Consider the following 54842-nt stretch of genomic DNA (forward strand, 5'->3'; position numbering starts at 1 on the left):
CTTCAACAGCTGGGACGCGCGCCGCCACCCGATGCGCCTGCGCCACCAGGCCGGCGTGTGGGAGCTGTTCATGCCCGGCGTCGGCCCCGGCGAACACTACAAATACGCCCTGCGCGGCCCGCGCGGCGAAGACCTGCCGGCCAAGGCCGACCCGGTCGCGCGGCAGGCGGAACTGGCGCCGGGTACCGCGTCCATCGTCCCCGATCCCGCGCCGTTCCAGTGGCGCGACGACGCCTGGATGGCGACGCGCGCGCGCCGCCATGGCCCACAGGCGCCGATCAGCGTGTACGAAGTGCACGCCGGCTCGTGGATGCACGGCGACGACGGCAGCATGCTCGACTGGGACGGCCTGGCCGAGCGCCTGATTCCCTACGTCGCCGACATGGGCTTCACCCATATCGAACTGATGCCGGTCACCGAACACCCGTTCGGCGGCTCCTGGGGCTACCAGCCGCTGGGCCTGTTCGCGCCCACCGCGCGCTTCGGCACGCCCGAGGGCTTCGCCCGCTTCGTCGACCGCTGCCACCGCGAGGACATCGGCGTCATCGTCGACTGGGTACCCGCGCATTTCCCCACCGACGCCCACGGCCTGGCCCATTTCGACGGCACCTCGCTGTACGAACACGCCGACCCGCGCGAAGGTTTCCACCGCGACTGGAACACCCTCATCTACAACCACGGCCGACGCGAAGTCTCCGGCTTCCTGATCGCCAGCGCCCTGGAATTCCTGCAGCGCTACCACGTCGACGGCCTGCGCGTGGACGCCGTCGCCTCCATGCTCTACCGCGACTACAGCCGCAACGCCGGCGAGTGGGTGCCCAACATCCACGGCGGCCGCGAGAACTACGAGACCATCGCCTTCCTGCGCCGTCTCAACCAGGTCGTCGCCGAACACGCCCCGGGCGCCATCACCATCGCCGAGGAATCCACCGCCTGGCCCGGCGTCACGGCGGATCTGGCGCATGGCGGCCTGGGCTTCAACTACAAGTGGAACATGGGCTGGATGCACGACAGCCTGCACTACATCCAGCTCGACCCGATCTACCGCCGCTACCACCACGGCGAGATGACCTTCAGCATGGTCTACGCGTATTCCGAGCGTTTCATGCTGCCCATCTCCCACGACGAAGTGGTGCATGGCAAGCGCTCCCTGCTCGGGCGCATGCCCGGCGACGACTGGCAGCGCTTCGCCAACCTGCGCGCCTACCTCGGCTTCATGTACACCCACCCGGGGCGCAAGCTGCTGTTCATGGGCTGCGAAATCGCCCAGCCCACCGAGTGGAACCACGACGCCGCGCTGCCCTGGCACCTGCTCGACCAGCCCAACCACCGCGGCATCCAGCGCCTGGTGCGCGACCTCAACCGCCTCTACGCCGACCACCCCGCACTGCACGCCCTCGACGACGACCCCGACGGCTTCGCCTGGGTCATCGGCGACGACGCCGGCAACAGCCTGTTCGCCTACTTGCGCAAAGCCCAGGGCAGCGACACTCCATTGTTGGTGGTGGCCAACCTCACCCCGCAGGTGCACCACGGCTACCGCATCGGTGTTCCCCGCGGCGGCCGCTGGCGCGAACTGCTGAACTCCGACGCGGAGATCTACGGTGGTAGCAACACCGGCAATGGCGGCAGCGTGCGCAGCGAGAACGTCGGGGCGCATGGGCATCCGGCGTCGCTGGCGTTGACCGTGCCGCCGCTGGCGGTGTTGGTGCTGGGGTTGGAGGATTAGAGGCGCAGTTGATCGGTTGCACTAAGGCCGAGAGCCGACGCGTGCGCGGCCATGGTGGCGCACGCGCTATCCTCGTGCGCGTCTCGCACCACTCGGCCGGGCAGGGGATGCAAGGGAAAGGCGCATGGATGACATCCTGAAGTCGCTGCGGGCGGACGTCGATAACCAGCAAAGCGACGACGGCTACTTTTCGCTGGGCTTCCTGATCGAACAAGAACGTCCCGGGCTGCCGTACAACATCGGGCTCTGCCGGGACGAGATCGAGGATCCCGGGTGCCTCTACATCGAGGCCGACGACCAGATCCATGGGTTCACGACCAGGCGGGCGAGATTCGCGTTCAACGGAAACGTACTCGCCATCGAACTGCTGGATGACCATGTGTTCCACTGGAGCGGAAGCAAGGTCGTGAGGATCATTGTGCCGGAGGGGCAGGCGCAGGAAGTCGCTGCTTGCGTCGCGAGCATGTTCTCTGGCATTGGGGGCCAGTAGCGGCGTTCGCTGTTTGTGGCTGGCGGAAGGTTGTGGCCCCTGCTGATGGGTGTCAGCACGGCCCGCTGCCGTTTTCACGCGTGGGGGTACGCTGCGTGGAGCCCCGACGCTCCCGTCCCGGGAAGACAGCGCGCCACGTCGAACTGTAAACTCCACGTTGCTTCGGCGCCTCTACCGGCGAGTACGCCAGAGGCGCCAAGCCGGCGGCCGACGCATCGCCCGCCCGCTCCGGACGCATCCGGGCCTATAGCTCAACGGTTAGAGCAGAGGACTCATAATCCGGTTCGGCTGAGTTTCCGCCAGCTGTCGATTCGCTCAAAATGCCTTGAAAAGCGTCTGTTTTCGCGGATATGGGTGCGCGTTCGCTTTCCAGTTTCCGCGGTGAAACTCCGGGAATTTCCGGCATCTCTACACCGGAACTACACGCTGCTTTCTCGCTCTGCGATGCGTGCTGCCATCCAGTCCTCGACCTCCGATTCAACCCAGGCCGACAGTGTTCCGCCCAGCGGCACCGGCTTGGGGAAGCTGCCGACTCGGATTCGATCGTACAGGGTCGACTTCGGCAGGCCTGTGCGCGCCAGCACCTCACGAATGCGCAGGAAGCGCAGCGGGTGCCGTCCGGATGCAAGGCCAGAGTTGGGTTCGCTGTTCATTGGATGAGGCGTCGATCTGCTGAGCCGCTGACAGCATAATGCTGTCCGATCTTGTCACCCTCGCTACGTACGATCGGTCACCGCCAATTCGAGGTGCTCGAGATGCTGCTGATGACGGTGATCGCGTGGAGATTTAAGTACTTCGCCGAGGGATCGGCGCCAACTGAACTGACCGTTCGTCGCTGGCTGCAATCCGGCTCTCTCCCCGGCATGAAGATCGGCGGCACCTGGTAAGTGGACGAGCATGCCTGGCTTGCCGGAGGCAACGAATTGGTGCTGCGTGTTCTGAGGAATTGCTGAGCGTTTGCGCGCCAGCGTAGCTAGGCAAGCTGCGGCCCGCGTTGAAGCAGTCCAACGAGCAGCAGGCAAAGAAAACCCCGCCGAAGCGGGGTATCGGTATCAGAACCGGTGGCTGATGCCAGCCTCTTTCATGATGCTGTTGGCGGTGTGCCTCGACTTGCAGACGTGGTTCACGCTGACGCAGTGCTTGCCATTGGTCCAGATGTCGTGAGAGCCCTTGCCATGCCGCAGAAACTGCCAACCGTTCTTGCGCAGGATTTCCTTAACCTGCTTCTCGTACCCATTCATGCATGGGCGATCCGATCCCGATATCGGATTGAAGCCACGGCGCGCGGGCCGATGTCAGAAGGCTTGCAGACCAGTTCGGGTATCAGATCGCGCGCTTCTGCCATCACGCCATCGAGCGTCTCAGCTTCGACTACCAGGCCGCGCACGTCCGGACTCGTGCCGATGAAAACGCCGGCTTCTTCATCGCGAACGACTTCAACGAGGATCGTGGTTGTGATGCCGAGCTTGGCAATTATGTGGCCCAACGGCCAACCGTAGCGATAGTACATGCTCACTCCGACTCTCCTTGCCATGGTGGTGAAAAGAAAGCCGCCCTTCCAAGGGCGGCCGCTGGACGTACTTGCAGCGGCGCCGCTTTCGATCACTTCGACAAAAAGTGTAACCCCCTTTCGATGAAACAAACAGCATTTAGCGTTGACAATCATGATGAATGGTGCGTTGCGTAGACGGACGGTTCATCCGGCCCGGTTACCTGTGCTTTGACATCTACATAGCGGCCGAGTTCCATGTTTCTTGAAACATCAAGGGGTTGCGACCCGGGCTAAGGCTTGGAGGTTTGGCGGGGGATCGGCTAGCTGAACGGAATTCCTGAACCACTTACATCGGGGTTGGGGAAGCCGTTACAGCCTCCAGAGTGCGTTGACCTGACTTTCCGCCAGGTTCAGCCCTACGCCTGATCCTCTGCGAAGATGCCGGCGCTGATGACGGCCGAGCCGGCCCACGTATCGCCGTAGGCGACCGGCACGGGGTTGCCCTGGGCCTGCATGTTCACCGGGCCATTGAACGCGTAGCTGGGCTTGTTGGCCGGGCTGTCCTGCGCGCCCAAGCCCTTCTGCGTAGGCGACAGCATCTGCACCACACCGCCGATCACCATGGCGACACCGGCGTTGATCAGCGGCGTACCGATCCACGCGAGGGAACCGCTGGAAAGGATGTTGATCGCCGCACCTGCAATGATCAGCACCGCGCCGACGATCGTCTGCAATGTGCCGCCGCGCTTCGATCCCTGCAGCACCGGCGCGATGCGGATCATCTCGTCGCCCGGCGGATCGTGTAGCTGGTCCTCGCTGAGGTTGCGCCGGCCGTTGAAGACCGAGAACACCATGCCCCGATCCTTGGCGCCCATGAGGAACGCCTGGAAGCCGGGGAGCTGTACCGAGAGCGCTCGGATCGCCTCGGCCGGCGACGCCACCGCCAGACGGAATTCCTTGCCGAAGCGGGCACGCAGGGCGCCGTAGAGGCGGACGATGCGCACCTTGGGTTGCTGGATCATCAGTTCCTCCTTTCGCTGGGAGAGATTGCGCCGAAAGCTACGTGCTGGGTGGCGACTTGGTCGGCGCCGATGGTCAAGACGCGGAGCATCGGGTCTGGCCCGTCGACGTCGAAGGCGACCATGAGCCGTTCGCCGCGGCCGAGAGCATTGCCGATCGAATGGGCCGCGTCCGGGGTCCTGGATGCTGCCTGTGCCACCAACCGCGGGCACAGCTCCCTGCAGGCCGCCATCACCGCGCTGATCTCGGCGCGCAGGTCGGGCGCCACCTCAAATCTCTGCTGATCCGTAGCGTTCATGTGATCCGCTGCCATTGCATCGCCTCCGGCTTCTGGTGTTTGAAAAGGGACCTGTGAAACAAGATCCCGCCGGAGCGGGATCCGACCGCCTCACACTCAACCCAAGTGCAGCGGCTGCCGGGCGTTGTTGCGGACACCTCCCGGCTGGTCCGGCGCAAAGGAGCAACTCTCCGCGCGGTTGCTCAGTGCAGTCTCGACCTGAGGCGCGGCACGAGCGGAGTGGGGAGCGCGACCTGGCCGGTTTCCACGAGGTCATCGAACTGGCCCTCGACGTAGTCGTCGCAGCGTCCAGCGACGGCGTCGCTACCCAGCACCGCTTTGACTACGCGGCGCCGGACGTCTGCGTCGCTGTCGTGGTCGGTCACATCTACGGCGGGCGCCAGGCGCGCAGCATTCGATACCAGCGCGGCGCGGCTCATGCGTGCCACTCCGCATTGCGCGGATTGCCTGCAGCAGCATCCTTCTCGCCGCCGCCGCGCACTATCCCAATGTTGCCGCTGTGCGAGCCGGCATCGCGGTGCATGGACGTGCGCTGGCCGCGCGACAGCGGGCTCAGCACCGCCAGCCTGTCGATCGTGGCAGCTGCTGCCGATTGCTCCGGCCTGGGCGTGATGCCGGCGGCGTTCAACCGGCCGCGCGCCTGAGCGATTCCCAGATACAGCTGTTCCACCGCATCGAACGAAGTCTCCAGCTCCCGCTGCTTCGCCTCCGCGCCTTCGATGGCGGCCACCAGGCGCTGCTGCAGATCGGGCAGGCCTTCATCGGCTTCCCTGAGCAGCGCGAGGTTGCGGAGCTGGCAGAGACTGTCATGCATGGCCCGCATACGGTCCCGCTCGATCGACAGCTGATCGAACTCCTTTTGCATCTTCGCGATCTCTTCCACGCTGCCGCTGATCAGCAGCTTCCGGTAGAGCGGGCCGTTGTTCGCAGAACGCGGGCCGGCGATTGCGATCTCTTCCCAGCGGGCATTGTAGCGGCCAAGCTCGGGCTGCAGCTGGGCCAGCATGCTGCTGACCTCCTGCGAGCTCAACGGATTGTCGCGGCTGATTGCTCTGCGGATATCTTCGACGATGGACATGAAATCTCCGGTATGTGGTTGCTGGATCTGGGCGCAGGTCGTTGGCGATGGGGCGGCTATTGGGTCGCCTACGACTATCAGCGGCTAAGGCGCCCCGGCGACGTGATCACTTGCGCCTTCGGCTTCATCTTGTTCTGGACGATGGAGTCGAAGACACCGTGGATGTAGTCATCGCATCGGTCTTTAATTTTCGCTTCGCCGACCACGCTCACGACCACGCGCCGGCGGATCTCTGCGCTTGTATCTGCGTCTTGAATTTGCATGTCGGGGGCCACCGTTTGGACGTCGAAGAGCAGCTTTGCACGGGCGTTTACTTGGTCAGTAAAAGTGCTCACGGGATATCCTTCCTGGCCTGCTTGGCCTCTGCAGCGGCAACCAAGCCGCTGCTGTCGACAGAAGAGCCAAGCTCTGCTAGATCCATGGTTCGGCCTCCTTCAGTTGGAAAAGTTCGACAGTGCAGACTCAAGCATCGGGCTGGCGCGGGGCTTCCAATCACCGACTTTGACGCCAAGCTCGGCTTCCAGCATGTCGCGCCAGTCAGGCCGGATGAAGTTCGCGCCTTGAATTGGTGACGCCAGGCCGATCAAGCGGTCGACGGTTTCGAATGAAGCCGCAGCGCCGATAAATGTGGTCCCTACGAGAGAGTGGCGGGCGAGCTTGACTGCCTGCAGCGCTTCGTTGACGTCGTTCAGAGAGGACAGCCATGCAGCCCGTGCGGCGGCGGCCGACGCCAGCGACTGCTCCAGCTTGCCCTGCAGGTCGGGAAGCGCTGCCTGCGCTTCCCTGGCTGCCTGCGCGCGCCGTAGGTTGCCCAGAGAGCTGCACTGCGCCAGCACTCGCTCCTGTTGCTCCTGCAGCTGCTGGAACTCCTGCCGGATAGATGCCAGTTCTTCCGTGGCCCCGAAGCTGAGGACGCGGGAGTATTCCGTGCCACGGTTGTGCTGGTGGTCTCCTGGATGGATCGCCTTCAGCCGAGCGGCGTTCTTGTCTCGCAGCGGACGCAGCTCAGTCAGCAGATCATCCAATTGGCTGGTGCTGGTTTCATCGGAGGCTGCCGCAGCCGCAGCGCGATCGAGGATATCGGTCATGTTCGTCTCCGGCTATCGCTGGAAGTACTGGCGGCCGGCCTGCAGCGCTTCGACGGAGTCGAGGTAAGCAGCCATGGCAGGATTGGATCGCTCGATCGATTCACGGGCAGCGGCTTCGGCTTGGTGGCGGTCGGCGATCGCCTGTACCTGCCGTGCGCTCGAGATTGAGGCGTCCAGGGTTCGTTGGTTGGCCGCTGCGTTGGATCCGCAGACCCGCCCGCCTTGGCGCAGCCACTCCTGGTGATCGGCCATTGCCTGGGCGCGAGCTGCCGCAACATCGTCGTGTGCCGCTATCGCTTGTTGTGTGGAGTCCATGAGTGTCATTCGGATGGAGATGCGCTCGCCGTCCTTCAGCACGCGACTCTTTCGCTTGCCGAACTCGTCAAACTCGTCGGGAACCACGTTCCCGTACCGGTCGTAGATCACGCTGTGTGCGGTCATGCTCTATCTCCTGGGGTGCCGCTAGGCGGCGGTGGGAATGGGCAGGGCAGCCCAGCGGTGCCGTGAATCTCAGCCAGCGTGCGTGCGTCGCTCGATCCCATCTTGTCCCAGAGGTCGGTCTGTCGCCAAAACTGCTTCTCGGCCTCTGGGTCGATGCGCCCTACCGCCTCGATGAAGTCGACCATCACGCCCACGCTGACGCTTTTGGGCTCGGGTACGGGACCGATTTCGAGACCTCTCAGCGTGGCTGCATACGCCTCCGCTGCCTGATTGGGCGTCATGTCTGGGGTGATGGTCTGGATACCGAGCATCCAATGATCAGAGGGACCACGGATTGCGTCTTGCACCTGACTCGCCTGCTCAACCAGATGGCCGTAGTCGACAGTGAGATTGTAGACGGCGGCCCACATCGCCAGGTCGGCCGCTGATATCGGCGGACGTGCTGCAGACCGCATTGCGGTGGCCTCTACGGCGCGAATACGACGCTTCAGTTCATTTCGCACGGTCACCCTCCAGCGCCCTGAGGCGCGCGTCGAAGTCAGCCGCCTCGAAGGCCATGGAAAACGTCTGTACACAGCGCGATAGGCGCTCGGCCTCGCCGGAGGTGAGGGTTCCATCAGCTGCGCCCTGCAGGATCGCCTGGAGGGTCTTGGGGACGTCCGCCGGCGAGGTGGGGACGGGCAGGTCGATCGCAAGCACGCGCTCGCGTGAGGGAGGAGAGACTCGTTCGAGGCAGAGCCTGAGCGCAGTGCTGTCGCCGGCCAACGCTAGGTCGATGGCCTTGCGCATTAGCTGCTTGGATTCCCCTTCCAGCAGCTTCAGAGCTGCGATGGTGGCTTTGTTGCGTGCACCGCGGCGTTTGCCTGGGTTCCCCGGTCCGAAGCGTCCACGGCTGTCACGTGGCGCCGTATCCGTTCCGCTAATTCGGTCGTTGCTCTTCGTCATGGGTGCCATTGCACCCGCTACGCAAACGGTCTTGTAGCTTGACCCGCTTTTTTCTCGGGCTGATCAGTCCCTTTTTCCGCAGGGCCTGGCGGATGGCGTCCCTCCTGTGCTCAGGAAACCTTCTGGCACAGATGCTGACCAGTTCGTGCTCGCTGTAGCGCACGCCGTTTCCTGTGCCATCAATGCGGCCGGTGGCATAAGCAAACAAGCGCGCGTGCCATTCCGGCTCTCGCTTGTTCTTGCCACCGGCCGCTCCGCCCTTGATGACCGCCACTCCCCTGCTGAGGGGATATGCCTTCTCGGCATCGTCCAACGTCCAGAAGGCGCCATGCAGGTGCTGCCGGATCTCTGGATCATGCAAGGCTGCTGGTCGGTCTCCCAGGGCGCGCTCTCGAGCATCCAGGCGGTCTACGCGAAACTGGAGAGCTACCCGGCGCCGCTCAAGGTCGGCAAGGTTCCCGCGCCAGTCCTGTTCGATCGCAGCGAATCGGCGAAGCAGATGGGCTGACAGCGGATCATCAGGCGCGATGCTGTTGATCAGCTCCCAGAGCGCCAGTTCCGCGGGGTCGTTGCTGTAGCTATGGATTAGCAGCGGCATGTCTTCGTCATTCATGCGGTAGTTCCTCGCGTGCGCAATGCCTGCGGAAAGGTCAGCATTCGTCAACAGGGGCCGGGTGCCCAGGGCGATGCTACCTGCATGCCGTGGCCTTTCATGCACCCCGGCACGCCAGCACCGTGGCGGCCTGGCTGAAGGGCGGTGCGGTCACTGCGGCTGCGCCGAAACCGTTCGGCATACGGTTTGGGGAACGGTTTCGCAAAATCCAATTTTGGGCTTTGCTTGGAAATCAACCATCTGCAGAGCCGGAAGCCTTCCCGGAAGCCTTCGGGGAAGCCTTCCGCTGCCGCTGCGGCCGAATCGCCCGGGCGGTGAGCGCTCATGGAGTGCTCGATGAGCCGCGCGCCTGCTAGTAGCAGCCGATTTCGTGCTAGTAGCATGCGAACGCATCGATTTAGCATGCGTTCGCAGTGCGACCGCATCACCGTTCGCCGAACGCTCGTCGATCGCTCGCCGATTTGGCCGCCGTGGTGCTGGAGCGGTAATCCAGAGCCTGGATCAGCAGCAGAAACGCGCACATGCCCTGGTAATACTTTTAAGGTGTTCACGGGGCGAACAACGTTGGGGGCGAAAACAGCCGTTACTAGTTCACGGGGCGAACAAGTCAGCGATTTCTTGTTCACGGGGCGAACAAGGCGAGCTGCGACTAGTTCACGGGGCGAACAAGCGTTGTTCACGGGGCGAACAACTCTTTGCGTTTTCACGCAGCGCTCCTGAGCTTCGTTTCAGGGATCGATTTGCGCGCCCCGGTGGTTCTGCTGAAGTCCGGCCTCTTCTCTTTCCAGGCATTGGTCGGCTTGGGCGAAAGACCCCAGCCAGCGTCCAGCGGCTTCTCCTTTTTGTGGTCGACTCGACGCCAGCTGAAGGCGTGCAGGTTCTCTTTGTTCCTGCCGCCCTGCTGGGTGCGCTCGATGATTCCATAGTGCTCAAGCTCGCGCACCGCGAGGTACAGGGTCGCTGACGAGTTCCACCCCACGTGCTGCATCAGGGACCAGGACGCGCACAAGTAGCCGTTGTTGAACCCGGTGTACTGCGCGCCGAGGTCATGGAGCAGCTTGTGCGCCCAAGCGCTAAGGCGGATGAAGTTCGGATGGCGCAGGAGCGTGTATGGCACCACGAAGGCTGAGCCTCCGTCGATGTCGTCCCACCGGTTGTCTTGCTTCTTCCTGCCCATGTGCGCTCGCTCAGGCAGCCACGCGCGACAGCTGCTTGGTCAGCAGTCGCCGGTTGTGCTCGCACACGGCGCGATCGTTGGCGTACTGGGGTGCGGTGCACCCCATGCCGATGAGCGTGTCCAGAGCGCTCTCCGCGGCCTTCGTGCTGGCCAGCCAGCGCTCGACCTGCGCACGCGGCACGTCGCGTAGTTGGCGCGCCGTGAGGCAACGCATGGGGCGGTAGTTCATGGGGCCTCCTCAGTGTGATGCGGGCGGCAGAAGCCGGTCGATGCCGGTGAGCACCTGCGCCATGCCCCAGGCGGTGTTGATCGGAGTGGCGGGATTGCTCGACCACATCTCGACGAAAGTCGACGACACGGCGTCGGGCGTGAAGTCGTCATCGTCGATTTCAGGAAGGGACGACGCGCGGAGCATCTCGGTCAGCTCTTTCAGCAGCTTTTTCCTGTTCATTCGCGCTCTCCGATCTGCTGCTCAGCGACACGTGCGCCGCGTGGGAGCGGGAGGTCCGTTTGCTTCAATGGACCGCGCTTCTTTTTCAGCCGGCGCACGATCTTGTCCGACGGGAATCGCAGCATCTGGCACGTGTCCAGCTTGTCCGCACCCCTCCAGGCATCCACCCTGGCCAAGTACTTCAGCCTTTCAATCTGGGCTTCCGTATCGTTGCCCTCGTAGAGTTCCCGGTCTCTCCGGACGCTTTCTCTCATGGCTTTGCTGACTGTCTCGAAAGCGATAGCGACACCATCGTGCCCGAAGCAATCCAGGTGTTCGAAACGCAGTCGAAGGATGAACAAGCAAGCGGCGTTGGTGTCGAGCGCGTTCTGCAGCAGACGGGCACGCTGCACGTTTCCCGAGAGTTGGTGTATCGTTGCGGACATGGTCGTTCCTCGTGAGGGTTCGGTCTGAAATTCGACGGCTCGGGCGCTGGCACGCTCGGGCCGTTTCTATTTGCTGGTGCTGATCGGGTTGCTGGTCAACTTGGCCGCCAGCGCACGCGCGCTCTGCATTGCCAGCAGCGGTTCGGCGTACTTGGCGGCTAGGGCGGCTCGGTGGGCATCGAATCGAGCAGAGATCGCCGCGGCGAGTTGCTCCCGCGACTGGGTGTTCGAACGCGGGCGAGGCGCACGTATCGTGGCCGGCTGGGCGAGCTCTATGCTTTGCATGGTCAGTTCGTTCCTTGTCAGGGTTCGGGGTGGCTTCAGCGGCTCGTTCCGGAGGGAGCCGGGCGGGCCGCCTCTCTTCAGCCGGCGAGAGCACGGCTGTTGGTCGTCTCGACGACGGATCCCTCGATGTAGGCGTCAAGGTCGGCGCGGCGGTAGAAAACCCGGCCGCCCAACCGGACGTAGCGCGGGCCGCGGCCTTCGTGGCGCATTTTTTCCAGAGTCGAGTTGCTCAGGCCGAGATATGAGGCGGCCTCGGGTCCTTTGAGGCGATTTGCAGCAAGTTCGGAGGGCTTGGTGGTCATGAGTGTGGGCTCTTGTTTGTGCGTTACAATGCGAACGCAGATAAAGCCTACTACTGGTTTTTGTGGATGGCAATGGTTTTTTGCGTTATCTTTGCGTTCGCGCCCAACTCTGCAGAAATCGCATGTCTCAAACCCCCAAGAAGAAGCCGGGAAGGCCGCCCAAGCCCGAGAAGGAGAGGGCAGGAAACTTCAGTGTCCGGCTACCCCCGGAGTTGCGCGGCAGGATTGAGGCGGCAGCGGAAACGGCCGCGCGATCCGTCAACGCGGACATCGTGGCGCGCCTTGAAGAGTCCTTTGACTGGCGTGTTGCGCTTCCTGCTGAGTTGAAGGATCGCCTTACTCAGGCGGCGTTCCATGCCAACAGGACCCTCGAAGCTGAGGTTGCGAGGCGCTTGGCGACGAGCTTCGACTCGTTGGAGACCGTCACTTTCGCGAACCGAACGGAAGAGCTCCGCTTGGTTCAGCAGGAGATCCAGTCTCACGAGAAAACGTTGGCGGAGGTACGGGAACCGGGCGTCGCACCCGAGGGCTACGTCAGCCAAGTCGAGCGCGCTCTGGCCAGACTCATCGCTCATCGCGATCGTCTCAATGAAGATATCCAGGAAGTGATCGAGCGCTGGGATCAGCCCCTCTCGGTGCTCGGGAGCCTTGAACTGGACATCGAGGAGTACGAAAGGATTGGGCAGAAGAAATGACCGCCTTCGCCAAGCTCACTCGCGCCGGCATGCGCGGCCTGCAGCCTGGCCAGTCGCTGAGCGAGCACGGCATCACCTACACGCGCACCAGCGCCGGCGATGGCCGGTGGTCGGTCAACGTGATGGTCAACCGCCGGCGGCATCACCAGGTGGTCGGCCTGGAATCGGAGGGCTACACCCGCACGCAGGCTGAGGACGTTGTGAGCGCGCTGAAGGCCGCCAAGCGTTCCGCCGCACATGGGGTAGCTGGAAGCCGTCAGGCGCGCGTTCTGAGCATTTCCCAGGCTGCGGACGACTACCTGGCGTATCTGGCCAAGCATGATGGCCGCGACCTGGTGGCGAAGATGATGCGATTCCAGCAGCACCTTGTTCCGCACCTCGGGCAGCAGCAGGTCGCGCGCCTGACCGATGACGACTGGATGGCCTACGTCTCCAAGCGCAAGGCCGAAGGCGCGAGCCCGGCGACGATCAACCGGGAGCGGTCGGCGCTGCTGCACATGCTCAACACGATGCGTCGGCGCAAGCTGCTGGCCGCGGTGCCGCTGCTGGCGCGCCAGGCCGAGCCGGAGGGCAAGTTGGTCTACCTCACGCCGGCGGAGTCGCAGCGGCTGCTGAAGGCTGCAGCGAACGATCAATCGGACCTGGCGCACCGCTTCGTCATGGTGACGCTCTACACCGGCCTGCGGCACAGCGCGGCGCTGAACCTGCGCGCCGCCGACGTCGACGTGGAGCGGCGCATCCTCTGGATCCGGCGCGACAAGGCCGGTCGGCGCGAGCAGGCAATGCCGCAGGTGCTGGCCGACTACCTGGGCGAGGTGATCGCCGACATGGAGCAGGAGGCGTTCCTGTTCGCGTCGCCGCGCGCGAAGTCGGGCAGGGTCTACCAGATGAACGCTATCTTCGCTCGGTGCGTCGAGCGCGCCGGCATCAGCAAGCACGTGACGCCGCACACGATGCGCCACACCGCGGCGACGAACGCGGCGCACGCCGGCCTCGATGCCGCGACGATCCAGATGATGGGCGGATGGAAGACACGCGCCATGGCGGAACGGTACACTCACGCCGCTTCGATGCGGGACGCGATGGATGCCCTCCAGAGTCGGCTGACAAGCCGCAGGGTTACACCGAAATTGCAACGGCGATCGCGCAAATCCGCTTGAAACCCTTTCAGGGCCTATAGCTCAACGGTTAGAGCAGAGGACTCATAATCCTTTGGTTCCAGGTTCGAATCCTGGTGGGCCCACCATCCAGACCGATGGCGATACTGTGGCGAAGTGGGCAATTCCGCTACGATTAGCGGGATGAATCGCGAACAACTCAAAAAGCTCGAAAACGACCTGTGGTCCGCAGCCGATAAGCTGCGAGCCAACTCCGATCTCAAGGCCAGCGAGTACAGCACTCCAGTGCTGGGCTTGATCTTCCTAAAGTTCGCCGACAACAAATACCGCCAGCACCAAGCGGCCATCGAGCAGGAGTTCAAGAAGCTCCAGGGGACGCGTCGGGAGCGGAGCGAAGAAGAAATCGCCATCGAAAAGTGCGGCTTTTACCTCAAGCCGATTGCTCGTTATGACTACCTGCTCAACCTTCCGGAGCGGATGGACATCGCCCAGGCGATCCGCCTCGCGATGGCCAGCATCGAAAAGACCAAGCCGGAACTGCAGGGCGTGCTGCCGCAGCAGGAGTACGACCGCTTCACCCGTAGCCCCAAGAACCAGCACATCCCCAAGGATCTGCTCAAACTCTTCTCCGACATCCCGGTGGATGCCACGGGCGACGTGTTCGGCCAGATCTACGAATACTTCCTGGCCAACTTCGCCCTCAGCGAGGGCCAAGGCGGCGGCGAGTTCTTTACGCCCCGCTCCGTCGTCAAGCTGATGACCGAGATCATCGAGCCTCATGGCGGCAAAGTGTTCGACCCCGCCTGTGGTTCCGGCGGCATGTTCGTGCAGTCGGCCGAGTTCATCCACCAGCACCAGGCGGACAAGGCCGCCGACTTGGACGTGTTCGTCTGCGGCACCGAAAAGACCCTGGAAACCGTCAAGCTCGCCAAGATGAACCTCGCCGTGAACAACCTGCGCGGCGATATCAAGCAGGCCAACACCTACTACGAAGACCCCTTCAACGCCTTCGGCTCCTTCGACTACGTGATGGCCAACCCGCCGTTCAACGTGGACGACGTTACGCTGGACGCCGTGGAAAAGGACCGCCGCTTCAACGCCTACGGCGTGCCGCGCAACAAGACCAAGACCAAGGCCGCGGCGGGCAAGAACGGCAAGGAAAAAGCCGTCGATACCGTCCCGAACGCCAACTATCTGTGGATCAACCTCTTCGCCACGTCGCTGAAGCCCGGCGGCCGCGCCGCGCTGGTGATGGCCAACTCGGCCAGCGATGCCCGCCACTCCGAGGCCGAGATCCGCCGCACGCTGATCGAGCAAAACCTCATCTATGGCATGCTCACGCTGCCGTCCAACTTGTTCTACACTGTCACCCTGCCGGCCACGCTGTGGTTCTTCGACAAGGGCAAGACCGATGACAAGGTGTTGTTCATCGACGCCCGCAACATCTTCACCCAGGTGGACCGCGCCCATCGCGAGCTGAGCGACGAGCAGATCCAGAACATCGCCCTGATCCCCCGCCTACACAAGGGCCGGAGGCAGGAATTCGTGGACCAGGTGGACCGCTATCTGCACCAGGGCATGGCGCAACTCAAGGACGCAGCCGAGCACATGCCGACGCTGAGCGAACGCCTGCTGGCCTCGCTGGCCGAAGAAGCGGCCGATGCCGAGACTAGTCAGGCTGCCAAGGGCGCCATTGCGACGCTTCAGACGCAATGGGACCAACTCGCTGCGCTGGAACAGGCGCAAGCCAAGCACGAACGTACCCGCGGTCAGAAGCACAGCGTGGACCAGCGCAATGATGCCCAGCACCTGCTGCGTGCCCAGTTCACGCCCTTCTTTAATGGCCTGCACGCAGCGGTGAAGGCGCTGGACAAGTCCATCCGCGAGATGGACAAGCGCAAGGCCGAGGCAGCCAAGGCAGATGGCAAGCGCGCCACCGCCAACCGCCAGACCAAGGGCGTGAAGGCGGCCGTGCAAGCCCTGCATGACGAACTGAAGGCCGCAGAGCTGTACTACCAGCATGTGACCTGGCTGCAGGAGCGATTCCCCAAGGCCGCCTACGAGGACGTCACCGGCCTGTGCAAGCTGGCCAGCCGTGAGGAGATTGCCGAGCAGGATTGGTCGCTCAACCCAGGGCGGTATGTGGGTGTGGTGATTGAGGAGGATGGGAAAACTGAGGAAGAGTTCCTCGCGGACTTGGCGGTTGCACGCGATCAGCTTCAAGAACTGAGCGATGCAGCGGGCTCGCTTCAGCGCACCATTGCTGCCAATGTATCGGCCGTATTGGGTGAGGAGCCGACCACGTGATGCAAGAGCCCATCCTTTTTTCTGATCTCATCGCCGAAACTAAAGATGGCGAGTGGGGTGAAGGGCAAGAAGCGCCGGGTCACGTGCTGTGTGATGTGATCCGAGGAACAGATTTCGCTGGCCTGAATGCTCCAGGAATTGAGCTGCCGCAGCGCTGGATTCCCGAGCATCTAGTTGCTCGCAAGGCGCTGGCGGCTGATGACATCCTAATCGAAACAGCAGGTGGCACTGCCAAGCAACCGACAGGCAGAACCGCCCTCATCACAAAAAAATTCTTGGCTTCCCGAAAAGGCCGGCCGGTCTTGTGTTCAAGCTTCGCCCGACATCTGCGAGTTGACCAAGCCAAAGCTCACCCGATCTACCTGTATTACGTGCTCCAGGCGCTCTATACATCGGGGTACATGGCGGTCTTCAATCTGCAGCACACAGGCGTTGCCCGGTTCCAGTTCACAGCCTTCAGGACAAAGACGCGGCTCACGCTACACGAGAGCACTGCTCAGCCCAAGATTGCGGCGACGCTCAGGAGCTACGACGACCTGATCGCCAACAACCAGGGCCGCATCGCCTTGCTGGAGTCCATGGCCGAAGAGATCTACCGCGAGTGGTTTGTGCGGATGCGGTTTCCTGGCGCGAAGTCAGCGACATTCGAGAAAGGAGTGCCGACCGACTGGACACATAAGCCTATCCTCGCCGCTTTCAATTTCTACGGCGGCGCTACGCCATCCAAGGACAATCCGCGCTTCTGGGTGGATGGGGATGTGAATTGGTACACGCCAACTGACATCACTGGTACTTCTAGCCCGTATCTTGAAGAATCGGCAGATAAGTGCACTGATGAGGGTCTGCAGAGTTGTTCAGCCAATCTCTTCCCTGCCTATTCGATCATGATGACAAGCCGCGCAACGATTGGCGCCATCGGCATCAATTGCGTGCCGGCCTGCACGAACCAAGGTTTCATCACCTGTATTCCGAACCAGCGATACCCACTGACCTATCTCTATCACTGGCTAAAGCTCGCCAAGCCGCACTTTGAGATGCTGTCTGGTGGCGCGACCTTCGCTGAGTTGACCAAGGGGACTTTCAAGCGGATTTGCATCCTTACACCACCCGAGAAGCTGGTCGCCGCCTACGAGGAGCAGGTTAGGCCAATGTTTGATCAAGTGGAATCACTAACCAAGATCAATCGCAGGTTGCGCGCTACCCGCGATGCTCTGCTCCCCCGACTGATCTCGGGAAAACTCCGCGTCGATGCGTTAGACATCCAGTTCCCGCCCAGCATGCAGCAGCCGCCTGCAGAGTTCGCGCATCCTGCGGCAATCTCCAGTTAGCAACTCTTCTTCCCCACAACCAGCAACACCAGGAAGGTGCCGTGGTCGCCGCGAAGAACTTCATCAGCGAAGACGATATCGAGCAGGCTTTGCTGCAGCGGTTGCAGCACCAATGCGGCTTCGATGTACTGAACTGCTTCACGGCCCGGTCCGATGATCTGAACGACGGCTCCGGCCGCGCCGACAAGCGCGAGGTGATCCTGGCCGGCCGCTTGCGTGCCGCACTGGAGCGGCTGAACCCACAGGCCCCGGCCAGCGCGGTCGACGAGGCCCTGGCCCAATTGGTGCAGCCACGCAATGCAATGAGCCTGGTGGCAGCCAACCGGGAAATGGACGGGCTGATCCGCGACGGTGTACCAGTGACTTACAAGCCGGAGACCGGGCCGCAGGCCGGGCAGACAGTAACCGAGCGGCTGAAGGTGATCGATTTCGATGCGCCCGACCCACGCATCGGCCGCAACCACTATCTGGCGGTGAGCCAGCTATGGGTTCGCGGCGAACATGGCTACCGTCGGCCCGACCTGTTGCTGTACGTGAACGGCCTGCCGCTGGTGTTTGTGGAGTTGAAGAACAGCAACGTCAAACTGCGCGCGGCGTTCGACGACAACCTCACGAACTACAAGGCCGAGCTTCCACAGCTGTTCACCGCCAATGTGCTGTGCGTGCTGAGCAATGGCATCGAGACCCGGCTGGGCAGCATCACCGCGCAGTGGGAGCACTTCTTCGCCTGGCTGCGGGTGAACGACGAGAAGGATACGCTGGACCGCAAGGCGATTGCCGCCCAGGGCCTGAGTGTGGAGTTGGCCGTCTCCGGCCTGCTGACGCCGGAGCGGTTGCTGGACTATGTGGAAAACTTCTGCGTGTTCTACCGCGAGACGCAGAAGATCATCGCGCAGAACCACCAGTTTCTGGGTGTGAACAAGGCCTTCGAGCAATTCAAGCGCCGGCGCGAGTTGGGCGGCAGGCTTGGTGTGTTTTGGCACACGCAGGGCTCGGGAAAAAGTTTCTCGATGGTGTTCTACACGCGCAAGATCTTCCGCAAGCTCACCGGCAACTTCACCTTCGTGGTGGTGACCGACCGGGACGATCTGGATGGGCAGATCTACCGCAACTTCCTGCACACCGGCGTGGTGGCGCCCAAGGACGATGTGCGCCCGAAGGGGAGCGCTCAGCTGCGTGAGATGCTGGGCAAGAATAAGCGCGTGGTGTTCACGCTGATCCAGAAGTTCCGCTACGACAAGGGCAAGGATTACCCGGTGTTGTCCGGCCGCGACGACATTGTCGTCATCGTCGATGAGGCGCATCGCACGCAATACGCCGGCTTGGCCGGGAACATGCGCGCCGGCCTGCCCAAGGCCAACTTCCTCGCCTTTACCGGTACGCCGCTGCTGGGCCAGGAGCGCAAGACCAACGCCTGGTTCGGCGACTACGTGTCCGAGTACAACTTCCAGCAGAGTGTGGAAGACGGCGCCACGGTGCCGCTGTTTTACGAAAAGCGCGTGCCGGAGGTGCTGATCCAGAACGACGATCTGAGCGAAGAGTTCGCCGAGATCCTGGAAGACGAGAACCTCGACAGCGAGGCGCAGGAGAAGCTGGAGAGGCGCTTCGCGCAAGAGATGGAGGTGGTCAAGCGCGAGGACCGGCTAGACACGATCGCACGCGATATCGTCTACCACTTTCCTCGCCGCGGCTACCTGGGCAAGGGCATCGTCATCTCGGTGGACAAGTTCACCGCCGTGACGATGTTCGACAAAGTGCAGGCGCTGTGGAAAGCCGAGATCAAGGCGCTGAACGGCCGCATCGCCGCCACGCAGAACGATGTGGAGCGGCAGCGTTTGAAGCAGTTGAAGGCCTGGATGGGTACGGTGCGAATGGCGGTGATCGTCAGCGAGGAGGCCGGCGAAGAGGACAAGTTTGCCAAGAAGAAGCTCGACATCAAGCCGCACCGCCAACGCATGAATGCGCTGGACGAGCATGGCCACGACATCGAGTTCAACTTCAAAGATTCGGACCACCCGCTGCAGCTGGTGTTCGTCTGCGCCATGTGGTTGACGGGATTCGACGCGCCGACGGTGAGTACGCTCTACCTCGACAAGCCCATGCAGGGCCATACGCTGATGCAGACCATCGCACGGGCCAACCGGGTGAGTGGACACGAAATCCTGGGCGTGGCGAAGCGGCACGGCGAGATCGTGGACTACTACAACGTCTTCCGCCGCATGAAGAAGGCGCTGCGCGACTACGCTGCCGGTCCCGAGGACGACGAACTCCCGGTGCGGGACAAGAGCCACTTGTTCGCACTGCTGGACGACGCCATCGAGCAGGGCCTAGCTTACTGCCAGAGCCAGGACGTGCCGCTGCACGAGGCGCTGGACCGCGGCGACGTGTTCACGAAACTCGGCCAGTTCAATGGTTTTGCCAACACGCTGCTGGCCAGCAATGAACAGCGCAAGTCCTTTAATGTTTACGAAAACGCGATCTCCTCGCTCTATGAAGCCTGCAAGCCCGAGGTGTTGGGCCGCAAGCTGAGCCGCGTGGTGTCGGCCTTTCAATACTTGCGCGGCGTGATGGACAGCATCGTCGAGCAAGCCGACATCGACAGCGCGGTGCAGCGCATCGAGGCGCTGCTGGACGCCAGTGTGGTCGTCGACAATGCCGAGAAGTTTTCCATCAAGGAGTTCGCAGCGCAGTACGAGATCGTGCAGCGTGGTAAGGCCTGGGATCTCAGTAAGGTGAGCGTCGAGAAGCTGCGGGAGGAGTTCAAGCAGGCGCCGTTCAAGAATATCGAGATTGCCGATTTGCAGGCCTTCCTGCAACGCAAACTGACCGAGATGCTGGCTCAGAACAGCACTCGGTTGGATTTCCTTCAGCGGCTGCAGAACGTGATCGATGCCTACAACTCGGGCGCCACTTCTACCGAGAACTATTACGACGAGTTGACCGCGTATGCAGAAGAGCTCAAGGAGGAGGCCGAGCGGCATATTCGTGAAGGGCTAACCGAGGACGAACTGGAGCTGTTCGATCTGCTGAGGAAGGATTCCCTCACCCAGGAGGAAACACAGCGCGTGAAGCTTGCGGCCAAGCATCTTTTGCGGCGTTTGGTGGAAGAGCAGCCTAAGGTGCTAGTGCAGAACTGGCATCAGAGCGCGCAGACGCAGAAGCAGGTACGTGCCGAAATCGAGCGTGTGCTCGATGCCGACCTGCCGGAAAGTTACGACCGCACCACGTTCAAGCAGAAGTGCGACAACGTTTACGACCTTGCCGTTGAGTACGCACTGCGTGGTAGGAAGTGGGCGGCCTAATGGCAGCAACAAAGCCACTGCGCGCTCAGTCGCGCTCGAAGCGCTGCAATTCGTCCAGTTGCGCCAGCGCCTTGCGCAGGCTGCCGCCGCTCAAGGAATCGTCCATCTTCCGGCCGAACTCGGCGCGTTGCGGGCGGCGCGCCCAGCGATGGAACCACCAGGTCGCCAGCAGGCCGGCGACGCCGATGCCGTAGCCGCTCCACACCAGTGCAGGCGCCTTGGCCAGTAGATCGACATCGCTCAGGCCAGCCAAGGTCTGAAGGACAGCGATCCACAGGAACCACCACGGCAGACCGGCGACCATGCCGCTGCGGATGTACAGCGTGCGTGCGCGCAGCATCTGCTTCTGGATGCCGAGCACCGGCTGCGAATAGTCGATGTTGCCGATCTGCCCCAGCACCACGCCCGCGGCGACGATCGTCAGCACGCCATACGCCTGCACCAGCACGCCGGCGACGATGGACGAGGCGTGCGCAGGCTGGCTCATCCACAGCAGCGAAGCGAGCAGGAGGAAGGCGATGCCGAACAGGATCTGCACGATCTGGCCCCGGAACAGCGGGCGCAGGCTACCGCGCGTCTTGTCCAGTTTGCGCTCGCGCAGTTCGTGCAGCTTCAGCGTGTTGTCCAGTTGCAGCCGGCGGTCCAGCGATTGCCAGGCCGATTTGAAGTCGTCGAGTTCCATCGTGGTCTCCATGTCGGGTCTTATCGGAATTCGTCGCGGATGCGCTGTTTCAGGCGTCCGATCTTGGTGGAGACATTGCTTTCGGTGATGCCGAGGATCTGGGCGATCTCGCGTTGCGGGCGGTCTTCGAGATAGAGCAGCAACAGCGCGCGGTCCAGCGGCGGCTGGCGGGCGATGACGTCCTGCAGCAGGCGAAGCCGCTGTTCGTTCTCCGGGTCCGCGGCGTTGCCGTCGGCCATGTCGTGCAGGGTTTCGTCCAGGGGCATCGCGTCGTGCCGCTGCCGCAGTTCGCGGTTGCGCAGGTGGCTGATCGCCACGTTCAGCGCGATCCGGTACATCCAGGTGCTGACGCTGCGCGCCGGGTCGTACTTCGGCCAGGCGTGCCAGAGCTGCGCCGCGATTTCCTGGGCCAGGTCGGCGCGGTCCTCGGCGCCGCGCGCATAGCTGCCGGCGACCTTGAACACGATGCCGGAATGGCGCTGCAGCAGCGCACTGAAGGCATCTCGGGCGTGGTTCGCGGTCATGGCGGTTGCGATGGTATCCATTGGTTCACCGGCGCGGGCTTCGCGCCTCTCGAAACCATGATTCGCGCCAGCGCGCGGAATCTCACACCCCCCAGCAAGAACTTTCAAGGAGATGCCGGCCCCGAGTCCCGCGGTGATGACTTGCAGTACGTCGGCGATACCACTGGGGGGCCTCCAGTGGCAAAACCGCCAGGCTCACCATGCGAACACACCTGAGGCGGCCGCCGGCTCAGCCCGCCTCCGCCGCCCACTGCACTGCATCCGCCCCGGCCGGCAGATACAGCGGCGTCGACGCATCGGTTGCCGCGCGCCAGACGGCTTCGGCAACGTCCTGCATGCGTGTCCCGGGGCCGGTGGATTCGGCCATCCGCGCGATGGTGTGGCGCATGAACTCGCCATAGACCGCGTCGTCCATGCCGCGCAGGCGGGTGCGCGCGGTGTCGCGAAAACGCGTCTCGCCAGAAGACCCGGGCAGCACGAGGCGCACGCGCACGCCGAACGGCTCGACTTCGCTCGCCAGCGATTCGGTGAAGGCATTCACCGCCGCCTTGGCCGCGCGGTAGACGCCGACCAGTGGCAACGGCTTGTAGGTGACGCTGGAGGTGACGTTCACCACGATGCCTTCGCCGCGCGCGCGCATCTGCGGCAGCACGGCCTGGGTGAGCGCCATCGTGCCGAAGGTGTTGGTGTCGAACAGGGCGCGCACGGTGTCCATGTCCATCAGCTCGAACGGGGCGGGCGCGCCGAAGCCGGCGTTGTTGACCAGCACGTCGATGGGGCCGGCCGCTTCGACGGCCGCGCGGATGCTCTGCGCGTCGGTGACGTCCAGCGGCAGCACGCGCAGCTGTGGCGACGGCGGCAGCAGGTCCTCGCGCGGGGTGCGCATGGTGGCGAGCACCCGCCAGTCGCGGGCGAGGAAGTAGCGCGCGGTTTCCAGGCCGAAGCCGGAGGAGCAGCCGGTGATCAGGACGGTCTTCAAGGGAATGCCTTTGCTCGTGGACGAGCCACCACGATAGATAGCGGCCGCCGTACTCGCTACGATCCAGCGTCCTTGATTCGTTTGCGAGCGTCCAGCGATGGTGGATCCCCTGGCCGAGGTGGTCACGCTGCTGCAGCCGGCTGCCCGGTTCTCCAAGCAGGTGGTCGGTGCCGGTGCCTGGCGCATCCGGCGTTCCGACGCCGGGCAGCCTTTCTACTGCGCGGTGCTGGAAGGCGGCTGCCACATGGCGCTGGACGGTGGCGCGCCGATCCTGTTGCAGGCGGGCGATTTCGTGCTCGTGCCCGCGGCTTACCGCATCGCGATGTCCAGCCTTGCGCCGCACGCGGACGTGGCCGAGACCCTGCCGACCGCACTGGGCAACGGCGTGTTCCGGATCGGCACGCAGGAAGGCCCGACCGACCTGCGCATCCTGGCCGGCCATTGCAGTTTCGGCTCGCCGGACGCGGCGCTGCTGGTCTCGCTGCTGCCGCAGATGGTCTATGTGCACGGCGAGCAACGGCTCGCCACGCTGGTGCAGTTGGTGAGCGAGGAATCGCGCGAGGCGCGGCCCGCACGCGAGGTGGTGCTTGCGCACTTGCTGGAAGTGCTGCTCATCGAAGCACTGCGTTCGGCCGCGGGCACGGCGGCGTCGCCTGGCCTGGCGCGCGGGCTGGCCGATGCGCGCCTGGCCGCGGCGATCCGCGCGATGCACGCGCAGCCCACGCGCGCATGGACGGTGGTGGCGTTGGCGAAGGAAGCGGCCTTGTCGCGCTCGGCGTTCTTCGAGCGCTTCGGCCGCACGGTGGGCATGGCGCCGATGGAATACCTGCTGGCCTGGCGCATGGCCTTGGCCAAGGACCTGCTGCGCCGCACCGAGCTCGGCATCGCCGAGATCGCCGAGCGCGTCGGCTACAGTTCCGCGAGCACCTTCAGCGTCGCGTTCGCCCGCCACGTCGGACAGCCGCCGACGCGGTACGCGCGCGCAAGTGGCCGTGATGCTGGGCGCGGCAAGCCGTCGATCTCCGAAGCAGTCGAGGGCGTGGGGTAGGCACCCGGCGCGGTGTACCGCTTCCGCCCTGACGTCCCCGTCGGAGGCGGTACCGGCTGCGCAAGGACCGCTCCGGTCGCCGCCTGCGTCGCCGGCCTTCACTCCGCCAAGCGGCGCGCGCACTGGTCGGAATGGTCAGGGGATGGGACGCGGCGGCGACCGTCTGCATGCGCGATATCGGCCTGCAGCACCAATTGCGCCTTCATGGAGTGGCCCGGTGGCGCCTTCACGCAGGCGGGATCTTCCTTCGCTTCGACAAGGCCGCTCATCTACACGAGAAAGCGATCACGCCAGCACCAAGTCTCCGTTGATCAACGCGACCGTGATCAGGTCCTGCAGCCGGCTCACGGCATCGACGACGCGTGGAATGGCCGCCTGGTCACCCTGCATCAGCAATTGCCCATCCGGCGAAAGCTCGATCTTCAGAAGCTCCTGCAGCATTCCTTCTCTGTAGGCCGGAACAGGATCGCTGCTGTATCGCGAGCATCCCAGCTTTGCGGCGAGCTCTTGATCGACAGGCAGGTAGAGCCCGTTGTTGGAAGCGTTCATATCGAACAGTCCCATCCCCTCGAGATGACGGAGCAGTGCACTGTGATCCAGGATTGCGGGATCGATGATGAGCTGAAGATCAAATAGGGGGTCGTCTTTCATCGTGGTCACGACGTGCTCCTGTGGTGTGCGAGTGGCCAGCAATTCGATTTCGGAATCTTGTCTTGACGCAGTCGAAGTCTCGAACGCCCCGCTGGATGCCTATCGGCAGGTGGTGTTGCCAAAGCTGTCCTTGCTGCAGCGCACGGTGTTGCCGCAGTCGTCGCGATACGTCGTGTTGCCGAAGGAGTCGGTCGAACCGCGCACGGTGTTGCCCCGGTCGTCGCGGGTCGTGGTGTTGCCGAACGAATCGGTCGAGGTGTGGCTGACGTTTCCGTCGCTGCCGCGGCAGGTCTTGTTGCCCAAGGAGTCGGTAGAGCAGCGCACGGTGTTGCCCCGGTCGTCGCGGGTCGTGGTATTGCCGAACGAGTCGGTCGAGGTGCGGCTGACGTTTCCGTCGCTGTCGCGGCAGGTGGTGTTGCCAAAGGCGTCCGTGGAGCACCGCGTCTGGGCAAATGCGCCCGACGTCACCAGGAGTCCTGCAGAAAGCACGAGCGCCACTATTTTCACTTCAATTCCCTCTGTGAATCCTGTGTCAGCAGGACGCATGCCGCCGCCGGACGGCGATTGTTCGTGTCATCCGGCAAACCGTGGCATAGGGAAATTCTACCTTCAACACGCTGACGCCAGTGCAGCTGCCTTGTGGGCTGCCGGTCGATGCTGCCGTGGCGCAGTGCGTGCGCGGCTCCACGTTGCCGACAGGCACGGCGAGCGCGACGCGCTCGCTGCCGCAACGGCGCCGGTGGCTGGCAGGCGGTGATGAAGCCGGTTGCCAGCCGGCACGTGTGATCCTGATCAATCCATGGGGCCGATACCGCATTACTGATCGGCAATCAGGTGGCCAACGGCCTCCGTCGTCGCGTGCAGCGTGAGAGCCGAGCGTCATGGCGCTTGCGCACTCGACGTGGAGGCAGTGACGTCGGGTTCCGGCGTCGATACGCGCGCGGACTGTTGCGTAGCAGCATGCCACTGCACGACGGACGTGTTACATCTACCTCCAGTTGGATCGATCCAAAGCCGTCGATGCAGTGCATCCGGGGGGAAGACGGCCGGTGGGGATCGCGTGCTACGAGTCTGCTGATGCTTTTCATGTGAGGCGCATCCCCATGCGGTCGCGGCACTGCGTCGATGCGGACTTGAGAGGCGATCCATCGGGTCGATCCGGTCCACGTCGCGCGTTTTCACCACGCGCCGTTACCAACGGAGTTCCGTGACGCCGTGCGCGCCGCGGAAACGACCGATCAACGCAGTTTGGGAGCCTCGCCATGCCGTTTCGCTCGCGCTTCGCACGTCTGCATCCGTCTCCGGGTTGCCGGCTGGCGTCTTTTGCCGCGTCGGTCTTCCTGTCTGCGGGTGCCGGTGGAGCATGCGCGGAAGGCGTCGGCTTCGCGTCTTCGTTCGAGCGCGGCGAACCTGCGCCGGTATCGGCCGCGCAGTCCGACGAGGCCGCGGTCCAGGTCGCCGTCGGCAATGGTCCCGAGAAGCCCTATGCGGCGAAGTCCGGCATGGGCTACACCGGGCTGCATGCGCTGCACTATCGCGCCAGTGCGGCCGGGCGTGCGCAGCTGTTCGCTGTCGATCTTCCGGTGGAGCCGGACACGGTGCTGTCGTGGATGGTGCTGCCGGAGATCGTCGGCGGGGATACGGTGGCGTCGACCGGCGTGGCGGTGGATCTGCTGTTCGATGATGGAAGTCGCTTGTCCGAGTTGGGCACGGAGGATCAGCACGGCGCGCTGGTCAGTGCGGCAGGACAGGCGGCGTCGAAGACGCTATATCCGCAGCAGTGGGCGCTCAAGCAGGTGCGGCTAGGTGAGGTTGCGGCCCTGCGCAGCAAGCGCATCCGCGCGATCGAGCTGCAGGTGCAGCCCGGCGCCGGCAAGATGGCGGCGGGCTGGATCGACGATGTCGCGGTGCGCGGTGAACCTGCACAGCAGGCGGCGAGGCGGCCCAGCGACGAGGTGGTGACCACGCGCGGCACGCAGTCCAATGGCGCGTTCTCGCGCGGCAACAACATCCCCGCCACGGCGATGCCGCATGGCTTCAATTTCTGGGTGCCGGCAACCGATGCGGGGACGCTGAGCTGGCTGTACCGCTGGAACGAGCAGAACGGCGCCGACAACCGGCCGCGGCTGCAGGCGCTGTCGATCAGCCACGAGCCCAGTCCATGGATGGGCGACCGCCAGACCTTCCAGGTGATGCCCTCGTCCACGCGCGGGGTGCCGGAAGCCGACCGCGCGAAGCGCGCGTTGTCGTTCGGTCACGACAAGGAAGAGGCGCGTCCGCATCTGTACCGCGTGGACTTCGACAACGGCATCCGTGCCGAGCTGGCGCCGAGCGAGCGGGCGGCGATCTTCCGCTTTCGTTTTCCCGAGGGAGGCGATGCCAATCTGCTGTTCGACAACGTCGATGCGCGCGGCGGGCTGACCCTGGACGTGGCGACGCAGACGTTGCGTGGTTACTCGGATACGCGCAGCGGGCTGTCCAACGGCGCCACGCGCCTGTTCGTGTATGCGCGCTTCGACAGGCCATGGACCGCCAGCGGCAAGATCGATACCGGCCGCCCGACCGGCTACGTGAAGTTCGCGCCGGGTGCGGACCGCACGGTGGTGATGCGCATCGCCACCTCGCTGATCTCGGTGGAGCAGGCACGTCGCAATCTGCAGCAGGAGATCGGCGACGCCGGGTTCGAGGTGGTGCAGTCGCGTGCGCAGGACGCGTGGGACGCGGTGCTGGGGCGGGTGCAGGTACAAGGCGCCAGCCGCGATCAGCGGGTCACGGTGTACTCCAATCTGTACCGGCTGTTCCTGTATCCCAACATCGCCCACGAGAACGTCGGCGACGCGGCGCATCCCGATTGGCGGCATGCCGACCAGAACAGTTGGTCCAAGGACAACAGCGGCGGCGATGCGGAGCACACTTCGGCGCCGATCGTGCCCGGCAAGGTCTACGTCAACAATGGCTTCTGGGACACCTTCCGCACCAGTTGGCCAGCGTATGCGCTGTTCGCGCCGGAGCAGGCCGGGGCGATGATCGATGGCTTCCTGCAGCAGTACCGCGACGGCGGCTGGGTGGCGCGCTGGTCCTCGCCGGGCTATGCGGACCTGATGGTCGGCACCAGTTCCGACGTGGCCTTCGCCGATGCCTGGCTGAAGGGCGTGCGCGGGTTCGACGCGCACGAGGCCTATGCGGCGGCGTTGCGCAACGCAACGGTGGTGCCGCCGGTGTCGAACGTCGGCCGCAAGGGCCTGGCCCGCTCGATGTACCGCGGCTACGCCGCCAACGACGTGCACGAAGGGCTGTCGTGGACGCTGGAAGGCGCACTCAACGATTTCGGCCTTGCGCAGATGGCGCAGGCGCTGGCGGCCGAGGAACAGGATCCGCAGCAGGCGCAGCGCTACCGCGAGGAAGCCGAATACTTCCAGGCGCGTGCCACCGACTACGTCCACCTGTTCGATCCGGCCACGCGCTTCTTCCGCGGGCGCACGCCGGCAGGTCAATGGAATGTGCCAGCCTCGCGCTTCGATCCGCGCGTGTGGGGCGGCGACTACACCGAGGCCAATGCCTGGACCTTCGCCTTCACCACGCCGCACGACGCCGCCGGCCTGGCCGGGCTGTTGGGCGGCGAGGACGCCATGGCGGCGCGGCTGGACGAACTCTTCGCCACGCCGGAGACCGCGGACAAGCGTTTCGCCGGCAGCTATCGCGGCGTCATCCACGAGATGACCGAGGCGCGCGACGTGCGCATGGGCATGTACGCGCACAGCAACCAGCCCTCGCACCATCTTCCGTGGATGTACGTCGCAGCGGGGCAACCGTGGAAGACCCAGCGCATCACCCGCGAGGTGCTGCGCCGGCTCTACCTGGGCAGCGAGATCGGCCAGGGCTATCCGGGCGACGAGGACAACGGCGAGATGTCGGCGTGGTACCTGTTCGCGATGCTGGGGATGTATCCGTTGCGCATCGGCGCGCCGGAGTACGTGATCGGTTCGCCGGCGTTCCCGCACGCCGAGGTCGATCTCGGCAATGGCCGCAAACTGGTGGTGATCGCGCGCAACAACAGTGCACGCAACGTGTACGTGCAGTCGCTCACCCTCAATGGCAAGCCGTGGAACACCGCCTGGCTGCGCCACCAGGACATCGCCGATGGCGCCACGCTGGAATTCGTGATGGGCGCGACGCCGTCGCGCTGGGGCAGCGGCGCGGACGCGTTGCCGCCGTCGCTGACCCCGCCGGGCAGCGCGCCGCGTGGCCTGGAGGACGTGGCGTCGCAGGCCGCTGCGGTGTCGCTGGACGGACAGCCCAAGGCCGCGGCCTTGATCGACGACGATGCGACGACGGCGCTGCCGCTGCCGGCCGGTGCCAGCATCGACCTGCGCCTCGCGACGCCGCAGCGCGCCACGCACTACACGCTGACCAGTGCCGATGCCGCCTTGTCCGGCGTTGCGTGGACGCTGGAAGGGCGCAACGGCGACGGCGCATGGACCACGCTGGACCAGCGGCGCGCGCAGCGCTTTGCCTGGGCGCGGCAACTGCGTCCGTTCCGCATCGCCAAGCCCGGCGCCTACAGCGCGTACCGCCTGCGCCTGGATGCAGGCGAGAACGTGGCGTTGGCCGAGATCGAACTGCTGCAGCCGGTGGCGCGGCAGGCCGTGCCGTGAGCGGGTGCAAACGCGGCGAGCGTCTCGTGCCCGTCGCTCGTCCGACGCCGCACAACCCAGTAGGCCCGCTGCGCGGCGGCATGCGCTGCGATGCCTGGTTGGCAGTGCATTAGCCCCCCCAATCGCATCAGCGCAGAGAGAGGGGAAAGTAGGAAGGCCGGATCGCCGCAATGGATCCGGATGTTTTCGTGTCACACCGCGTGGAGTTCTTGCCCGGTCTTTGGATCGATAGAAATCCGCCGCAGCCGATCAATCTTTGGGAGAGGATGATTGAAATGAACCGCATGCCACCCGCACGCAACCGCAGCACGCTGTCCGCCGGCATCGCCATCGCCTTGTTCGCGAGCGCCGCCTCCACCACCGCGTTCGCCCAGCAGGCCGACAGCACCCCGGCGCCCTCGGGCCAGGCCGAATTGCAGGCCAAGGACCTGGACGCGGTGATGGTGACCGGCTACCGCTACGCGATCGAGAAGAGCCTGGAGCAGAAGCGCAACGCCAACGCCGTGGTCGATGTGATCACCGCCGAGGACGTCGGCAAGTTCCCCGACAAGAACGTGGCCGATGCGCTGCAGCGTGTGCCCGGCGTGGTCATCAGCCGCGACGGCGGCGAGGGCAAGAACGTCAGCGTGCGCGGCCTGTCCTCGGAGCTGGTGCTGACCGAATTGAACGGCAACTACATCGCTACCGCCGAATCCAATGGCGACCCCACGCGCTCGTTCAACTACACGCTGCTGCCGTCCAACCTGCTCGGCAGCGCGGAGCTGTACAAGACGCCGGAGGCGCGCATCGACGAAGGCGGCATCGGCGGCACGGTGATCCTGCAGACGCGGCGCCCGCTGGAGCTGGAGCCCAATTCCGGCTTCCTCTCCGCCGAGGGCGTGTGGTCGGATACCAGCAAGAAGACCGACGGCCAGTTCTCCGGCTCGTACTCGTGGCACGACCAGGACAACCGCTTCGGCGTGTTCGTCGGCTACACGCAGCAGAAGCGCACCGCACGCACGCTGGACGCCAGCACCGAGAGCTGGCAGTGGTATGGCCGCGACGAGGGCGGCCCGGCGGTCGACGTGAACGGCAATCCGTCGGACTTCAACGCCAACTGGTGGGGCGGCACCGGCTTCTGGGACCAGAACGGCAGGTACTACACCCGCTTCATGATGCCGACGGCGGTCAGCTTCGACGTCAAGCAAGAGGAGCGCGAGCGCAAGGGTGGCCAGCTGACCTTCCAGTTCAAGCCCACCGACGACCTGACCCTGACCGCGAACTACTTCCGCTTCGATCTGTCGCAGGACTCGCAGACCAACACCGTCAAGATCCCCGAGTGGAACATCGCGCGCTATTACGGCGACGGCAACTGGCGCGGCGGCCGCCTGCTCGACGGGCTGCAGCTCGACCCCAGCGGCACCATCGTCACCGGCGCCGCCTACAGCCTGCATCCGGGCAAGGCCTACTACTGCAGCGAGGCCGAGGCCGCCGCGGCCGGCCTGCCGCCGGGTGGCTGGGGCTCGGACGACTGCACGGTGCCGACGCCGCAGATCACCGGCAGCTACAACATCGAGAAGTCGCTGTCGCAGACGGTGGACCTGGGCGGCGAATGGCGCGGCGAGAAGGTGGACGTGTCGTTCAAGGCCGGCCGGACCTGGGCCAAGGGCGGGCCGGAACTGCAGTTCTCGCTGCCGATCAAGCCGCGCCGGCAGAACGCCGACGGCAGCTGGAGCAACGGCAACTTCGCCAGCGCCTGGGACCTGACCGGCACGCCGTCGATGACCTTCTCGCCGGAGCTGATGCAGAACCTGCGCGACGGCATCCTGCAGGTGGATCTGGGCTCGACCGGCTCGTCCTGGACCCGCAACACCAACCAGCAGAAGTACGCGCAGATCGATACCACCTGGCACATCGACGGCAACTTCTTCGACTCGCTGCAGTTCGGCCTCAAGCGCCGCGACGGCGGCATCCACCGCAATACCGGCAACAACTACTGGGTGTGTCCGGGCACCGATCCGGGCGATTACAACAACCGCTACTGGAACGGGCGCTGCAATGCCCTGGCCACGCAGTTCTCGCCGGATCTGCTGTCCCCGCTGGACAACCTGGCCGGCGGGGTCAGGTCCAACGCGTTCCCGGCGATCAACTTCCCGGGTTACATCGGCTACTTGAAAAACACCTACGGCGCGATGCAGACCCGCAACGAAGACAACTTCGTCTACAACGTCGACGAGAAGATCTACTCGACCTACCTGCAGCTCAACTTCCACACCGAGCGCCTGCGCGGCAATGTCGGCGTGCGCGTGGCGCGTACCGGCCAGCATGCCGATTCCACCGACAAGGTGACCGCCTACAACGACTACTTCTTCGACGGCGCCGACGGCAATCCGCTGGCCTGCCAGCAGGGCGCCGCCATGCCCGTCGGCGCCCCGGCCGACACCTACTGCGGCACCGAAGGCTACTGGCGCCTGTCGGACACCGAGCAGCGCAACGAATCCTTCGTGGTCAGTGGCCTGGACCGCAACTACACCGACGTGCTGCCTAGCTTCAATGTGGCCTATGACCTGAGCGAGAACCTGCTGCTGCGCGCGGCGGCCTCGAAGGTGATCGCGCGGCCCAGCTACAACGACATCGCCGCGCCCGGCAGCCTGGAGTACTACAGCCCCGAGTACGTGGCCGACAGGCGCCTGACCGGCGGTGCCAGCGAGCAGGGCTGGTACGGCTCGGGCAGCAACAAGAACCTGGAGCCGTACAAGGCCACCCAGTTCGACCTGGGGCTGGAGTGGTATTTCCAGCCGGGTTCGGTGGCGGGAGTGGGACTGTTCCGCAAGAACGTGCAGAACTTCGCGGTCGATGTGATCAGCGACGTGAACATGATGATCGATGGGCAGACGGTCACCGTGCAGAACTACAGCACCCAGGCCGGCGGCCAGGATGCGGTGTCGCAGGGCGTGGAGTTGTACGCGCAGCACACGCTGCCGTTCGGCCTGGGTGTGCAGTTCAACTACACCTACAACGACGCCAGCAAGGCGGCGGTGCGGCTGGAAGACGGCACCGAGGTCGGCAAGACCTCGATGCCCGGCAGCGCCAGGAACCAGACCAACCTCACCGTGTTCTACGAGACCGACCGCCTGCTGTTGCGCGCCTCGTACAACCGCCGCGGCGAACTGGTGCAGGGCCTGGTCAACGGGCTGAACATCTACGAGGAGCCGTACTACCAGATCGATCTGAACGCGGCGTACAACATCACCCCGGCGCTCAGCCTCACCGCGTCGGTGCTGAACCTGACCAGGCAGGAGTCGCGGCAGCACCTGGGCAACGACACCCGGGCGCGCTTCTACACCGGCGGCTACGCCGGGCGGCTGGCGTACCTGGGGCTGACCTACAAGTTCTAGGCTCCACTGTGTCGCGCCCATGCCTGCCGTGCGGCGGACGGCATGGGCGCGACGGTCCGGCGACGGCCGGACCGCTGTTTCTGCCGTCCACGACCGCTCCGTCGCGCCTGCCGCGGTCGTTCACCACAGGATCCCATTGCATGACGTCTTCCCCACTGCCTTCCCTGCTGCGCACGCTCGCCCTGTCCCTGTTGCTGACCGCGCCTGCGCTGGCCGCCGCGCCGCGGCCCAGCGCCGAGGTCAACACCTTCATCGGCAGCAAGGACGACGGCAACACTTTCCCCGGCGCGTCGGCGCCGTTCGGCATGATCCAGGTCAGCCCGATCGGCGCGCACTACGCGGGCTGGCGCTACGACGATCCGCAGATCCGCGGCTTCGGCCATTCCTTCCTGTCCGGCGCCGGTTGCTGGGAGCAGGGCGGGCAGGTTTCGGTGTTGCCGGTCACCGGCCGCATCGGCCCCGGCGGCGATTTCGATACGCGCGACCCGAAGGCGTTCGACCATACCCGCTACGGCGCGCGCTACCAGCACGAGGGCGAACGCGGCCAGGCCGGCTACTACAAGGTGCGGTTGACCGATTACGGCGGCATCGACGCCGAAGCCACCGCGCTGACCCGCGCGGCGGCCGAGCGCTACACGTTTTCCGCCCCGGGCGACGGCCATGTGCTGGTCAATATCGGCCAGGCCAACGCTCGCCACGTGGTCACCGGCAGCACGCTGAGCGTGGTCGGCGACCGCGTGGTGGAAGGCAAACTGGTGACCCAGAGCTTCTGCGGCGGCCACCAGTACACCACCTGGTTCCGCCTGGAGTTCGACCGCCCGTTCAAGGCCTTCGGCACCTGGGGCGAGGCCGGCGGCGTGCCGGGATCGCGCCATGGCATGGAGGGCGAGGGCAAGCCCAGCGGCGCGTGGCTGACCTTCGACTTGAGCAAGGGCCGTGCGGTCACCGCCATCTCGGCGATCTCGCATGTGGACGCCGAGGGCGCGCGCAACAACCTGCGCAGCGAGGGCATGGCCAACGGCCGCCTGCTCGGCTTCGACGCCATGCGCGCCCGCGCGCAGCAGGCCTGGGACAGGGAACTGGCCAGCGTGCGCGTGCACGGCGGCAACGGCGACGAGCGCACGGTGTTCTACACCGCGCTGTACCACGCGCTGCTGCAGCCGCTGACCGGCAGCGACGCCGATGGCCGCTACCGTGGCTACGACGACCTGATCCACCGTGCCGACGGCTGGACGTACCACGAGTATTTCTCGCTGTGGGACACCTATCGCTCGCAGAACCAGTTGCTGGCGCTGTTGCGGCCGCAGCGCGCCGCCGACATCGGCCGTTCGATCCTGGCGATCAACGCGCAGGGCGGCTGGCTGCCGCGCTGGGGCTATGCCAACTTCGAGAGCAACGTGATGACCGGCGATCCGGTCACGCCGTTCCTGGTCGACCTGTGGCGCTTCGGCGCGCTGCAGGGGCGCGAGGCCGAGGCCTATGCCGCGCTGCGCCGCAATGCGTTCGAGATGCCACCGTTGAACTCGCGGCTCGCCGGCCGTTCCGGCAACGCCAACTACCTGGCGCAGGGCTTCGTGCAATACGACCGTGCGTTCCCGTCCAAGGGCATGGATGTCGACCCGCACCACGGCGGCTCGGCGACGCTGGAGTACGCGCTGGCCGACTGCGCGCTGTCGACCATGGCCGGCGCGCTGGGCCATGCCGAGGACGCGGCGGTACTGAACCGTCGCGGGCGCAACTGGCGGACGGTGTGGGATCCGTCGGTGCGCGATACGCAAACCGGCTTCACCGGTTTCCCGCGGCCGCGCACCGAGGACGGTGCGTGGTACACGCCGTCCGATGGCCATTACGACCCGCGCTCGCAGCATGGCTTCCACGAAGGCACGGCCTGGCAGTACCAGTGGCTGGCGCAGCAGGACGTGCCGGGCCTGGTGGAGGCGATGCACGGGCCCGAGCAGACCGCGCGGCGCCTGGACGCCTTCTTCGCCTACGACGCGCTGCTGGCCGACCCGGCCGGCGCCGCGCGCAAGGAGTGGGTGGTGGGGCCATACAGCTACTACAGCCAGTTCCGCTACAACCCCAACAACGAGCCCGACCTGCATGCGCCGTGGATGTACACGCTGATCGGCCAGCCGTGGAAGACCAGCACCGTGCTGCATGCGGCGCAGACGCTGTTCACCAACGCGCCCAACGGCGTCACCGGCAACGACGACCTGGGCACCATGTCGGCGTGGTATCTGTTCAGCGTCATGGGCCTGTATCCGGCGGTGCCCGGCACCGGACAGTTCCTGCTGCACGCGCCGCGCTTCTCGCGCATCGAACTGGACGTGGGACCCGGCCGCACGCTGCGCATCGATGCGCCGCAGGCCGGCGACGGCAAGCTGCGCTACGTCGCTGGCGTGTCGCTGGATGGCCGCGCGCACGCGCCGGTGTGGCTGGACTGGGCGCAACTGCGTCAGGGCGGCCGCCTGCGTTTCGACCTGCGCGATGCGCCGCAGCCGCAGGGCTGGGGCACGCAGACGCAGGACCTGCCGGTGTCGCCGTGCGCGGCCCCGTCCACCGCTGCCAGCCTGCGCTGAGCCCGCGCCGTATCGCCGCAGGGCCGCGCAGCCGATGGTTTAGGCTGGGCGCCTAGCTCGAAAGGAATCCACCCGATGCGCCAGAAGCGTCCACCCCGTGCCGGATCCGCGGGCGGCTCCAAGGCCGCCAAGGCCGCCTCACGCAAGGCGGTACCGGCTGCGGCGGAGCAGGCCGACAAGGCCAGGAAGACCGCGCCGGCCGCCGCCGCGCGCGACCGGCAGCGCGTGGTGACCGTCACCGACATCGCCGATGCGGTCGGCGTCTCGCGCGCGACGGTCTCGCTGGTGCTGCGCGGCAGCCCGCTGGTGCACGCCGACACGCGCGCGCGGGTGGAGGCGGAGCTGAAGCGGCAGCGCTACGTCTACAACCGCGGCGCGGCCAACCTGCGCCGGCGAACTTCGACAAGCGTGGCTCTGGTGATCAACGACCTGGCCAATCCGTTCTTCGCCGAATTCGCCGCCGGCGTGGACGAGGCGCTGGGCGAGCAGGGCTATGTGACCTTGCTCGGCAGCACCGGCGAATCGCCGGCGCGGCAGCAGGCGGTGCTGGGTTCGCTGATGGAACACACGCCGGCCGGCGTGATCCTGTCGCCGGCCGAGGGCAGCGACGCCGCCGAACTGCACACGGTGCTGGACGCGCGCGCGAACGTGCTGTTGTTCAACCGCGAACTCGCCGGCGCCGACGACTGGGGCTTCCTCGGCCTGGACAACCAGCGCGGCGCGCAACTGGCCACCGAGCACCTGATCGCGCTCGGCCACCGCCGCATCGCCTTCTACGGCGGCCATGCCGATTCCAGTTCCTGCCGGCAGCGTCGCGCCGGCCACGCGCAGGCGATGCGGCAGGCCAGGCTGCCGGTCGACCCGGCCTGGCTGATCGAATCGGCACCCAATCGTCTGGAAGCGGCGGCGCGCCACGGCGAGTTGTTCGCCCACGCCGCGCCGCCCACCGCGGCTGTCTGCTACAACGACACGGTCGCGCTAGGCCTGATGCTGGGCCTGCTCGCGCGCGGCATCCGTCCCGGCCAGGACTTCGCGGTCACCGGTTTCGACGACATTCCCGAGGCCGCGGTGAGCACGCCCGCGCTGACCACGCTCGCCGCGCAGCCGCGCGCCCGCGGCCGCCAGGCGGCGCAACTGGTGCTCGCGCAACTGGACGCCGGCGCCGCGCCGCGCAGCACCATCGCGCCGGTGACGCTGTGCGTGCGGGAGAGCAGTGGCAGGGCGATCGGTTCCGCCAAGCCGTAGCGTTGCCGATACGATCAAGCGTGGGAGGCGGTGTTCGCCACCACCGCTCATTAGTTACCAGTGCGAGCGTGTCCGCGACATGGCGTGTGGGCGGTGCTTTACACCGGGCATGCGATTGCGCGTTCTGCGGCGCCACGCTCAGCGCAAGCGCATCCAATCCAGCGCCAGCAGCGTGTCGATCGCCGCTGCCGCCGCCCGCTGCGCTTCTTCCGAGTCCCCGATCGTGTGTGCGTCGTGCAGATCGGCAAGGAGCTGCCGGGCGTCCCGTCGCTGCCCGGGCTGCGTGGTCTGCAGCCGGCGCGCGGCCTGGAACACCGTCATGATGTCTTCGGCCTGGCCGGTGTTCCTGATCCGCGCGAACAGGTCTACGGCCTTGGCGATCTCGGCTTCGTAGGGCGCGTACGCCGCCGCGAACCGCGCATGTTCCTTGTCGTACTGGGGCGATGCGCGCAGCGCCATCGTCCGACCCTGCTGCTGTTCGTGCAGCCAGTTGCGATTGGCCAGATCGGTCAGGATGGGCTGGACGTCGCTCTGGCGCGGCTTGCGCCCGGCATCGCCGAGCGCCAGACCTGTCGGCACGCCCAGTTCGGTCATGGCCCGGCAGAGCATCTGGAACAGCGTGCGCCCGACCGGCCGCGCCTCCGGTCGGGCCTGCAGCCGCCGCAGCACTTCCATGAGCGCGATCCAGCCCGGCTGGGTCGCCGCCCGTTTGCCGGCGCCCTCGGCCGGCACGTGCGCGGGCCGCGACAGAAATGCGGTCTCGAGCTGCGCCAGCGGCGTGCCGTAAGGTGCATAGACCTCGATGTCGACTGGCAGGTGCGCCAGCGTTCGGTAGATCAGTGGGCCGACCGCGTCCCAGGCCAGTCCGCCGTTGCCGCAGCCCAGCGGCGGCAGGGCAAGACTGCGCACGTCCCATTCGCTCAGATGCGTGGCCAGGTGGTCCAGCCCTGCCGCGATGTCCTCGAGCCGCGATGGCGAGCGCCAATGGCGCTTGGTCGGGAAGTTGAGAATGCCGATGCCGCTGGCATCCGCATAGAGATAGGGTTCGCCGATGCGCACGCGGCCCTCCCGGCAGCGCGCGGCATAGTCCTCGAACATGGTCGGATAGCGCCGCTTGAACGCCTGCGCGATGCCCTTGCCCATGATGCCGGCGCAATTGACCGCATTCGCGTGGACGTGGGCGTGGCTGGCGAACAGGTCGCCGATACGTGCCTTGAACATGGGGCGATCCCTCGATGGAGAAATCCCCGGGCAGCGCCAATCGCGCGTCCGTACCAAGCACGGCGCGCGCCGCGTGTGCGGATGCATCGCCGATGACCTGGCCCGGGAGTCGGGCCAGGCTGCGGTTGACGACACATCAGCGCAATCTTGCAACCGGCTGGCCTGCGGCGAAGACGCGGCCGGAGCTGCAGCGGGGAACGCGCAAGCATGCGGTAGCGGCGTCTCACTTTCTGAGATCGACGGCGCGAGGCGGTGCGTGGCGAAGCAGGTCGCACGCGAGTACGGACACGCCTGTCTTCGCCGATCAAAGGCCGTGATGCCGTGGAGGTGGCTCCAGCCGCGATGGGCGCCATCGGTGATGTGATGACGCCGCTCCTACACCACCTGCACCTCCTAGCGTGATGGGAGGCTTCCTGACGCCTGGCCGGCGGGGGACGTGGCGGCCGATGCTGGCCTGGTCGTGGTGGGCGGGAGAGCGCCCAATAGCGCAGCGGCTGGCTTGTTGGGCATATATGTTTCATATACGATACATATATCCATCGCGTCGTAGCCACCATGGGCATCGTCAACATCGACGACGAATTGCATGACCAACTGCGTCGCGCCTGTACGGTGACCAGCCGTTCGATCAATGCGCAGGCCAACTTCTGGATCCGGATCGGCATGCTGTGCGAGATGCATCCGGACCTGTCCTTCCAGGATCTGGTGGCGCGCGAGTTGCGCGCGGCCGGGGTGCGGCCCCGGGCGTTGAAATCGGGACGGGCGTGATCAAGCGGCCGGACGAACTTGCGCTGATGGCCGCGTCCGGCCGGCTGCTGGCGCAGGTTTTCCATGCGCTGGACCAGGTGCCGCTGCTAGGCCGCAGCACGCTGGAACTCAACGACTTCGTCGAGCGGACGATCGTCGACGAACTGGGCGCGCGGCCGGCCAGCAAGGGCCAATACGGGTTTCCGTTCGTGCTCAATGCGTCGATCGACGACGTGGTCTGTCACGGCGTGCCGTCGGCCAAGGACGTGTTGCGCAGCGGGCAGATCGTCAACCTGGATATCACGCTGGAAAAGAACGGCTATATCGCCGATTCCAGCACGACCTATCTGGTCGGCGAGGTCGCGTATCCGGCGCGGCGGTTGGTGCGCGCGACCTACGAGGCGATGTGGAAGGGCATCGCGGCGGTGCGCCCGGGCGCGCGGCTGGGCGACATCGGCCACGCCATCGCCCGCCATGCGCGCGAGCATGGCTACAGCGTGGTGAAGGAGTACTGCGGGCACGGCATCGGTCGCGAGATGCACGAGGATCCGCAGATCCTGCACTACGGCCACGCCGGCACCGGGTTGGAACTGCAGGAAGGCATGGTGTTCACCATCGAACCCATGCTCAATCAGGGTCGCGCGGCGATCCGCGCGCTGCCGGATCAATGGCCGGTGCACACGCGCGACGGCAAGCTGTCGGCACAGTTCGAACACACGGTGGCGGTGACGCGCACGGGGGCGCAGGTGCTGACCCTGCGGCCCGGGGAGACGCCGCTGTGTCGGGTCGGGTGAGCCGACCCGCGCCGCCTCGCTACACCGCGTCGGCAAAGTCGAACGCCTGCCCGGGCTCGGCGGCGACGAATCCGGCCGCTGCGATGCCCGCCAGGCGCAGCGCGGCGGACAGCGCCTCGCGCGGCTCTTCGCGGCCTTCGTCGGTGAGCTGGAAGGTGCCCCAGTGGATGCCCAGCGCGTGCCGCGCGCCGGTGTCCTGGAAGATCCGCACCGCTTCGGTGGGATCGATGTGTTGCGGCGCCATGAACCAGCGCGGCGCGTAGGCGCCGATCGGGATCAAGGCCACGTCGGGCGCGCCGTGGCGCTCGCGGATCTCGCGGAAGATGGCGCCATCGCCGTAGCCGGTGTCCCCGGCGAACCACACCGACCCCCGCGGCGTCTCGATGAAGAAGCCGGACCACAACGCCATCCTGCGGTCGGCGATGCCGCGGCTGGACCAATGGTTGGCGCGGGTCAGCGTCGCCGTCGCGGTCTCGCCGATCGGCAGCCGTTCGTGCCAGTCGCCGATCGCGATGCGCGCCTCGGGAACGCGCTTGCGCAGCAGGATGTCGTTGCCCAGCGGCATCACGAACAGGGGGCGGTGCGCGTCGTGCAGCTGGCGCAGGGTCGCCAGGTCGAAGTGGTCGTAGTGGTTGTGGCTCAGCAGGACCGCATCGATCCTGGGCAGGTCGGCGAAGCGGATGCCCGGCGCGGTCACCCGTTTCGGGCCGGCGATGCGCGAGGGACTCGCGCGCTGCGACCAGACCGGGTCGGTGAGCAGGTTGAGGCCGGCGGCCTGGATCAGCAGCGTGGCGTGGCCGACCATGGTGATGCGCAGGCCCTCGTGCCGCGGTGCGGGCACGGCGGGCGTCACCGGCACCTGCGTTGGCCAGCGCACGGCACCCCTGGCGGCTTTCCAGCGCAGGACCTTGCTCAGCGCGTTGTCGATGGTGGGCTGGCCGGGGTTGAAGAAGCGCACGCCATCGAAATGGTCGCTGACGGGGCCGCGGTAGTAGGGGTTGGCCATTGAGGCACGATCCAGGCGATGCAGGGTGAGGGGAGGGAAAGCGTACGCGTCGACGCCGTAGGCGCGCGTTCGCGCCTGCCTCAGTTGCCGCCTCCGCCGGCGTCCAGGCCGTGCAGTAGCAGGCGCCCATGTTGCTGGGCGAGCGCGTGGAGGTCCGGTGCGTGCGTGCTGTCGCTACCGAACACCTCATGGAACAGCATCGCCATCAGCATCGGGCCCATGATCGAGAGGACGTAGAGCTTGGGGTCGCCGGGCGGGGCCATGCCGCGTGCCTGGGCGCGCGCGACGATGCCGGCGACGCTGGACATCACCCGGTCGATCGCTTCGGCATGCCAGATGCGCGCCAGTTCCGGAAAGGCGCGGCTCTCGCCGATCACCATGCGCAGGATCGCCGGCAGGCGGCGGTCGCCCATGCCGTCGGCGGCGCGCGTCAGCAGCAGGGGGGCGAGGTCGGCCAGGCCGCCGTCGAAGCCGGCCGCGGCCTGTTCGATCGGTGCCAGGCTGGTCAGCAGGCCGTGGCGCACGACCGCGGCGAACAGATCCTGTTTGTTGTCGAAGTACAGGTACAGCGTGCCCTTGGCGATGCCGGCGCGCTTGGCGACGTCGGCTAGCTTGGTCTCGGCGAATCCCTTCTCGGCGAATGCGTCCAGTGCGGCGCTCAGGATCTCCGCGGGGCGGTCGTCCTTGCGCCGTTTCCAGCGGGGTTCGGCTTGGGTCATGCAATCAGGCTCGGTGCGCGGCGTATCCGTGGTCGACACGATACGCATCCAGCGCGGCCGGCGATGCGTCGGGCGTGGCGAAGGCGACGTAGCCGTCGGGACGGACCAGGTAGGCCGCGTCCTGCGCGAAGCCGGCGCGACGGTGTTCCGGCCGCCAGGCGAACACCCGCAAGGCGATGGCGCGCGCCTCGCACCAGGCCCGCAGCGCGGGCGGCGCGGCGCCGTAGACGTGCAGTTGCCAGCCGATTTGCGGCAACGGTGCGTAGTTGTCGGCGTCGCCGGCCTGCACCCACGGCAGGCGATCGCCGCCTGCCACGTCGCCGGCCTGGCCGGCGCTCAGCGGGCCGTCGCGGTAGTGCAGCATCGTCTGCGAGACGGTGCGGAACATCAGCTCGCTGACGTTGCGGCTGCGGTAGGCGAGACCGGCCAGGGCGGGGGCGACGTAGGTGCGCAGGAAGCTGGCGATGCCGCCTTCGGCGGTGACCAGGGTGAAGGCGCGGTCGGTGGTGTTGACCAGGGTGCGGGCGAAGGCCTGGCGTTCGGCGGCGTAGCTGTCCAGCACGACGTCGTGCGCGCGGCCCTGCAGCACGTCGGCGAGCTTCCACGACAGGTTGATGGCGTCGAGGATGCCGGTGTTCATGCCCTGGCCGCCGACCGGGCTGTGCACGTGCGCGGCATCGCCGAGCAGGAAGCTGCGGCCATGGCGGAACGTCGCGGCGACGCGATGATGCACGCGATAGGTGGAGAACCAGTGGATCTGCTCGACGTGCACGCCGAGGTTGGCGATCGCTTCTGCGCTGACGTCGGCGAAGGTCAGCTGTTCGGCGCGGTCGGCGCGCGCGTCGCGCGCGTCGCGCACGGTGCCGATGAGCCGGTAGTTGCCGGCGGCGCTGTAGGCCAGCACCAGGATGAAGTCGCCGTCCTCGCCCAGCGCGACATGCGCTTCGTCGGTCGACGGCAGGCCGCCGAGCACGACGTCGGCGACGTAGAACACCTGCCGGTAGGTGCCGCCTTCGAAGTCGATGCCGAGCCGATGGCGGACCGGCGAGCGCGCGCCGTCGCAGGCGGCCAGATAGCCGGCGTCGGCGTCCTGCTCGCGGCCGTCGGGCAGGCGCAGGCGCGCGCGGACGCGATCGCCGTGGTCCTCGGAGGCGAGCAGTTCCGTCTCGCGCTCGACCGCCACGCCCAGCGCGGCCAGCTCTTCGATCAGCAGGCGCTCGTGCCGGTCCTGCGGATACACCAGCACGAACGGGTAGGGCGACAGGCCCGTGGCCGAGTCCTGCAGCGCGATGCGCGCGCGGCGCTTGCCGCGCGCCCACAGGTTCATCGCCGGGGTGCGATGACCGGCGGCGACGACCGCCTCGGCGATGCCCACCTGCCGGTACAACTCCAGGGTGCGCGCCTGCACTGCCATGGCGCGCGAGGTCTCGCCCGGGCCGGCGCTCTTGTCGATCAGGCGCACGCGCACGCCCTGCCGGACCAGCCACAACGCCAGGGTGAGCCCGGTGGGACCCGCGCCTGCGATCAGAACGTCGGTCATGTCGCACCCCGATTAAATGACTTATGGGTCATTTAATCGGGGTGGCGCCTTGCCGTCAAGCGATGCTCCCTGGCGGACGGGTCGCCAACTGTGGCGTTGCCATGGCCGAAGGCGAGCCGTCGCGGGAGGTGTGCGCGCCTAGCGCCGCGACAGAAACGGCAGCAGCTCCGCCAGCACCTCCTGCGCCGATTGCTCCGGCTGCAGGTGCCCGCCGGGGATCGCCCTGCCGCTGACGTCGCTGGCCCAGCGGCGCCACAGCGCGAGCGGGGAGGGCACCGCAGCCTGCGCTTGCGGCCACAGCACCAGCACCGGGCAGTGCAGGGCGATGCCCGCGGCCCGGTCCGCGGCGTCGTGTTCCAGGTCGTCGCATGATCGCGACCGGGTTCAGCCTGGCCGAGATCCGTGCCTTTCCCGATTGCATGCGCATGATCGAGGGCGCCAGCGCGTGTCCGCAGACCAGCCCGACGCAGCGCAAGCGCCTGGCCTCCATCGAGCGCCAGATCGCCGACCTGGAGCGGCGCCGCGCGCGTCTGCTCAAGACGCTGGCCGAAGGCGTCGTCCCGCCGCTGGACTAGGTCTGCCGGCGCGGCCGGGATGCGTGACTGCGTCCAGCGTGGGCCCGGTGCGGCGCGACCGTGTCGGCACGGTCGCGCCGCAGTTGCGCGTGCGCGCCGCGCCGAGGTGGCCCCTCGCGACGGATGCAGGCGTCAGCCGCGCCGCGCGGCCTCGATCGCGGCGATGTCGATCCTGGTCATCTCCATCATCGCCGCGAACGCGCGCTTGGCCGCGACCGGATCCGGATCCGCGATCGCCTCGGTCAACGCGCGCGGCGTGATCTGCCAGGACACGCCCCACTTGTCCTTGCACCAGCCGCAGGCGCTTTCCTGGCCGCCGTTGCCGACGATCGCGTTCCACAGGCGGTCGGTCTCGGCCTGATCCTCGGTGGCCACCTGGAACGAGAACGCCTCGCTGTGGCGGAACGCCGGGCCGCCGTTGAGGCCGAGGCAGGGGAGGCCGAGGACGTTGAATTCGACCGTCAGCACGTCGCCCTGCTTGCCGGCCGGATAGTCGCCGGGTGCATGGTGCACGGCGGTCACCGCGCTGTCGGAAAAGGTCGCGGCGTAGAAGGTGGCGGCCTCCAGCGCAGTGCCGTCGAACCAGAGGCAAACGGTGTTCTTGCTGATCATCTCGACACTCCTGCGTGGACGCGGATTGGACGCGGATGGCGCAGTGGACGGCATCGCCGCTGCGTGGTCTGGGAACCGTGGAGACGCGTGCGATGCGCCGCGCGGAATGCTGCCGGCGCCGACCTGTCGCCCATGGATTCTAAGCGCGTGGAGCGCGGCCGCGCGTCGAGCCGCGAGGCGTGCAGCGCAGCGCGCTGACGCATTCAGGCCGCCGCGCCCAACGTCGATCCGCACGTCGGGCTAGCAAGCCCTTCACCTGCGATGTGGTGTTTTAGAGGCCGCACAATCATACGGAGTTCCGCATGGACACCACGCTGATGCCCTGGGTCGCCGGGCTATTTCTCCTGTTCGTCGGATCGGCCTTCTACCTGGTCACCCGGGCGAAGAAGAACCGCAATCGCCCGGCCAAGGACGCCGCAGCGACAAAGGGCGGCGACGACCCGTCGATGAAGCCATAGCCCGGTACGCCGGTGCTGGATGGGGGAGCGCCATCGGCATGGGCATCAGCGTGGCGTGAGCGCGCCGTCGCGCTTCGATGGCCGTTCCCTGCGTGCCGACTGCCTCCATGTCATTTCGGCGTGCCCAGTCCGCCGATGTTGACCATCACCCGCAGGCCGATCACCAGCGCATCGTCCGGCGCGCGGCGCGCGGCGGGATTGCCCAGGATGTCGGGGTGGACGATGTACTGCACGTTGGGGACCACGGACAGCGGGAGCTGGCCGACGCGGTAGCTGTAGTTGAGTTCGAACATGGTCTCGTTGCGCGAGATGTCCGGCGCGGCGCCGTGTCTGCGCAGCAGGTCGTTCATGTAGCCCTGCTGGTCGGCGCTGAAGCGGTAGTAGTTCGCCATGAGGCCGAGCCCGTCGGCCGGGCGCGAGGCGAACGGCCCGCTGTAGTACAGGCCGACGGTGGCCTGCAGGTCGTACACCTGGCGCGCATCCAGCGGCGCGGCGATGTTGCCGAAGGCGACCAGCATGCGCTTGCCGTGCATGCCCTGTGGCCGGTACAGCGCGCGCTCGCCCATGGCATAGGCGCCCCAGCGGCCGCCGTCGTACATGCGCGCCTGCCCACCGACCAGGCCGCGCAATCCGCCGCTGCGGTTGTAGCGCAGGTCGCCGTAGTCGGCCGAGTTGTACCAGACGCCGGCGACATAGCGCGGCGCGCCGTGGCCCAGCGCCGGATCGGGCTCGTAGCCGACCTCCAGGGTGCCGAGCACGCCGCTGCTGTCGGCGGTGCTCCAATCGAAGCCATTGTTGTTCTTGCGTTGCGGATTGAGTTCGAACGCGCCCACCGAAACATAGGACGCGCCCGGTTTGTAGCGCAGCTTCGCGCCCCAGTTGACGTAGGGAAAGCCGACAAAGCCGCCATCGGCCTGGCTCAGCTGGAACGGGCAATCCGATGCGCCGACGAAGCGGCAACCGTAGCGGCTGCGCGCGAATTGCCAGGTGGTGTTCATGCGTCCGGCGACGAGCTGCCAACGGCCATCGGCGAACGCTTGCTCCCAGGTCAGCTGCGCCAGTTGCGCCTGTTGCTGCGGGTACCAGTAGCCTTGCACTTTGACGCCATTGCCGATCTGGCGCTGCGACAGGCTGTCGCCGTAGTACCAGGCGCCGGTCGCGTGCACGGTGGCGCCGGGAATGCCGAACAGGCGCTCCAGATCCAGGTCGGTGCCGGCGACCACGCCGCCGGCATTGCGATCGCCGCGCGACAGGCCGCCGTCGACGTTGCGCGCGTAGTCGTTGGACCAGACGAAGCGCGGCGCGATGCCGTGCTCGTCCAGCCAGCCATCGCGGTCGGCGGCCGTGGCGGTGGCGGGCAGGGTGGCGGCCGCCAGCAACGAGACGAAAGGCAGGATTCGGGACATGGGACGCTCCACGGACGAGGCGATGCACGCGCTGGGCGCGCAGCAGGTGCGCGGCGTCGCGGTGCGCGAAGGGAGACACCGGCCGATCGTGGCGCCGCAGGGCGGCGTCGCGCCCGTTGGCGACGGGCACGGCCTGTGTGCGGATCCGTGGGGCCGGAAAAAACGCGGTGACGAACGCGGCGCCTGGCGCCGGTGCGCATGCCGTCGCCGCAGCGGATGGGCCGCGCACCTGCGCGGCCCATCGCACGGAAGGACGCCCGTCGGGTCAGGCCACCTTGCCGAGGCCGGCGGCGGCCATCGCGTCGGCGATTTCCTTGTCGGCGCCTTCGGCCAGCGGCAGCAGCGGCGAACGCACCGTGGCGTGATCGAGCAGGCCGCGCGCGGCCAGCGCCCACTTCAGCGCGACCGAGCCTTCCATGTGCGAGCCGCGGTGGTAGACGCTCTTGGTCACCGGCAGCAGGCGGTCGTGCAGTTCGCGCGCCTTGGCGTAGTCCTTGGCCTTGCCGGCATTGATCATCTCGATCAGCGGCTCCGGCGCGATGCAGCCGTAGCCGACCAGCGCGCCGTCCATGTCGAACATGGTGTGCAGCAGGTACTCGTCGTGGCAGGTCAGCACCGGCACGTTCGGACGCTCCTTGCGGAACACCGGGATCTCGGTGTCCCAGCGCTTCATGTTGCGCACGCCGTTCTTCATCGCGATCACGCCTGGCAGCGCGGCGATCTCCAGCAGCGTCTCCAGGTTGTAGGTGGCCTTGGTCACGTCGGGGTACTGGAACAGGATCATCGGCAGGCCGCTGGCCTCGTGGATGGCCTTGTAGCGGTCCTGCGGCGCGCCCTTCTGGTAGCCGAAGCGCAGCCAGCCGTGCGAGGGATAGATCAGGCCCGCCGAGGCGCCGGCGGCGACCGCGCGCTTGGCTTCGTCGGCGGCCACCCGGGTGCCTTCCAGGGTGATGCCGGCGATGATCGGAATGCGCGCGTCGACGGCGTCGCGGAACGCCTCGATCACCTTGGCCTGCTCGTCGCGCTCCAGGAAGGTGCCTTCGCCGGCGTGGCCGAGCACGGTCAGGCCCTTGACGCCGTCGATGCTGCCCAGCCACTTGCCGATGCGCTTGATCGCGGAATAGTCCACGGCGCCGTCGCGGGTGAACGGGGTGACGGGCGCGGGAACCAGGCCTTTCAGGTCGATGTTGCTCATGCTGTTTTCCTCTTCTTCGGATCAACGGGGGATGGAAGTCGAACGCGGGTTCGACGTGGGGTGGTGCGAATCGATGGGGTGCGGCTTCGTGCCTGCCGCGGCTGGGTTCAGGGCGAGAGTTCTTCCAGCGATCTGCCCTTGGTTTCCAGGGCGCACAGCAGGGTCACCGCCGCGCCGGCCAGCAACACGGCGGCGAAGGCGACGAACACGTAGCGCAGGCCGATGCCGGCGATGACCGCGCCGACCACCAGCGGGCCGCTGGCCGAACCCAGCCGCAGCCAGGCGCTGCCCAGGCCGGTGCCGATGGCTCGGATGCGGGTGGGGTAGAGCTCGGCCGAATACAGGTACAGCGAGAAGGTGATGGTCTGCACCGCGGCATAGCCCAGCGCGGCGAACACCAGCACCTGCAGCGCCGAGGTGCCGCCCAGCATCGCCAGCGCCAGCAACGGAATGCTGCCGGCGGCGAAGGCGATGACGTACCAGCGCTTGCGCCCGACCCGGTCGATCGACAGCGCGCACGCCACCGCGGCGGCGACGCCGGCCAGCGAGGTGAGGAAGCCGTAGGCGATGCTCTGCTGCAGGGACAGTCCGAAATGCTGGCGGTACAGCGTCGGCAGCCAGGTGATGAGGCCGTTGGCCACCAGGTAGGAGCAGAACCACAGGCACCAGATCACCAGGGTGCGCTTGAGATAGACGCTGCCGAACAGTTCGCGCCAGTCCGAGCGCTGCGCCTTGGGCAGCGCGCCGCGATCGAACACCGGCGCCGGCAACGGGCCGTGACGGCGCTCGGCGCCGCGCTCGAGCTCGGACACGATCGCGTCGGCCTTGTCGTAGCGGCCCTTGGACGCCAGCCAGCGCGGCGATTCGAACATGAAGAAGCGCAGCGGGATCAGGATCGCCGCGGGCACCAGCCCGACCATGAACATCGCCTTCCAGCCGTAGGCCGGCACCAGGAAGTAGCCGATGCCGCCGGCGGCGACCAGGCCCAGCAGGAACATCACCTCGTAGAGCAGGAAGAAGCGGCCGCGCTTCTTCGAGCCGATCAGCTCGTTGATGTAGGCGCTGGCCACCGGCACTTCGCCGCCGGTGCCGATGCCTTGCACGAAGCGGAACGCCATCATCGCCGCGGCGCCGCCGGCGAACAGGCAGGCGATGTCCATCGACACGAACAGCAGAATGGTGAACAGCAGGACGTGCAGGCGGCCGATGCGTTCGGCCAGCCAGCCGAAGAACACCGAGCCGAGCAACTGGCCCAGGTAGCCGGCCGACAGGATCATGCCGATCTGCCTCGCCGACAGATCCCACTCCTTGGCCAGCACCGGCATCGCGTAGGCGATGGCGATCACCGTGTAGCCGTCGAAGAAGGTGGCGGCGCCGACGATGTTGCGCGCCCACCAGACCTGGCGGGTGATGGGCAGGCGTTCGAGCCGGGCGCCGATCTCCGCCTGCGCCTCGGCGGGCGGCAGCGATCGGGCGGTGGCGGCATTGGCGGTGGTGGTGGGCATGAGCATCGTTGCTGCCTTTCGCAGGACAAGAAGAACCCGGCGCGGGCGCCGGGGCGTCCACGAAGCGGTCGGATTGCGGGGAACCGGGCGGACGCCCGGCCGGTCAGGTGCTGGGTGCGGTCACGGCGACGCTCCCGCTGGCCTGGATCGCGAAGGCGATGTCCTTGGCCGCGAGCAGGGTGGGTGGAAGGGCGGTGTTGAGCAGTTCGTCATGGCTGGTGCGCACCGACGGCGCGGCGACGCTGATCGCGCCGAGCGGATAGGCGTCGGCGTCCAGCACCGGCACCGCCAGCACGCGCAATCCCTCGGTCAGCATCGAATCGAGGATCACGTAGTTGTCGCGGCGGATGCGCGCGAAGGTGCCGAGCATGGCGGCGATCTCCGGGGCGTGCGGCGCCTGCACGTTGACCCCGGTCACCCGGGTCACTTCCGCCGGCGACAGATGCGCGAGCATGGCCAGGCCGATCGCGGTGCGGGTGCTGGGCACGGTGGTGCCGATGCGGATGTCCACGCCCAGCCGGGTGATGCCGGCGCGGACCCGCTCGATGTAGAGCACGTCGGGGCCCTGCAGCACCGCGAAGCTGGCCGCTTCATTGACGTCGCTGACCAGCGCGCGCAGCAACGGCCGCACCACGCTGCGCAGGTCGCGGCGGGCGATGGCGTGGAAGCCGAGGTCGAGCACCTTCAGGGTCAGGCGGAAGCGGCGGCTGTCGGGAAGGCGATGCACGTAGCCCAGCTCGACCAGCGTGTTGAGCATGCGGAAGGTGGTTCCCGGGTCGAGGTTGGCCAGCGCCGCGATCTGGCTCAGCGACAGTTCCTCGTGCTCGGAGGAGAACGCCTCGAGGACGCGAAAGCCCTTCGCCAGCGACTGCACGGTGCTGCGCAGTTTCTTGTCCGCCGCCTCGCTGCCGTCTTCGACGGCGCTGTCCACGGCGCCTGGGGAGATTGTCTTGGTCATCTGCGTTCCTGGTGGCCGTCGTACGTCGCCACAGCTTGCCGAACCGGCCCGGTGGTGTCGCTTGACAAGCGTTTTTCGGATTGCGAAAATAATTTCAAATCGATGTGGCAAGGTTCGCCAAGCGCTCCCGCGAGGTCAAGTTGCGGCGCAACATGCTGGGCGGACGTCGCCTGGCTGCGGATGTGCGCGGTTGTTGCTGGCGAGAGAGGCGCCTGGCGCTCGACGCGCTAGGCATCGCGGCATGGCATGACCTGTGCGCCGGCTGCGCCCCTGCGATGTCGGGGCGTTCTCCGTGCGTGATAGCGTCATTCTTCGACCCGCTCCATCGCGGCTCCAGGCGCGCGAGATGCGTCGACCACCCACGCGCCCACGCATTGCCCAGCGTCCATGCCGGATGCGTGAGCGATAGCGCCGCACCTCGATCAACGCGTGCAGCACCCAGCACCGCATCGCTAGCGGCAGGCCGCACGCGCAGACGAAGAGCCGCAGGCGCAGCGACGCGCGCGACAGAATGTTCGCGGGACGCGGGTATGGTCGGCGGGACAGAGGTTTGTCCCTGGGATGGGCCTGTCCTCGACCATCGGTCGGGCGCACCCACGCTGCTTCGCCGTGGCCTGCGCAGCGCGCGCAGACGCGCGTCAGCAGTGCGACGCGATCGTGCCGCTCAACGGGGTGGTGCCATCGGCGCGAAGCGCGGGCGGAGCGCCCCGTCGACCTCGACCTGCTCCAGGAACATCGCGTACGGTCGAACCCACAGCCCGCTGTCGTCGTACAGCGGTCGATACAGCACCATCGGCTCCAGCGTCTCGCTGCTGCGCACGACGCCGAGGACCTCGTATTCGCCGCCCTTGAAGTGGCGGTAACGGCCCAGGGCGATGTCGGGCAGGGGAGGGAGCGTGGGCATGGCAGTGTCGAGGTCGGGCGGGGAGGCGAGTGTAGCCGTCGTGCGCCGATCCGGTGGCGGCAGGCATGCCTTTGCACGCACGCGCATTGCCGTGCGACTGATCGCAATGCCTCGGCCGCGCGGCGCTCGCGCAGCGCGACGTGGGGGTTGCGGTTCGCCGTGTAGACATCGGTGCCCGCACTCCATGGCGCAAGCGTTGCTGGCAGACAACGGCGCGCGCTGGCGTCTAGCGTGGCGCATGCGCCGAGCGACCCGCCAGCAGCCGCAACCCCCTGCGCCGAAATGGTGGCAGACCGTGTCGTTCAAGCGCGCCGCCGCCGAGGTCTCGGCGGTGCTGGTGCTGGTCGGCGGCACTTACGGCTTCGTGCAGTACGTGGAGGTCAAGCCGCTGGAGCGGCGGCTGGCCGAGGCGCAGGCCGCGGCCTGCAAGCCGGCGCCCGTCGCGCCCCTGATCGAATTCGGTCTGCTGCGGGGCGATAGCCGCGTCATCTGGGACGGCGCATTGACGGTGACCAATGCGACCCGCGGCGAGGACGGCGCGAAGACGCGATTGCGGGTGACGCCGCGCAACGGTGCGGCGGTGGAGCATGCAGGGCTGTCGCCTGGCGACAGCTTCGATGTGCCGGTTGCGGGGCAGGGCACCTACCAGGTCCACCTGAAACGCAGCACCGTCGACTTCATCGAAGGGACCGTGTTGCATCGGCGCTGAGGCGCGTGTCGCTGCGCATGGCGGCGGCGCGCCTCACTGCGCCCGTGCGTTCTCCACGGCAATGCCGTTCTCGTACACGGTCAGCGTGCGTGCACGTCCCTCCGCCGCCGGCGCGAACACGAAGCGCAGGTCGCGCTCCTCGGCGAAGAAGCGTGTCGGCGTCTCGGCGCGCAGGGTCACGACGAGCGTGCCGGCGGTGAGCGTCAGATGGTCGCCATCCACCGCGACGCGGATCTCGCCGACGTGCCGGCCGAGGTAGCGGCCGGCGTAGCCGGCCAGCACTTCCCGGGCCAAGGTCAGGTGCGTGGCGGGCGCGACATACGCCACCGCGCCGTGCGCATAGCTGTAGATGCGGCGCATGCGCCATTGGCCGTCCAGCCACTGCCACAGGTTGGTGAATTCGGCCTGCCCATCCAGGCGCTCGGGCTCGCCATCCCGTTGCACGTAAAAGCGATGCGTGCCCGACAGCAATGCGAAACCACCGGCCAGCGGATGGAACTGCACACTGCTGGCGACCGCTTCGCGGGGCAGGCGCAGCGCCGGGTCGGCGCAGGGCCCCTCGCGCAGGGATTGCAGGACCGCCCGCCTGGTGGCGGTCAGGCCGGTCTTGTCGTGGTAGAACTCCACATCGTCGGTGAGCGACTCGGCCATCGCGCGCATGTCGCAGGCGTTGTAGGCCTGCCAGTAGCGCGCGTCGGCGTCGCGCACCGCCGCTTCGTCGCTGGCCGCCGCGGCCGCGGTACCGCTCAGGACCAACAGCGCGAGCAGCACGAGACTAGGAAGGCGCATGGCGAACTCCGGGAAGCGCGCGACGATTGCAGCGCATCGGCCTGCGCGTGGCGCGTGCATGAGGTCATGGGCACCAATGGCCTTGCCTCCCGCGCGGCAACGCATGCGCAATGCCGAGCCTACTGCGCTATTCTCGGAGGAATGACGAGGGGAGAAGGAGCCCGACCGTGAAATGGGTGGCTGCGTTTGGAGTGATCGTGGGGACGTCTTCCTGCCTGCCGATGGCGCGCGCCGATGCGGCGGACGAGCACGGCGAACGGCGCATCTCGCTGCCGGCGACACGGATCTTCCCGTGCCTCAAGGTCGGCTGTGGCGGCAAGCCACGCGTGGACGTGGTCGCGCAACTCCGCGCTGCGCGATAGGCACGGCTGGCATCAATTCGCTGAAACTCATGGTGCATGATGCAGTGGCGCATCGCCCGCTCCGATGGAATGGTGGGCTCGGGGAATCGGGCGAACCGGCCGATTTCCACATCCCTTCGTCCGGACCGTGGGCACACACGCGGCAGCCGGCGCGCATGCGGCCCCCGCGCTGGGGTCGCCCTCGTAGTCACCGATCGAACATGCGCGATCCGGGAGGACAAGGCTTGCCCATGGGCATGAGAAACGGCAGGGACAAGCCGCGATGAACACCGGTACGCCGCCGCCTGCGGACGCAAAAAACGATCCGGGGCCGGCACTGGCCGGGTTGCGCGTCGCGGTGGTCGAGGACGATCCGGAACTGCGCGCGATCATCCTCGATGAGCTGCGCCACGAAGGCGCGCAGGCGTTCGGCTTCGGCAGCGCCGAGGCGCTGTACCGGCATCTGCTCGGCACCGCCTGCGAGGTGGTGGTGCTGGACGTCGGGTTGCCGGGCGAAGACGGCTATTCGGTGGCGCGCTATCTGCGTCAGATCGTGCCGCATGCGGGCATCGTGATGCTCACCGGGCGCGGCGCCAACACCGACATGGCGCGCGGCCTCACCCAGGGCGCCGACCTGTACCTGGTCAAGCCGCTGGACGTGGAGCTGCTGATCGCGGCGCTGCTCAACCTGCGCAGGCGCCTGCAACCCGCGGTGCCGCCCACGGAGGCGACCACGCGCGACTGGCGGCTCAGCGACGATGGCTGGACGCTGTTCTCGCCGGAGCTGCGCTCGCTGGCGCTGACCGAGGCCGAGCGTGGCCTGCTCAAGGCGCTGTTCGCGCAGCGCGGCGCGCCGGTGGACCGCGACACGCTGATCGCTGCGGTCACCGATGCGCCCTGGGATTTCGATCCGCATCGCCTCGAAGTGCTGGTGCATCGGCTGCGCGCCCGGGTGACGACGGCGGTGGCGGCGACGCTGCCGCTGCGCGCCGTGCGCGGGCAGGGCTACCTGCTGGGCGAGACCGCCTAGCCGCCGCCGCCGCGCGCTGGCCGGGCACGCCGTGCCTGGCGCGCGTGCGACACACACACGCGGGCAGTGTCCGGGCGACTAGGCGATGGCGCTGCCTGGCATGTCGGTGCGCACCGTGGTGGGTGCCCATACCCATGCGCCACGCGCCGTTCGCACCCGACGCAGCCCGACGAGATTCTCGCGACGCCCCACATGGCGCCTGACACGCGCGCATCGGGCTGCCGGGCATGACGCTGCGGCCTGTGCGCCGACTGCGCCGGCAAGCCGCGCTACGCATCGCCAGCGCGTGCCACGCGCTGGCCGGTCCTGCACGATCGGTAGACAGATCGCACCCCATGCCGCTCGCGCGCCTGCGTTCGGCTCCCATCACAGACCCGCCACGGGTGCTGTCCCAGTGCCGTTGCGCCATGCGTCTCGTTGCGGGCGTGAGCAAGTGAGAGCGAACGCGAACCACTGCTACTGACTCCCCGCACCCCCCTGCGCAGAATCCGCGCCACCACACCGGCAGGCCCCGCCTGCGCGTTCGGAGTGGGTTCCGATCCCGATCGTCAGCACGCCCCGCACGGCCCAGGCCCGGGGCGTCGGATCGCGGGTCCGGTTTGCATGTTTGGGGAGAGAGAGGCACATGGATTATCTGATGCGCGGCAGCCGTGCGGCTGCGTTGCGGGTGTGGGCGCGTGTCGCCTGCGGCGACCACCGGGTCACGGGACTGGCTGGGCGACGCCTGCGGTTGTTGCTGGCCGTGCTGCTGGCCGCGCCCGCGCTGGCCGCGGCCGCGGACCTGCAGATCACCAACCTGTCCGACACCGGCTACGATCCGACCCCGGCCGGCGGCAACGTCGTCTACAGCGTCACCGTCGAGAACAGCGCCGCCGATACGGTCAACGACGCGGTGGTGATCTTCGACCTGCCCGCCGGCGCCCGCGCCGGCGCGCCGCTGCCGGCCGCCTGCAGCGTGGCCGCCGGCAACGCGCAGCGCATCGAGTGCCGGGTCGGCACCCTGGTCGGCACCTTCTCCTCCAACGGCGCGCCGGTAACCTTCCAGTTGCCGGTGAGCACGGTCGGCCTGGCCCCGGGCACGATCGAGATCCGCGGCGCGATCGGCGTGGAAAGCGGACTGCCGGCGGCGACGACGCCGATCGCCTCGCTGGCCGACGCCGATCCGTTCTTCGCCGGCGACAGCAACGCGGCCAACAACCGTCGCCTGGAAGCGACCACGCTGGAATCGGCGGGCGACCTGAGCGTGGAGAAGACCGCCACGCCGAATCCGGTCGTCGCCGGTGCCGAGGTCACCTACACCGTCACCGTGCGTAACGCCGGCCCCAGCGCCTCGGCCGGCTTCAGCGTGATCGACACGCTGCCGGCCGCGGTGCAGTACGTGGCCAACAGCTTCAGCGGCAGCGGCTGGACCTTCAACAGCGGCAGCATGACCGCCACCCACGCCGGCGCGCTGGCCAACGGCGGCAGCAGCAGCTTCACCTTCCGCGCCCGCGTCACCGCCGCCAGCGGCAACATCGTCAACACCGCGCGGGTGGAGGCCGGCAGCACGCCGGATCCGTTGCCCGACAACAACACCGGCAGCGTGACCACCGCAGTCAACGCCGGCGCCGACCTGGCGCTGAGCAAGAGCGTCAACCCGTCGCCGGCGATCTCCGGCCAGCCGGTGACCTTCAACATCCAGGTGCGCAACCAGGGCCCCAGCGCGGCGGTCAATCCGCGTTTCGTCGACAACCTGCCGAGCGGCTTCCTGGCCAGCGGCGGCACCGCGCCGGCCGGCTGGACCTGCACCAACAGCAACGGCAACGCCACCCGCACCTGCGCGTTGAACGGCAGCCTGGCGGTCGGTGCCGTGGCCGACTTCACCATCGACAGCACGGTGCCGGCGTCCGGCACCAACAGCAGCGGCGACGTCACCAACAGCGCCACCGCCAGTTCCGATACGCCCGACGCGAACAACACCGACAACACCGGCAGCACCACCTTCACCGTGCTCGCCGACGGTGCCGACC

56 protein-coding genes, 1 tRNA gene and 1 pseudogene (2 of these 58 only partly in view) are annotated in these 54842 nt (G+C 66.7%); 22 read left to right on the forward strand and 36 right to left on the reverse strand.

All coding sequences use genetic code 11. The annotated features are described in order from the left end of the window. Together glgB and AB3X07_RS03385 are read left to right on the forward strand one after the other, a co-directional pair. Window positions 1-1729: the 3' portion of a 1,4-alpha-glucan branching protein GlgB gene (gene glgB / locus AB3X07_RS03380; RefSeq protein ID WP_369942748.1), read on the forward strand. Its footprint begins 458 nt before the window's first position; the window shows 1729 of its 2187 coding nt (coding positions 459-2187); its start codon lies beyond the left edge, outside the window; the stop codon is at window positions 1727-1729. Between the two features lie 124 nt (window positions 1730-1853). Then, the gene (locus AB3X07_RS03385) at window positions 1854-2219 is read left to right on the forward strand and encodes a hypothetical protein (protein ID WP_369942750.1); all 366 of its coding nucleotides are present in this window, start codon (window positions 1854-1856) and stop codon (window positions 2217-2219) included. 419 nt (window positions 2220-2638) lie between these two features. On the opposite strand, the gene AB3X07_RS03390 is transcribed toward AB3X07_RS03385, so the two are convergent. After that, window positions 2639-2872, reverse strand: coding sequence for a helix-turn-helix transcriptional regulator (locus AB3X07_RS03390; protein WP_369942752.1), 234 nt, complete (start codon window positions 2870-2872; stop codon window positions 2639-2641). 102 nt (window positions 2873-2974) lie between these two features. On the opposite strand from AB3X07_RS03390, the gene AB3X07_RS03395 reads away from it, so the two are divergent. Beyond that, complete coding sequence (locus tag AB3X07_RS03395) at window positions 2975-3106, forward strand: hypothetical protein (RefSeq protein WP_369942754.1); 132 nt, start codon at window positions 2975-2977, stop codon at window positions 3104-3106. A 165-nt stretch (window positions 3107-3271) separates the two neighbouring features. Here the strand turns inward: AB3X07_RS03395 and AB3X07_RS03400 are convergent, their stop codons facing one another. The 18 genes from AB3X07_RS03400 to AB3X07_RS03485 all read right to left on the reverse strand — a co-directional run bounded on the left by AB3X07_RS03400 (window position 3272) and on the right by AB3X07_RS03485 (window position 11834). Continuing rightward, window positions 3272-3460 (reverse strand): type II toxin-antitoxin system HicA family toxin, encoded by a 189-nt coding sequence (locus AB3X07_RS03400; RefSeq protein WP_369942756.1) that lies wholly within the window; start codon window positions 3458-3460, stop codon window positions 3272-3274. Next, entirely contained in the window at window positions 3457-3885 is a 429-nt protein-coding gene (locus AB3X07_RS03405; RefSeq protein WP_369942757.1) for a DUF1902 domain-containing protein, read from the reverse strand. Before AB3X07_RS03405 ends, AB3X07_RS03400 begins: the two co-directional genes overlap by 4 nt. Window positions 3886-4127: 242 nt before the next feature. Continuing rightward, on the reverse strand, window positions 4128-4733 hold the full coding sequence (locus AB3X07_RS03410; protein ID WP_369942759.1) for a tail assembly protein: 606 nt from the start codon (window positions 4731-4733) through the stop codon (window positions 4128-4130). Beyond that, a complete protein-coding gene (locus AB3X07_RS03415) occupies window positions 4733-5044 on the reverse strand; it encodes a hypothetical protein (RefSeq protein ID WP_369942760.1) in 312 nt (103 codons plus the stop codon). The genes AB3X07_RS03410 and AB3X07_RS03415 overlap by 1 nt, the downstream gene beginning before the upstream one ends. A gap of 167 nt (window positions 5045-5211) precedes the next feature. Further along, window positions 5212-5448 carry a hypothetical protein gene (locus AB3X07_RS03420; RefSeq protein WP_369942762.1) on the reverse strand — a complete coding sequence of 79 codons (237 nt, stop codon included), beginning with the start codon at window positions 5446-5448 and terminating at the stop codon, window positions 5212-5214. Then, on the reverse strand, window positions 5445-6107 hold the full coding sequence (locus AB3X07_RS03425; protein WP_369942764.1) for a hypothetical protein: 663 nt from the start codon (window positions 6105-6107) through the stop codon (window positions 5445-5447). Before AB3X07_RS03425 ends, AB3X07_RS03420 begins: the two co-directional genes overlap by 4 nt. A gap of 77 nt (window positions 6108-6184) precedes the next feature. Then, entirely contained in the window at window positions 6185-6442 is a 258-nt protein-coding gene (locus AB3X07_RS03430) for a hypothetical protein (protein WP_369942766.1), read from the reverse strand. 99 nt (window positions 6443-6541) lie between these two features. After that, window positions 6542-7195: a hypothetical protein gene (locus tag AB3X07_RS03435; protein WP_369942768.1), complete on the reverse strand. Its 654-nt coding sequence runs from the start codon at window positions 7193-7195 to the stop codon at window positions 6542-6544. A 12-nt stretch (window positions 7196-7207) separates the two neighbouring features. Continuing rightward, window positions 7208-7636: a hypothetical protein gene (locus AB3X07_RS03440; RefSeq protein ID WP_369942770.1), complete on the reverse strand. Its 429-nt coding sequence runs from the start codon at window positions 7634-7636 to the stop codon at window positions 7208-7210. Beyond that, window positions 7633-8139, reverse strand: coding sequence for a hypothetical protein (locus AB3X07_RS03445; protein ID WP_369942772.1), 507 nt, complete (start codon window positions 8137-8139; stop codon window positions 7633-7635). Before AB3X07_RS03445 ends, AB3X07_RS03440 begins: the two co-directional genes overlap by 4 nt. Then, a complete protein-coding gene (locus AB3X07_RS03450; RefSeq protein WP_369942774.1) occupies window positions 8129-8581 on the reverse strand; it encodes a hypothetical protein in 453 nt (150 codons plus the stop codon). Before AB3X07_RS03450 ends, AB3X07_RS03445 begins: the two co-directional genes overlap by 11 nt. Further along, window positions 8556-9194: a hypothetical protein gene (locus AB3X07_RS03455; RefSeq protein ID WP_369942776.1), complete on the reverse strand. Its 639-nt coding sequence runs from the start codon at window positions 9192-9194 to the stop codon at window positions 8556-8558. The genes AB3X07_RS03450 and AB3X07_RS03455 overlap by 26 nt, the downstream gene beginning before the upstream one ends. A 703-nt stretch (window positions 9195-9897) precedes the next feature. After that, on the reverse strand, window positions 9898-10371 hold the full coding sequence (locus AB3X07_RS03460; RefSeq protein ID WP_369942778.1) for a hypothetical protein: 474 nt from the start codon (window positions 10369-10371) through the stop codon (window positions 9898-9900). Window positions 10372-10381: 10 nt separating this feature from the next. Continuing rightward, window positions 10382-10600 carry a hypothetical protein gene (locus tag AB3X07_RS03465; RefSeq protein ID WP_369942780.1) on the reverse strand — a complete coding sequence of 73 codons (219 nt, stop codon included), beginning with the start codon at window positions 10598-10600 and terminating at the stop codon, window positions 10382-10384. Between the two features lie 9 nt (window positions 10601-10609). Next, window positions 10610-10822 (reverse strand): hypothetical protein, encoded by a 213-nt coding sequence (locus AB3X07_RS03470; protein WP_369942782.1) that lies wholly within the window; start codon window positions 10820-10822, stop codon window positions 10610-10612. Further along, window positions 10819-11247, reverse strand: coding sequence for a hypothetical protein (locus AB3X07_RS03475; protein ID WP_369942784.1), 429 nt, complete (start codon window positions 11245-11247; stop codon window positions 10819-10821). The genes AB3X07_RS03470 and AB3X07_RS03475 overlap by 4 nt, the downstream gene beginning before the upstream one ends. Window positions 11248-11313: 66 nt before the next feature. Then, a complete protein-coding gene (locus AB3X07_RS03480) occupies window positions 11314-11532 on the reverse strand; it encodes a hypothetical protein (protein ID WP_369942786.1) in 219 nt (72 codons plus the stop codon). Between the two features lie 77 nt (window positions 11533-11609). Then, on the reverse strand, window positions 11610-11834 hold the full coding sequence (locus tag AB3X07_RS03485; RefSeq protein ID WP_369942787.1) for a helix-turn-helix transcriptional regulator: 225 nt from the start codon (window positions 11832-11834) through the stop codon (window positions 11610-11612). A gap of 122 nt (window positions 11835-11956) precedes the next feature. On the opposite strand from AB3X07_RS03485, the gene AB3X07_RS03490 reads away from it, so the two are divergent. From AB3X07_RS03490 to AB3X07_RS03515, 6 genes are all read left to right on the forward strand, one after another. After that, window positions 11957-12529, forward strand: coding sequence for an Arc family DNA-binding protein (locus AB3X07_RS03490; RefSeq protein ID WP_369942789.1), 573 nt, complete (start codon window positions 11957-11959; stop codon window positions 12527-12529). Next, a complete protein-coding gene (locus tag AB3X07_RS03495; protein WP_369942791.1) occupies window positions 12526-13689 on the forward strand; it encodes a tyrosine-type recombinase/integrase in 1164 nt (387 codons plus the stop codon). Before AB3X07_RS03490 ends, AB3X07_RS03495 begins: the two co-directional genes overlap by 4 nt. 10 nt (window positions 13690-13699) lie before the next feature. Next, window positions 13700-13775 (forward strand) — tRNA-Ile (locus AB3X07_RS03500). A gap of 55 nt (window positions 13776-13830) precedes the next feature. Then, the gene (locus AB3X07_RS03505; protein ID WP_369942793.1) at window positions 13831-15954 is read left to right on the forward strand and encodes a type I restriction-modification system subunit M; all 2124 of its coding nucleotides are present in this window, start codon (window positions 13831-13833) and stop codon (window positions 15952-15954) included. Beyond that, window positions 15954-17282, forward strand: coding sequence for a restriction endonuclease subunit S (locus AB3X07_RS03510; protein ID WP_369942795.1), 1329 nt, complete (start codon window positions 15954-15956; stop codon window positions 17280-17282). Before AB3X07_RS03505 ends, AB3X07_RS03510 begins: the two co-directional genes overlap by 1 nt. A gap of 41 nt (window positions 17283-17323) precedes the next feature. Then, on the forward strand, window positions 17324-20584 hold the full coding sequence (locus AB3X07_RS03515) for a type I restriction endonuclease subunit R (protein ID WP_369942797.1): 3261 nt from the start codon (window positions 17324-17326) through the stop codon (window positions 20582-20584). A 25-nt stretch (window positions 20585-20609) separates the two neighbouring features. On the opposite strand, the gene AB3X07_RS03520 is transcribed toward AB3X07_RS03515, so the two are convergent. The 3 genes from AB3X07_RS03520 to AB3X07_RS03530 all read right to left on the reverse strand — a co-directional run bounded on the left by AB3X07_RS03520 (window position 20610) and on the right by AB3X07_RS03530 (window position 22769). Next, window positions 20610-21266 (reverse strand): serine/threonine protein kinase, encoded by a 657-nt coding sequence (locus AB3X07_RS03520; protein WP_369942799.1) that lies wholly within the window; start codon window positions 21264-21266, stop codon window positions 20610-20612. 20 nt (window positions 21267-21286) lie between these two features. Then, window positions 21287-21790 (reverse strand): RNA polymerase sigma factor, encoded by a 504-nt coding sequence (locus AB3X07_RS03525; RefSeq protein WP_369942801.1) that lies wholly within the window; start codon window positions 21788-21790, stop codon window positions 21287-21289. Window positions 21791-22019: 229 nt separating this feature from the next. Continuing rightward, the gene (locus AB3X07_RS03530) at window positions 22020-22769 is read right to left on the reverse strand and encodes an SDR family oxidoreductase (protein ID WP_369944638.1); all 750 of its coding nucleotides are present in this window, start codon (window positions 22767-22769) and stop codon (window positions 22020-22022) included. A gap of 97 nt (window positions 22770-22866) precedes the next feature. On the opposite strand from AB3X07_RS03530, the gene AB3X07_RS03535 reads away from it, so the two are divergent. Then, window positions 22867-23817: an AraC family transcriptional regulator gene (locus AB3X07_RS03535; protein WP_369942803.1), complete on the forward strand. Its 951-nt coding sequence runs from the start codon at window positions 22867-22869 to the stop codon at window positions 23815-23817. A 285-nt stretch (window positions 23818-24102) separates the two neighbouring features. Here AB3X07_RS03535 and AB3X07_RS03540 read toward each other — a convergent pair whose 3' ends face one another. Both AB3X07_RS03540 and AB3X07_RS03545 read right to left on the reverse strand, forming a co-directional pair. Further along, the gene (locus tag AB3X07_RS03540) at window positions 24103-24468 is read right to left on the reverse strand and encodes a hypothetical protein (RefSeq protein WP_369944640.1); all 366 of its coding nucleotides are present in this window, start codon (window positions 24466-24468) and stop codon (window positions 24103-24105) included. A 99-nt stretch (window positions 24469-24567) separates the two neighbouring features. Beyond that, complete coding sequence (locus tag AB3X07_RS03545) at window positions 24568-25014, reverse strand: hypothetical protein (RefSeq protein ID WP_369942805.1); 447 nt, start codon at window positions 25012-25014, stop codon at window positions 24568-24570. 716 nt (window positions 25015-25730) lie between these two features. On the opposite strand from AB3X07_RS03545, the gene AB3X07_RS03550 reads away from it, so the two are divergent. The 4 genes from AB3X07_RS03550 to AB3X07_RS03565 all read left to right on the forward strand — a co-directional run bounded on the left by AB3X07_RS03550 (window position 25731) and on the right by AB3X07_RS03565 (window position 36324). Then, window positions 25731-29123: a GH92 family glycosyl hydrolase gene (locus AB3X07_RS03550; protein WP_369942807.1), complete on the forward strand. Its 3393-nt coding sequence runs from the start codon at window positions 25731-25733 to the stop codon at window positions 29121-29123. Window positions 29124-29398: 275 nt separating this feature from the next. After that, a complete protein-coding gene (locus AB3X07_RS03555; protein ID WP_369942808.1) occupies window positions 29399-32500 on the forward strand; it encodes a TonB-dependent receptor in 3102 nt (1033 codons plus the stop codon). Window positions 32501-32640: 140 nt separating this feature from the next. Then, window positions 32641-35079 (forward strand): GH92 family glycosyl hydrolase, encoded by a 2439-nt coding sequence (locus tag AB3X07_RS03560; protein ID WP_369942810.1) that lies wholly within the window; start codon window positions 32641-32643, stop codon window positions 35077-35079. 75 nt (window positions 35080-35154) lie between these two features. Beyond that, window positions 35155-36324 carry a LacI family DNA-binding transcriptional regulator gene (locus AB3X07_RS03565; RefSeq protein ID WP_369942812.1) on the forward strand — a complete coding sequence of 390 codons (1170 nt, stop codon included), beginning with the start codon at window positions 35155-35157 and terminating at the stop codon, window positions 36322-36324. 138 nt (window positions 36325-36462) lie between these two features. Here AB3X07_RS03565 and AB3X07_RS03570 read toward each other — a convergent pair whose 3' ends face one another. Then, entirely contained in the window at window positions 36463-37545 is a 1083-nt protein-coding gene (locus AB3X07_RS03570; protein ID WP_369942814.1) for a macro domain-containing protein, read from the reverse strand. Between the two features lie 555 nt (window positions 37546-38100). On the opposite strand from AB3X07_RS03570, the gene AB3X07_RS03575 reads away from it, so the two are divergent. Continuing rightward, the gene (locus tag AB3X07_RS03575) at window positions 38101-38313 is read left to right on the forward strand and encodes a ParD-like family protein (protein WP_369942816.1); all 213 of its coding nucleotides are present in this window, start codon (window positions 38101-38103) and stop codon (window positions 38311-38313) included. Next, complete coding sequence (gene map / locus AB3X07_RS03580) at window positions 38310-39086, forward strand: type I methionyl aminopeptidase (RefSeq protein ID WP_369942817.1); 777 nt, start codon at window positions 38310-38312, stop codon at window positions 39084-39086. The genes AB3X07_RS03575 and map overlap by 4 nt, the downstream gene beginning before the upstream one ends. A gap of 19 nt (window positions 39087-39105) precedes the next feature. On the opposite strand, the gene AB3X07_RS03585 is transcribed toward map, so the two are convergent. The 4 genes from AB3X07_RS03585 to AB3X07_RS03600 all read right to left on the reverse strand — a co-directional run bounded on the left by AB3X07_RS03585 (window position 39106) and on the right by AB3X07_RS03600 (window position 42627). Beyond that, on the reverse strand, window positions 39106-40092 hold the full coding sequence (locus AB3X07_RS03585) for an MBL fold metallo-hydrolase (protein ID WP_369942819.1): 987 nt from the start codon (window positions 40090-40092) through the stop codon (window positions 39106-39108). An 80-nt stretch (window positions 40093-40172) separates the two neighbouring features. Beyond that, on the reverse strand, window positions 40173-40811 hold the full coding sequence (locus tag AB3X07_RS03590) for a TetR/AcrR family transcriptional regulator (RefSeq protein WP_369942821.1): 639 nt from the start codon (window positions 40809-40811) through the stop codon (window positions 40173-40175). Window positions 40812-40815: 4 nt separating this feature from the next. After that, window positions 40816-42351 (reverse strand): FAD-dependent monooxygenase, encoded by a 1536-nt coding sequence (locus AB3X07_RS03595; RefSeq protein ID WP_369942823.1) that lies wholly within the window; start codon window positions 42349-42351, stop codon window positions 40816-40818. Window positions 42352-42489: 138 nt separating this feature from the next. Next, window positions 42490-42627, reverse strand: a complete 138-nt coding sequence (locus AB3X07_RS03600; protein WP_369942825.1) for a hypothetical protein — start codon at window positions 42625-42627, stop codon at window positions 42490-42492. 86 nt (window positions 42628-42713) lie between these two features. Here AB3X07_RS03600 and AB3X07_RS03605 point away from each other — a divergent pair. Then, window positions 42714-42926 (forward strand): annotated as a pseudogene (locus AB3X07_RS03605) (MerR family DNA-binding protein); the annotation flags it as partial. A 132-nt stretch (window positions 42927-43058) separates the two neighbouring features. Here AB3X07_RS03605 and AB3X07_RS03610 read toward each other — a convergent pair. Beyond that, window positions 43059-43538 carry a VOC family protein gene (locus AB3X07_RS03610; protein WP_369942827.1) on the reverse strand — a complete coding sequence of 160 codons (480 nt, stop codon included), beginning with the start codon at window positions 43536-43538 and terminating at the stop codon, window positions 43059-43061. Window positions 43539-43840: 302 nt separating this feature from the next. On the opposite strand from AB3X07_RS03610, the gene AB3X07_RS03615 reads away from it, so the two are divergent. Beyond that, window positions 43841-43996, forward strand: a complete 156-nt coding sequence (locus tag AB3X07_RS03615; RefSeq protein ID WP_369942829.1) for a hypothetical protein — start codon at window positions 43841-43843, stop codon at window positions 43994-43996. Window positions 43997-44106: 110 nt separating this feature from the next. Here AB3X07_RS03615 and AB3X07_RS03620 read toward each other — a convergent pair whose 3' ends face one another. From AB3X07_RS03620 to AB3X07_RS03640, 5 genes are all read right to left on the reverse strand, one after another. Beyond that, window positions 44107-45402: a carbohydrate porin gene (locus AB3X07_RS03620; protein ID WP_369942831.1), complete on the reverse strand. Its 1296-nt coding sequence runs from the start codon at window positions 45400-45402 to the stop codon at window positions 44107-44109. A 265-nt stretch (window positions 45403-45667) separates the two neighbouring features. Then, entirely contained in the window at window positions 45668-46597 is a 930-nt protein-coding gene (locus AB3X07_RS03625; RefSeq protein ID WP_369942833.1) for a dihydrodipicolinate synthase family protein, read from the reverse strand. Between the two features lie 107 nt (window positions 46598-46704). Continuing rightward, window positions 46705-48102, reverse strand: a complete 1398-nt coding sequence (locus AB3X07_RS03630) for an MFS transporter (protein ID WP_369942835.1) — start codon at window positions 48100-48102, stop codon at window positions 46705-46707. Between the two features lie 103 nt (window positions 48103-48205). Beyond that, on the reverse strand, window positions 48206-49060 hold the full coding sequence (locus AB3X07_RS03635) for an IclR family transcriptional regulator (RefSeq protein ID WP_369942837.1): 855 nt from the start codon (window positions 49058-49060) through the stop codon (window positions 48206-48208). A gap of 664 nt (window positions 49061-49724) precedes the next feature. Continuing rightward, window positions 49725-49964 (reverse strand): DUF1653 domain-containing protein, encoded by a 240-nt coding sequence (locus AB3X07_RS03640; protein ID WP_369942839.1) that lies wholly within the window; start codon window positions 49962-49964, stop codon window positions 49725-49727. Between the two features lie 184 nt (window positions 49965-50148). On the opposite strand from AB3X07_RS03640, the gene AB3X07_RS03645 reads away from it, so the two are divergent. Next, on the forward strand, window positions 50149-50673 hold the full coding sequence (locus tag AB3X07_RS03645) for a hypothetical protein (protein ID WP_369942841.1): 525 nt from the start codon (window positions 50149-50151) through the stop codon (window positions 50671-50673). A gap of 33 nt (window positions 50674-50706) precedes the next feature. Here the strand turns inward: AB3X07_RS03645 and AB3X07_RS03650 are convergent, their stop codons facing one another. Next, window positions 50707-51567 (reverse strand): DUF4440 domain-containing protein, encoded by an 861-nt coding sequence (locus tag AB3X07_RS03650; RefSeq protein WP_369942843.1) that lies wholly within the window; start codon window positions 51565-51567, stop codon window positions 50707-50709. Between the two features lie 92 nt (window positions 51568-51659). On the opposite strand from AB3X07_RS03650, the gene AB3X07_RS03655 reads away from it, so the two are divergent. From AB3X07_RS03655 to AB3X07_RS03665, 3 genes are all read left to right on the forward strand, one after another. Beyond that, entirely contained in the window at window positions 51660-51824 is a 165-nt protein-coding gene (locus AB3X07_RS03655; protein ID WP_369942845.1) for a hypothetical protein, read from the forward strand. A 262-nt stretch (window positions 51825-52086) separates the two neighbouring features. Then, window positions 52087-52833, forward strand: coding sequence for a response regulator transcription factor (locus AB3X07_RS03660; protein WP_369942847.1), 747 nt, complete (start codon window positions 52087-52089; stop codon window positions 52831-52833). Between the two features lie 625 nt (window positions 52834-53458). After that, on the forward strand, window positions 53459-54842 hold the 5' portion of the coding sequence (locus AB3X07_RS03665) for an SdrD B-like domain-containing protein (RefSeq protein ID WP_369942848.1). The gene runs 6374 nt beyond the window's last position; 1384 of the gene's 7758 nt are visible here — the first part of the coding sequence; the start codon lies at window positions 53459-53461; the stop codon falls past the right edge of the window.

Origin of the sequence: Xanthomonas sp. DAR 35659, from assembly GCF_041242975.1 — a bacterium.
Classification (GTDB): Bacteria; Pseudomonadota; Gammaproteobacteria; order Xanthomonadales; family Xanthomonadaceae; genus Xanthomonas_A; species Xanthomonas_A medicagonis.

What these genes read in the sequence shown, in the direction of transcription:
- AB3X07_RS03385 (WP_369942750.1), top strand. Translation starts at nt 1,854, where the DNA reads ATGGATGACATCCTGAAGTCGCTGCGGGCGGACGTCGATAACCAGCAA.
- AB3X07_RS03390 (WP_369942752.1), bottom strand. Translation starts at nt 2,872, where the DNA reads ATGAACAGCGAACCCAACTCTGGCCTTGCATCCGGACGGCACCCGCTG.
- AB3X07_RS03395 (WP_369942754.1), top strand. Translation starts at nt 2,975, where the DNA reads ATGCTGCTGATGACGGTGATCGCGTGGAGATTTAAGTACTTCGCCGAG.
- AB3X07_RS03400 (WP_369942756.1), bottom strand. Translation starts at nt 3,460, where the DNA reads ATGAATGGGTACGAGAAGCAGGTTAAGGAAATCCTGCGCAAGAACGGT.
- AB3X07_RS03405 (WP_369942757.1), bottom strand. Translation starts at nt 3,885, where the DNA reads ATGATTGTCAACGCTAAATGCTGTTTGTTTCATCGAAAGGGGGTTACA.
- AB3X07_RS03410 (WP_369942759.1), bottom strand. Translation starts at nt 4,733, where the DNA reads ATGATCCAGCAACCCAAGGTGCGCATCGTCCGCCTCTACGGCGCCCTG.
- AB3X07_RS03415 (WP_369942760.1), bottom strand. Translation starts at nt 5,044, where the DNA reads ATGGCAGCGGATCACATGAACGCTACGGATCAGCAGAGATTTGAGGTG.
- AB3X07_RS03420 (WP_369942762.1), bottom strand. Translation starts at nt 5,448, where the DNA reads ATGAGCCGCGCCGCGCTGGTATCGAATGCTGCGCGCCTGGCGCCCGCC.
- AB3X07_RS03425 (WP_369942764.1), bottom strand. Translation starts at nt 6,107, where the DNA reads ATGTCCATCGTCGAAGATATCCGCAGAGCAATCAGCCGCGACAATCCG.
- AB3X07_RS03435 (WP_369942768.1), bottom strand. Translation starts at nt 7,195, where the DNA reads ATGACCGATATCCTCGATCGCGCTGCGGCTGCGGCAGCCTCCGATGAA.
- AB3X07_RS03440 (WP_369942770.1), bottom strand. Translation starts at nt 7,636, where the DNA reads ATGACCGCACACAGCGTGATCTACGACCGGTACGGGAACGTGGTTCCC.
- AB3X07_RS03450 (WP_369942774.1), bottom strand. Translation starts at nt 8,581, where the DNA reads ATGACGAAGAGCAACGACCGAATTAGCGGAACGGATACGGCGCCACGT.
- AB3X07_RS03455 (WP_369942776.1), bottom strand. Translation starts at nt 9,194, where the DNA reads ATGAATGACGAAGACATGCCGCTGCTAATCCATAGCTACAGCAACGAC.
- AB3X07_RS03460 (WP_369942778.1), bottom strand. Translation starts at nt 10,371, where the DNA reads ATGGGCAGGAAGAAGCAAGACAACCGGTGGGACGACATCGACGGAGGC.
- AB3X07_RS03465 (WP_369942780.1), bottom strand. Translation starts at nt 10,600, where the DNA reads ATGAACTACCGCCCCATGCGTTGCCTCACGGCGCGCCAACTACGCGAC.
- AB3X07_RS03470 (WP_369942782.1), bottom strand. Translation starts at nt 10,822, where the DNA reads ATGAACAGGAAAAAGCTGCTGAAAGAGCTGACCGAGATGCTCCGCGCG.
- AB3X07_RS03475 (WP_369942784.1), bottom strand. Translation starts at nt 11,247, where the DNA reads ATGTCCGCAACGATACACCAACTCTCGGGAAACGTGCAGCGTGCCCGT.
- AB3X07_RS03480 (WP_369942786.1), bottom strand. Translation starts at nt 11,532, where the DNA reads ATGCAAAGCATAGAGCTCGCCCAGCCGGCCACGATACGTGCGCCTCGC.
- AB3X07_RS03485 (WP_369942787.1), bottom strand. Translation starts at nt 11,834, where the DNA reads ATGACCACCAAGCCCTCCGAACTTGCTGCAAATCGCCTCAAAGGACCC.
- AB3X07_RS03490 (WP_369942789.1), top strand. Translation starts at nt 11,957, where the DNA reads ATGTCTCAAACCCCCAAGAAGAAGCCGGGAAGGCCGCCCAAGCCCGAG.
- AB3X07_RS03495 (WP_369942791.1), top strand. Translation starts at nt 12,526, where the DNA reads ATGACCGCCTTCGCCAAGCTCACTCGCGCCGGCATGCGCGGCCTGCAG.
- AB3X07_RS03505 (WP_369942793.1), top strand. Translation starts at nt 13,831, where the DNA reads ATGAATCGCGAACAACTCAAAAAGCTCGAAAACGACCTGTGGTCCGCA.
- AB3X07_RS03510 (WP_369942795.1), top strand. Translation starts at nt 15,954, where the DNA reads ATGCAAGAGCCCATCCTTTTTTCTGATCTCATCGCCGAAACTAAAGAT.
- AB3X07_RS03520 (WP_369942799.1), bottom strand. Translation starts at nt 21,266, where the DNA reads ATGGAACTCGACGACTTCAAATCGGCCTGGCAATCGCTGGACCGCCGG.
- AB3X07_RS03525 (WP_369942801.1), bottom strand. Translation starts at nt 21,790, where the DNA reads ATGACCGCGAACCACGCCCGAGATGCCTTCAGTGCGCTGCTGCAGCGC.
- AB3X07_RS03535 (WP_369942803.1), top strand. Translation starts at nt 22,867, where the DNA reads ATGGTGGATCCCCTGGCCGAGGTGGTCACGCTGCTGCAGCCGGCTGCC.
- AB3X07_RS03540 (WP_369944640.1), bottom strand. Translation starts at nt 24,468, where the DNA reads ATGAAAGACGACCCCCTATTTGATCTTCAGCTCATCATCGATCCCGCA.
- AB3X07_RS03545 (WP_369942805.1), bottom strand. Translation starts at nt 25,014, where the DNA reads ATGCGTCCTGCTGACACAGGATTCACAGAGGGAATTGAAGTGAAAATA.
- AB3X07_RS03550 (WP_369942807.1), top strand. Translation starts at nt 25,731, where the DNA reads ATGCCGTTTCGCTCGCGCTTCGCACGTCTGCATCCGTCTCCGGGTTGC.
- AB3X07_RS03555 (WP_369942808.1), top strand. Translation starts at nt 29,399, where the DNA reads ATGAACCGCATGCCACCCGCACGCAACCGCAGCACGCTGTCCGCCGGC.
- AB3X07_RS03560 (WP_369942810.1), top strand. Translation starts at nt 32,641, where the DNA reads ATGACGTCTTCCCCACTGCCTTCCCTGCTGCGCACGCTCGCCCTGTCC.
- AB3X07_RS03565 (WP_369942812.1), top strand. Translation starts at nt 35,155, where the DNA reads ATGCGCCAGAAGCGTCCACCCCGTGCCGGATCCGCGGGCGGCTCCAAG.
- AB3X07_RS03570 (WP_369942814.1), bottom strand. Translation starts at nt 37,545, where the DNA reads ATGTTCAAGGCACGTATCGGCGACCTGTTCGCCAGCCACGCCCACGTC.
- AB3X07_RS03575 (WP_369942816.1), top strand. Translation starts at nt 38,101, where the DNA reads ATGGGCATCGTCAACATCGACGACGAATTGCATGACCAACTGCGTCGC.
- AB3X07_RS03585 (WP_369942819.1), bottom strand. Translation starts at nt 40,092, where the DNA reads ATGGCCAACCCCTACTACCGCGGCCCCGTCAGCGACCATTTCGATGGC.
- AB3X07_RS03590 (WP_369942821.1), bottom strand. Translation starts at nt 40,811, where the DNA reads ATGACCCAAGCCGAACCCCGCTGGAAACGGCGCAAGGACGACCGCCCC.
- AB3X07_RS03595 (WP_369942823.1), bottom strand. Translation starts at nt 42,351, where the DNA reads ATGACCGACGTTCTGATCGCAGGCGCGGGTCCCACCGGGCTCACCCTG.
- AB3X07_RS03610 (WP_369942827.1), bottom strand. Translation starts at nt 43,538, where the DNA reads ATGATCAGCAAGAACACCGTTTGCCTCTGGTTCGACGGCACTGCGCTG.
- AB3X07_RS03615 (WP_369942829.1), top strand. Translation starts at nt 43,841, where the DNA reads ATGGACACCACGCTGATGCCCTGGGTCGCCGGGCTATTTCTCCTGTTC.
- AB3X07_RS03620 (WP_369942831.1), bottom strand. Translation starts at nt 45,402, where the DNA reads ATGTCCCGAATCCTGCCTTTCGTCTCGTTGCTGGCGGCCGCCACCCTG.
- AB3X07_RS03625 (WP_369942833.1), bottom strand. Translation starts at nt 46,597, where the DNA reads ATGAGCAACATCGACCTGAAAGGCCTGGTTCCCGCGCCCGTCACCCCG.
- AB3X07_RS03630 (WP_369942835.1), bottom strand. Translation starts at nt 48,102, where the DNA reads ATGCCCACCACCACCGCCAATGCCGCCACCGCCCGATCGCTGCCGCCC.
- AB3X07_RS03635 (WP_369942837.1), bottom strand. Translation starts at nt 49,060, where the DNA reads ATGACCAAGACAATCTCCCCAGGCGCCGTGGACAGCGCCGTCGAAGAC.
- AB3X07_RS03640 (WP_369942839.1), bottom strand. Translation starts at nt 49,964, where the DNA reads ATGCCCACGCTCCCTCCCCTGCCCGACATCGCCCTGGGCCGTTACCGC.
- AB3X07_RS03645 (WP_369942841.1), top strand. Translation starts at nt 50,149, where the DNA reads ATGGCGCAAGCGTTGCTGGCAGACAACGGCGCGCGCTGGCGTCTAGCG.
- AB3X07_RS03650 (WP_369942843.1), bottom strand. Translation starts at nt 51,567, where the DNA reads ATGCGTTGCCGCGCGGGAGGCAAGGCCATTGGTGCCCATGACCTCATG.
- AB3X07_RS03660 (WP_369942847.1), top strand. Translation starts at nt 52,087, where the DNA reads ATGAACACCGGTACGCCGCCGCCTGCGGACGCAAAAAACGATCCGGGG.